The following is a 56,585-nucleotide window of genomic DNA, read 5'->3' as shown; positions in this document are numbered from 1 at the left end:
CGCGGTCGACGAGGCCCGGGCCCGGCTCACCGAGCTCCGCTACGAGGTGCTGGTCTTCCAAGCGACCGGCGCCGGCGGGCGCGCGATGGAGGGCCTGGCCGATGCCGGGTTGCTCGCCGGTGTGCTCGACCTGACCACCACCGAGCTCGCCGACGACCTGGTGGGCGGGGTGCTCACGGTCGGTCCGCACCGGCTGGAGGCGGCCGGACGGCGCGGCATCCCGCAGGTGGTGAGCGTCGGTGCGCTGGACATGGTCAACTTCGGCGGCCGGGAGACGGTGCCGGCGGAGTTCGACGATCGGCAGTTCCTGGTGCACAACCCCACCGTCACGCTGATGCGCACCACGGCGGCGGAGAGCGCGGAGCTGGGACGTCGGGTGGCGGCCAAGGTCGGCGCTGCCACCGGCCCGGCCGAGGTGCTGCTGCCGGTGGGTGGGGTGTCGGGGATCGACGTCCCCGGTGGGCCGTTCGCCGACCCCGACGCGGACGAGGCCCTCTTCACCGCCGTACGGGAGGGGCTGGCCGGCACCGACGTGCCCGTGACCGACTGGGACGGCGCGATCAACGACCCCGGCTTCGGCAGGCTGGCCGCCGAGCGACTGCACGCCCTGATCACCGCCGAGGGAACTGATGGACGCCGCGACAGCACGAGCCCGTCTGCTGGGACCGCCGCTGCGGGCCGGCCGATCATCGGCGCGGGCGCCGGCACCGGCCTGTCGGCCAATGCCGCCGAGGCCGGCGGGGTCGACCTGCCGATCATCTACAACCCCGGCCGCTACCGGATGGCTGGGCGCGGTTCGCTGGCCGGGCTGATGCCCTACGGCGACGCGAACGCGATCGTCGTCGACATGGCCCGCGAGGTGCTGCCGGTCGTGCGCGACACCCCGGTGCTCGCCGGGGTGTGCGGCACCGACCCGTTCCGGCTGATGGGTCCGTTCCTCGACGAGCTGGTGCGGATCGGGTTCGCCGGGGTGCAGAACTTCCCGACGGTGGGGCTGATCGACGGGACGTTCCGGGCGAACCTCGAGGAGACCGGCATGGGTTTCGGCCTGGAGGTCGAGATGATCCACGCCGCGCACGAGCGCGGGCTGGTAGCGGCCCCCTACGTGTTCGACGCCGAGCAGGCGGTGGCCATGACCGAGTCCGGGGCGGACATGCTCGTGCCGCACATGGGCCTGACGACCAGCGGGACCATCGGCGCGCAGACGGCGATGACCCTGGACAACGCGGTCGCGCTGGTGCAGGAGCTGCGCGGCGCGGCGGTGGCGGTTCGCCCCGACGTGCTGGTGCTGTGCCACGGCGGACCGATCGCCGAGCCCGCCGACGCGAAGTAAGTGCTGGAGCACACGACCGGGGTTGCCGGGTTCTTCGGTGCGTGGTCCATGGAACGGCTGCCGACGGAGCGGGCGATCGCCGGGCAGGTGGCGGAGTTCAAGGCAATACGCGTGGGTTGACCGCGTGGCGGTCCTTGGTATCGCGAGGTCAAGCCTCTGATCGCGGACCCGCGGACGATGGAGCGGCTGGGCAGCTAGCTGCCGGCGGTCGGCGTGTCCGACAAGGGTCCGCGACACCTCGGACGCGATGGTGGCTACGTAGACGTACACCCATGCCAATGACGATGGCAACACCCTCCCGTCGCTACGGATGCCTCTCTGCGCCGCAGCCGATTGGGCTCGAAATCTCGTCTGCCACTGGGGATCGTCATTCTCTCGGACCCCGCCCCCACAGATTCGTATACGTCTTGCCTTCCAGGTCGGCGAAAGTCACGGTGCATTGCATGCGCCGCATGCGATCTCTGTCGTCGAACTGCATCCGCAATCTCCGAACCCAGACGCGATGCTGTCCTCCAGCGATGACGGGGGTGTCCAAGGTCAGGGTCGAGGTAGTGGGGTCGACGCTGCTGTCGTAGTGCTCACGTCGAACTTCTATGGGGAGCTCCACGCTCACCACCACATCACGAACAGGAAGCTTCCCGGGGTTGTAGACCGTGAACTCGTAGCTCGCAGCCGATGAACCATCTGCGTCGGCCGTGGTGGGTACATCCTTGGCGCGCCACATCACGGCGACGCCGCGTTGCTCGACCTCTCGTTCGCGATCCCGTTGAGCGCGCAGCAGCCGCAGCTGCCATCCGGCGAAGAACAACCCCACGAGCGCGATGGCAGTTGCTGCCCACGTGATGACGTCCTCTGTGTTCATGTGCGCCTCTCCGTCTCTCGGTAGTTGTTCACCAGCGCCGACCGCCAGGGCTGCCGGGCTCCATTCAGCTAGCTTCGGGCAGCCTCGGCTTGGCACGCGACTGGTCCTGTCCTGGCGGGCTGGCCCACTTCAGGCAGCGCGGAACTGGTCGTAGCGTTCCGCCAAGCGATCGCTGTCGGGCCGATCGGCGCGAGCGGCGGGCACGGTCATGAGGGACTGGGCGTGATGATCCTGGAGGCCATGCCGAAGCATCGGGCCGTCGATCTCGTCCAACAGCCGATGGTGGATCTCCACGACGAGCTCTGGACGGATGCCGAGGATGTGCCGGTCGTAGGCGGCGTGATGGATCTTGCAGAGCGCAATCCCGTTGCCGATGACGGCCTCTCCACGGAGCTGCGAGTCCGGGATGATGTGCGCTGCATCGAAGAGTTCTCGGTGGCCGAGAGAGCAGACGGCGCACCGCGTGCCGTAGGCGGCCATGACCTGGCTGGCGAAGACGGGCTGGTGGAGCCTGTGGCGAGTCATGCCGATCAGGTAGCGGCGAAGGTTCTCCTCGATGCGACTGCCCGGTCGGATGACGCGCTGCTCCTCAGTGAGCGCCATGACGAACTGGTCGGCTGCCGGCTCCTCTCCGACGAGGTAGACCGGGAAGATTGCTTGGAACAGGCCGGGCCGCACTCCGTAGAACCAGATCAGCGGAGCTGACTGCAGCATTGCTGCACGGAGGCCAGCGTTCTCAGCTGAACCGCCGGCGTCGCGGCGAAGCTTGTACCGGTGCAGTCCGTCGGCTGCTTCGACGTCGTCGTACGGTCGGGGCTGCCCGCTCTTCGGCACCGCCGTGAGGATGCTGAGCGCCGCTGACCACCCCGCCGGTCGGCGAATGCCGCGGCCTCGGTCCGCGAGAGGGAAGAGGGCACCATCGACGACGAAGTCGTTCGCAAGACGATCGCGGGAGATGGGGCTTACGCCATCGAGAGTCTCCCCTTGAACCCAGGCGATCGCCGCGGTTCTCATCGACTCCTGCCTCGGCAAAACGCCCAGCCCAGGGTTCACGAGCCGGGTTGAAGAGCGGAGCGAGGTACTGGCTCGAGGCTGTTCCTCACAAGCCTGCCGCGTCTGCGGTCGGGGCGACCAATCTCAGATCGCCGCCATTGGTGCGGTCCAGCTCCATCACTTGGCGACCACTGGTGCTCATGAGCTGGGGCGCGTCGGGCAGGCGGCTCATCCCGGATGCGAGGGCCGCTATGGCGCGGTCCAGGCCCATGGACTCGGTGCCGGACCAGGGCATCTTGTACGTCAATGGATGTGCAGCCAGCTCCCAGAGAAGCGACTGGACGCGTTGCTGGGCGGCGGCGTTCTCCGCCAAGTCTTTCCCGACCTCTGCTTCGAGGTAGTGCAGCGGCCGGCCGGGCTCCTGAGCTGTGGCCTCGGCGTGCGTCAGTACCTGTGCGCGGCTGTCCAGGGCGAGCGCTCTGTAGAGCGTCTCGAGTCTGCGTGGAAAAGATCGCCACTGGCTGACGGGACCTTCCCCCGCGAGGATGGTCTGCATCTTCTCGACGTTGACGCCTCCGCTGTTCGGCAGGTTCTTGGCTCCCTTCTCCCAGTTCTCCAGCCAGGTTAGGGCTCGAGCCCGGACCTGACGTAGACCGTCACGGGCGCTGCCGAATCCGATCGTCGACGGAATGGTGAGTTGGTCGAGCATGGCGCTTGCGGCCAGCCTGATCGCCGTCTCGGCGCTCGCGAGCTGGGCGGCCGTGGACTCCTCCTGCGCCGATACCAGGGCTTGGACTCCGTCGCTGATTGCCTTCAGCTTCTTGTCTTGCTGATGCTGCGCCAGCATCTCTGCTCCGACGGTGACTGCGAGCAGCCCAAGCACCGGGCCCAGTGCCGCGAGACCGACGGCGCCGGTACCTCCGGCCGCCACCAGTCGAGCATGACCTGAAATGCCTTTGTCGTTGCGGACGAGCCCGCGGAACCCACCGCCGAGCGCTGGGACGAGGTTCTCCAACGTGGCTCCCGTCGGCAACTCAACCCGGAAAAGTGTTGAGGCGTTGGAGGCCAGGCCCCCCTTGCCAACCAACTCGGTCAAGCCTTTCGAAACCGCACTGGTAGCCCTTAGTGCAGGCCCCCAGGCCGTTTGCGGCCCGGGATCGCCGGTCCACGTGATCAAAGCGGCCCGATTGGTCGCTAGAGCCTGCCACGGATTGCGCTCCGCAATGTCCCTGGCGGCGGGATCCATCGGCACGACGATGCCGTCGGGTCGATCAACGTTCTCCATCACAGTTGTCCTTCGGGTCGACGATGCAGATCGACGATTTTTGGAAGTCGACTCGGAGCGGTCATATCAATGTTCCGGTGAGGCGCAGCACCGCCACCACGCTGTTCGCGCACGCATCCAGCAGCGCGGGGTTCCTGGGGCGGGCAGAGAGATTCCCTCGCGGCTTGGACTGATCAAGGGCCACCTCATCGGTGTCGGCCAGGACCGCGTGAACCCGTTCTTCGAGGTATTTGATGTCATCGCTGCTGAACGGCTGCCCACCGCTCCGGACCAGCAGCGCCCGACGCCACTCCGGTTTGCTTTGCCGATGGCTGCTGAGACGCCCGAAGAAGTCCTCGCTCAGGCCGACGTAGGCCCAGGGCCGGACGATGAGGGTGGTGGTCAGCGTTCTCTCGTGGCCGGTTCGTGAGGAGGACTGCTGCAACTCGGTGCCGGTCAGCACGTAAATGCCTGGCACGCCTGCCCAATCCCGGCCCAGGTCGACGTGGCGTGGGGTCTGCTCCATCACGAGGGCCGGGTATGGGCAGGTGATCCGCGCCCGGCCGCGTTCGTCGACGTCGATGTCCAACTGGGCAACGCTGGTGGGGCGAGATGTGTTGTCGGGCTTCGAGGTCACCGCGGCGGTCGGGGCAAGTGCAGCTGACGGGGTGGGTGCGTGGCTCGGCTGCGACCTGGTTGCGGCTATGGCAGCGTCAGAGATGGGAGCCAGGGCGGTGAGGAGGCCCCGGAACTCGGCTTCGACTGCTGTTGGCCGGAAGACGGTCGACAACGAACCCATCGTGTTTGCCGCTGCCTCGCTGATGTCGTCCCTCAAGAAGCGACCCAGCCACTCCACCCGCCGCCGATGCGGGCCCGACTGAGGCGCATCCGGCGTGTACTCATAGGCACCGACCACCCGAGCGACGAGGTAGTCCCGATGGCCTTTGGTGAGGCGCGGGACGATGACCAGATCACCGACCTCGATGCGGTAACCGAACGACACCAGCTGGCGCGCGTACGCGGTCTCCGCCGGTGAACTGGCTCGCGCTTTCAGGTCGGCCTCGTCGGTCAGGCGCAGGTCGTCGGGAGCCACGTCCGTGAAGTGCACCGCTATGTATGAACCGTTCAGGAACTCCTCGACGTAGCGGGCTCGCTCCCCTGCCCGAACGACCCACATCTCCTCGCTCATCCGTCCTGAGCCGTCGATGGAGTCGATGTCGACACGAAGTGGGAGATGGCGGGGGACAACGCCGTCCATGCCTGATGGAGAGCCTCATAGCTGGCTTGCACCCAGCTCGCCATGGACGGATCGCCCTCGGGCTGGGGGACCTGCGTCCACAGGGGATAGGCGTCCTCCCGCTGGCCGGTCCATCCTTGGTTCCTGGCAACCGTGGCCAGGGCGAGCGCGGCGTCCTTGGACATCTCCTTCCGGTCGTCGCCGGGTTCCAGGTAGACCCCTACGAACGGCAGCTCGTTCCTGGCCGGGTCGAGCACCGTCCCCGCGTTCCAGCCGAGGACGACGGCAACAGGCCAGCCGTTCGCCGGCCATTCCGGCCTCCGCAGTCCGACGTTGTGCCAGCTCCCCCTTTGCTCCACGACCTCGCTCGCGCCGAGGACCTCGTCCGGGTCGAAGACGGACAATGCCGAACTGAGACCGTCGTTGAACGCCGCCCGCGCCGTGGACCGGAGTGCGGCCCACTCCTCGATGGCAGCGCGGTGCCGGAAGTAGAAGTCGGCCTTCGGGTCTGCGGCTGTCAACGAGTTCTCCCGACGTCGTGGGTGAGCGTGTTCAGGTAGTCGTGCACACCGGGCGCTGCGTCGGAACGAGCGGCGGCCCGCGCCACTGCTTCGGCGACGTCCCCCCAGCTGAGGGTGCGCCACTCGTCCAGCGAGCTGCCGGCGGTCGTCGGGTGGACGCCGCGCGGAGTTAGGTACACGAGAACGGGGCTCTCGTCCGCCCACTCGCTGGCGAGCCTGGCGCACTGTTGTGGTTGCTCCAGCGCCCACACCTTGGCCTCGATGAGCACCGTCACTTGGGGGCAGCGGAGCACGAGGTCGGCCCTGGTGATGTTGCGTTGCTCTTCCAACTGAATGCTGACGGGCCCAGGTGCCGGCATCGGAACTCCGAGGGCAGCGAGAAAGTCTTCGAGAAATGCGGACCCGAGACCGTGGTGGCCGTCGGGGTCGAGCAGCCAGCCCAGGCCCGCTGTGAGCGCCAGCTCGCGGTGGTGGAGACCGAGTGCTTCTAGTAGCGTCCTGGGCCCGGAACGCCATTGCGACGTGGCCCGGAGCTGGCCGACTTCTGAGGTCATGACGGTCATCAGTCGATTCCAGTCGCCGAGATCGGGTGAGGGGACGTGCATGGACCCCCACTCGGCGGACAGATCGTCGATCTTGGCCTGCCAGTTGGCCACCTCACGCGGACCGGTCACGCCACCGTCTCCTCGAACTTCCGTCGGGCGGCGCGGTAGGTCTCAGGCATGACGACCTGCCAGGCGGCTTGCGCGAGGTTGGGGTCTTCGAGCAACCGCTTGAGCAGCTGCATCGACGCCTCCTGCCGGTCGTAGAGGGCGCCGGCGATCTGTTCGTGCTTGAGGGTGAGGCCGAATTGCTCCTCGGTGTTGTCGGCAGCCCGCTGCTGCACGGCCGGGTCGTCGGAGAGCGCGGCCGGCAGACCCACGTATATCTCCAGTGCGTCGTTCTCGGAGATGTCGATGTCGAAGAGAGTGTTGAACTGGGTGATCAGTTCGGACAGCCGGATGGTCAGCGCCTGCTCGATCGAGCTCCCGCGCCCGCCACCGGTGAACCCTTCGATCTCGCCGTCGTCCTCCCCGGGGACGTTGCTCCCCGAGGTGATCAGCCCGCCCTTGTGACCGAGGAACTCCAGATCGGTGGTGCCCAGGTCGATGGCTCCGGCGTCGACGGCAGCTGACTTGATCTTCGAGAGCAGCAGCTTGGCGTACAGGTAGGTGGACTCCAGGTCGGTGTCCGTGAACGGCACCACTTGGCCAAGGAAGGCATAGGCCCGCACGAAGGCCTTGAGTGCGTCCCGTAGATCGTCGAGCGCGTGCTCAGGGAGGTTGTGCGCCCGTACAACCGCCGGGTCGACGTTGGCCGACACCAGGGCGTGCGTGCCCGATCCACCGGCCAGGAGTGCGGTGACGGCCGCCTGCTGCTCGGCTGGGTGGATGACCGCGTGGGACTCGATCCGGGTCAGCAGGTTGTAGAGCAGGTTGGGGTCGGTCTCCTCGGTCCAGGTGGTCTCGAAGAACGGCGCGAACTCATCCTTGATCTGCTCCGCGGTGTTCACGAAGTCCAGGACGAAGGTGTCCTCCTTGCCCGGCGTCGTCCGGTTGAGCCGGGACAGCGTCTGCACGGCCCTGACCCCGGCCAGTGACTTGTCCACGTACATCGTGTGCAGCAGCGGCTCGTCGAAGCCGGTCTGGTACTTCTCAGCGACGATCAGCAGCTGCCCCTCGTCGTGGAAGCGCTGCTTGGTCTGCGATTCCGGGAAGCCGTTCAGGCTCGACTCGGTCACGGGTGTTTCCGCGGAAACACCGGGGTCGGTGAGGGACCCGGAGAACGCCACGAACGCATGGACGTCGGTGATGGCGTGCTTGTCCAGGTAGGCACGGATCGCCCGCACGTACCGGACGGCATGCAACCGGCTGCGGGTCACCACCATCGCCTTGCCGCGCCCGCCAATCTTTCCGGCGGTCACCGCCTGGAAGTGCTTGACGACGATCTCGGCGCGCTGCTCCAGGTTGGAGGGATGCAGGTCGACGAACCGGGCGAGCGCGACCGACGCTCTGCCCTTCTCCACCTCGGGGTCGTCGTTGGTCAGGCCGTTGGCCAGCCGGTAGTAGCGCTTGTAGGTGAGGTAGTGCGCCAGCACGTCGAGGATGAAGCCCTCGTCGATGGCCTGTCGCATCGAGTACAGGTGGAACGCCTCGTACTGCGTGGGGTCGTCGGCGCGCCGCTGGCCGAAAAGCTGCAGCGTCTTGGTCTTCGGGGTGGCGGTGAAGGCGAAGAACGACAGGTTGCCCTGCTTGCCGCGCGCCTTCGCCGACACCAGCACCGCGTTCACCTCGGCCGCCAGCAGGTCCTGGTCGTCGACGTCCTCGTCCTCGGCGGCTGAGCCGAGCACCTTCTTGACGCTCTGTGCAGCATCCCCGGACTGCGAGGAGTGGGCCTCATCGACGATGACGGCGATGCGCTTGTCCTCGAGCTGGGTTGCCGCGATCACCGGGAACTTCTGCAACGTGGTGATGACGATCTTTGTCTGGGTGTCGGTGAGCGCATCGCGCAGCTGCTCGGAGTTGCCGTCGATCCGCTGCAGCAACCCGGGGACGTGCTCGAAGCCGGAGATGGTTGCCTGCAGCTGCTGGTCGAGAACCTTCCGGTCGGTGATTACTACGACCTTGTCGAAGACCAGGGTGTCGACGCCGATGCTGGCGTCCCCGGCCAGCTCGGTTGGATGGCCGGGGGTGTGCAGGTCAGCGAGGCGGTGGGCCAGCCAGGCTATGGAGTTCGACTTGCCCGACCCGGCGGAGTGCTGCAGCAGGTAGGAGTGACCGGCCCCGTGGGTGGCGGCGTGCCGGGTGAGGCGCTGGACGACGTCCCACTGGTGGTAGCGAGGGAACAGGACGTTGCGCTTGGACGAGGCGGCGTTCTCCTGCACGAAGCGGTGCAGCAGGTCGAGCCAGGTGTCCCGCGCCCAGACCTGCTCCCACAGGTAGGCGGTGCGGTGCCCATGCGGGTTGACCGGATTGCCGGTGCCGCCGTTGCGGCCGGGACCGTTCGAGCCCTGGTTGAAAGGGAGGAAGACGGTCTGGTCGCCGTCGAGCTTCGTTGCCAGGAAGACGAGGTCCGGGTCGACGGCAAAATGCGCCAGCGCGCGCTTGGCGAAGATCCGGTCTTTCGGATTGCGCTGGGCAGGGTCCCGATACTGGGTCTTGGCGTGCTCGACGGTCTGCCCGGTGAAGTGGTTCTTCAGCTCGGCGGTGGCGACCGGGATGCCGTTGACCGCGAGCATCAAGTCCAGCGACTGGTGCGGACTGGACTCACTGTGGTGCAGCTGCCGGTAGACGAGCGTGCGGTTGGATGCATACGCCTTGGCGAGATCAGGGGTGAGGCCGGTGGTCGGCCGGAAGAACGCCAGCCGCAGGTGGACTCCGTTCATGCGGACGCCGCGACGAAGAACGTGGACGACGCCCATAGCGTCGCACTCGCTGGCGATTCGCTGCAGCACCTTGGTCTCGGTGGCGGCGCCGAGCTGGGTGGTGAGCTTGGCGAGCTCCTTCGGCTGCGTCTCCTGCAAGAAGCCAAAGACTTGGACGGGATCGAGTCCTTGGACGACGTCGTAGTCGGTCGGGGAACCGTGTCGCCACCCGTGCGCGAGCAGATGCACCTCGATGGTGGCCTCGAACGCCTCCTCATTAGTGCCGGCCATCAGGCCACGCTCCGAGCCGCAGTGACGTCAAACTGACCCGTGACGGCAGCCGTGATCAACGCCTGCTTCCGCTCCTCCAGGAGTCGGGCGGAGCGGCCTATCGCAGAAAGTCCAGCTGCTTGTTGCCGCGACAAAGATTCCGCCGCGAATGCGACGTTGCGCATCATGTCAACATCGGTCGCGTTGCCAACTGCAAACTTCACCAGATCTCCCATGTTGAGAGTTGGCTGCGCGGTGCCACCGCCGGTGGCCAGTGCCGCACTGTCCCTGAAGGATCGGGTCGAAAGGTAACCCCGTAAGAACCAGGACGGAACCCCCCGGGCCGGTTGTAGTCGAGCAACCGCGCGAGCCACATTCACGCCTTTCGCGTGGTCAGGGACGATGGCTGAGACTCCTAGGCTTCCCACCACAGAGGTCAAGACATCGCCCGGCTCGACCTGCGTGCGGCGGTATTCCAGGCTTTGGGCTGATGAAATGAAGACCTCGGGCAGGAAGCCATTGTCCAGGTCTGTCAGTGAGCCCACCCGGCAGAACGGGACACCTGCTTCCTCAAATACGGGCACTAGGACTCCGTAGCAGGGCGAGCTTTTCAACAGGCGGCCCAGTGGAACGGCTGACGCCCGGTTCAGCGCAGGTGAGTACGCAGACTCCAATGCCTCCAGCACACGTTCGCGCAATAACGAGCCCTGATTGCTGCGGACGGCTAGTGCTCTGTCTAGGCGGGCGACCTGGTCGTCGAGGAAGTCTGCGATCCGCCGCTGCTCGTCGATTGCGAGGTCTACGAACGGGAGAGCTCGGACCCTTTCAGCGCTCAGGTGCCAGATGGCCAGACCCTGAGCTGCGGCTGCATAAACTCCGCTTCCGTAGGCATGCCGAGACCACCAGTAAAGAAAGCTGGGGTCGACATGAGCACGTGCCCGGAGTCGTATCAGCGTGTTTTGACACATCGTCGGTTCGTCTGACCCCGGCCACGCGGCACTAGCGCCGACTGTGCCGCGGCTTCCGGAGCCCTCGGTGACCAGGACGTCTCTGGGCTCAAGCGCGTACCGGCGTTGCTCGGCTGGCGTGAAGTTCATCGTCTTCACGTCATCGAGCAGCAGGCTGCCGTCGGCCACATTCGCAGCGCGGAGGTAGGGGGTCATGTGCTCCCCGTCGGCATTCTCGGGGCTGCGCATACGCCCAAGGAGTACGTCCGCAGCTGACCGGAGGGGGACTGTTCTCAACGCTTCAGTCCGGCGAGGAGTTGCTGGATCTCGGCTTCGACGGCATCCAGCTCAACGTCAATCTCGGCCAGGGGGCGCGGGGGAACATACCTGTAGAAGAACCTGGTGAAGGGGATCTCGTAGCCGATCTTGGTCTTGGCGTGGTCGACCCAGGCGTCGGCTACGTGCGGTAGGACCTCGCGCTCGATGTAAGCGTCCACGTCCTCGGTTAGCGGGACGTTCTCGTTGTCCCGCAAGTCCGGGTCCGGCGTCGGCGCACCCGATTTGTCCCGCACTAGCGGCGCGGCCGGGATTGTCTCCACTGCAGCCAGCAACATTGCCTTCTTCAGCGCCGGAGCCAGGCCAATGTGACCCCTTGCGGTGCACGCGTTGAGCAGGCGCTTGGTGAAGAGCTTCTCGTCGTCTTCGACCAGGCCTTCCAGGTCGCGCAACGCGCCGATGACTGCCTCAAAGCACTTGCGGGCGTCGTCGTCCCCAGCGGCAAGCGCAACTACTGGCTTGGCGAGCGCGACCTGCTCGGCTGTTTCAGCGGAAACGCGGAAGCGGCGGTGGAGTGGCCGCTCGACCGTGATTCGTCGAAACCCGAAGGTGTCGTTGTCGAACACCTTGACCCGCTCGTCGTTTGTGCCGTGGGCGCTGTCGGCATAGAGCCGGGCAACCTTGGCGATGTGGTCGTCGTCAAGGAACTTGCGCTTGTCTCCGAGGCTCTTTCGCATCTTTGACCATTCGCCACGGGCGTCTACCAGCGCGACTTTGCCCTTGCGTTCGAGGCGCTTGCGGTTGGTCACGATCCAGACGTAGGTGCTGATTCCGGTGTTGTAGAAAAGCTGGTCGGGCAGTGCGACGATGCCTTCGAGCCAGTCGTTCTCGATGATCCAGCGGCGGATGTTGCTCTCGCCCGACTCGGCCGCGCCGGCGAACAGCGGGCTGCCGGAGAACACGATGGCGACGCGGGAGCCGCCGTCGTCCGGGGCCTTCATGCGGGCGATCATCTGCTGCAGGAACAACAGGCTGCCGTCGGAGACGCGGGGGAGTCCGGCGGAGAACCGACCTCCGGGTTGGGCCGCCTCGGCGCGAATCGCCGTAGCGGATTTGTTCCAGTCGACACCGAACGGCGGGTTGGCCAACAGGTAGTCGAATCGCTTGTCTGCGTGGCCATCGGCGGTCAGCGTGTTGCCCAGGACGATGCGCTCGGGGTCCTGGCCCTGGATGAGCAGGTCGGACCGTGCGATGGCCCAGGTCTCGGGGTTCAGTTCCTGCCCGAACATCTCCAGCTTGGCGGCGGGGTTGCGGCGGGTCAGCCACTGATCGGCGATGTTCAGCATGCCGCCGGTGCCGCACGCTGGGTCGTAGATGGACCGAACCGGGGCCTTGCCGGTGAGCACGTCGCCGTCCTCGGCGAGCAGCAGGTCGACGATGAGCCGGATGACCTCCCGCGGGGTGAAATGCTCGCCCGCCGTCTCGTTGGAGAGCTCCGAGAAGCGTCGGAGCAGCTCCTCGAAGATGTAGCCCATGGCATGGTTCGGCACGACCGAGGGGCGCAGGTCGAGGTCGGCGAACTTGCCGAGCACCTGGTAGAGCAGCCCGGCTTCGTCGAGCCGGCTGATCTGCTCGTCGAACCGGTACTTCTCCAGCACTGTGGCCGCCCCGGGGGAGAAGGCCCCGATGTAGGCGCGCAGTGCGTCGGCCAGGTTGTTCGGGGAGTCCAGCAGGGTGTTGAAGCTGAGCTTGCTGGTGTTGTAGAACGGCAAACCGCCAGCCGCCTGCTTGAGCAGAAGGTCGGGAGTGTCGGTGACGCCCTTGAGCTTCTCGGCCCGGTCGAGCACCGCTTGCTTGGTGTCGGCGAGGACGGCATCCATCCGGCGCAGCACCAGCAGCGGGAGGATCACGCCCCGGTACTCGGCGGGCTTGTAGTCACCGCGCAGCAGGTCGGCGACCTGCCAGACGAAGGAGACCTTGCCCTCGAACCCGGACACTTGGTCGGCCTGCACTAGTGCCCCCCGAACGCTGGATGCCGGACGTGCCCGGCCACGGGTCATTCCTACCCGAGGGGCGCGAACCTGTCTCGGACTGTGACCGAGCAACTACCCAGCCAGATGATCGGGTGTAGTTGAGGGCTACCCGTCTGCCACGATGAGGCATGGCCGGAAATCAGATCATCCGCCATCGCTGAGAATCATCGCTGCACGAGCGGCTATCGCGGCCATCCCCGGGTTCGCCGGGTCCTTGAGTGTCGACTTCGAGGGTGTGCGCGAGCAGCGGGAGCACCAAGCCCGCGAGATGGCGGAAGTCGCCGTGGCCGAGGTGGGCGTCGCCCGCCTCGCCGCCCGCCTCCTCGACAACCCTGAACTTGGACCAAGCACCCAGTTCGACTCGCTAGCCTCGCCGTGCGCTCGCCACGCGAGCGGACGCCCGACGACAGGAGCCGCACCGGTGCGACGGCACGGCCTGACGCGCTGGGTGCTCGTCCTCAGCGCCCTGCTGCTCGTGCTGATCGTCGCCGCGTCGACCGCCGTCTTCGCCACCGAGGACCAGGTGCAGGCGACCCAGGCGCGGCAGGATGAGCTGAGCCGTGCCGACCGGATCGAGGCGCGGCTGCTCACCGGTTACGTCGACGAGGAGACCGGGCTGCGGGGCTACCTGCTCACCGGGGCGCCGGACTTCCTCACGCCGTACCGGGAGGCGGCGGACGCCGTCCCCGCGCTGACGGACGACCTGCGGGTGTCCTGGGCGGAGGTCGGCGGACCGGCTGAGCTCGTCGACCGGCTGGACGAGGCGCACGCGGCCTGGGTGGCGTACGCCCAGTCGCAGATCGACGCCGTGGCCGCGGGGCGAGGCGAGGACGCCTCGTCGGTCGTGGGCACCAAGCGCGGCAAGCAGCTCTTCGACACGATCCGGGTCCGCGAGCAGGCGGTCGCCGACTGGCTGACCACCGCCCGGGACGCGACCGCGGACCGGCTCGGCGAGCTGCAGGACCGCCTCACGATGCTGCTCTCCGCCACGCTCACCACGCTGCTGCTCGTCACCGTCGTCGGGTGCGTGGTGCTGTGGCGGGCACTCGCCCGGCCGCTGTCCCGGCTCGCGGAGGCCACCCGGGCCGTCGCCGCGGGCGACCTGGGCGCCACCCTGCCGGTCACCGGTGCCCAGGAGATGCGCAGCCTGGCCGCCGACGTCACCGCCATGCGCGACCGGCTCGCCGCCGACCTGCACAGCAGCCGCCGCGCCCTGGGGGCCCTGGAGCAGACCGGGCCTGCGGTCTCCGCGCTGCGCGAGGCACTGGAGCCCGCCGAGGACGACGTCCCCGGGATGACGGTCGCCGGGCGCCTGGACCCGGCCGAGGGCGTCCTCGCCGGCGACTGGTTCGACACCGTCGCGCTGTCCCCGACCCGGCTGGCCCTCGTGGTCGGCGACGTCGCGGGGCACGGGCCGGCCAGCGCCGTCTTCGCCCTCCGGCTCAAGCACACCCTGCTGGCCGCGCTGCGCGCCGGCCTGAGCCCCGGCGACGCGCTCACCGCTGTCTGCACCGACCTCGCCGAGGTGCCCGTCGGCCGCTTCGCCACCGTGTTCGTCGCCGTCCTCGACGCCGCCGAGCACACGCTCGCCCACGCCAACGCGGGCCACCCCTCCGGTCTGCTCCTCCGGTCCACCGACGGCGCGCCGACCCACCTCGAGCTGGGGACGACGGGGCCGCTGCTGTCCTCGGCCATGCTCGGCCGCCGCTGGCGCACCGAGACGGTGGGCACCGACCCCGGCGACGTGCTGCTGGTCTTCACCGACGGGGTCACCGAGTCCCGCGGCCCCGCGGGGGAGGAGTTCGGCACCGAGGGCGTCCTGGCGACGGCCGCCGACCACCCCGGCGCCGAGCCGGGGCGACTGGTGGCCGCCCTCGCCGCGGCCAGCATGCGGTTCGGCGGCAGCGCGCCGCGGCGGGACGACCACACCGTCGTCTGCGTCCGCGTCGACGAGCCGGACCGTTAGTGGGCGCCGCCTGCCAGCTCGGCTGCCAACCCGGTGAGGTCGCCGACGTCCCAGCGGTGGTCGCCGAACCCGGGCACCCGGCCGTGCAGCACGGCCACCCACCGCGCCGGGATGCCGTCCATCCTGAACACGGCGCCGGCCATACCGCCGGCGACCGCGGCCACCGTGTCGGTGTCGCCGCCCAGGTCGATCACGCGCCGCAGCATCTCGGAGAACGACGACGCCCCGCGCAGCGCCCAGACCGCCTGGCCCAGCGTCGGCCACACCGCGCCGTTCGTCTCGGTGGCGTCCGCCGGCGTCCAGTCCGCGGTCAGCACGGTCGCCCACCGGTCCCGGTGCTCGGGCGCCACCTCGTCGAGCGCACCGTCGACGGCCCCGAGCGGGTCACCGCCGTCGAGTGCGACCCGCACCAGCTCGTGGAAGACCGCGCAGCCCTCGCCGGCGGACGGGTCGCCGTGCGTCAGGTCCGAGATCCGGGGGGCTGCGTCCATCGTCGCGGCTCTGCCCTGGGGCGCGAAGAAGACCGCGGCCGGCGTCGTCCGCATCAGCGAGCCGTTGCCCGCGGCGTGCTCGGACCGGGCGAAGTGCTCGGCGGCGGCGACGTCCCACGGGCGCCCCGAGCCCAGGACCGCGCGGGTCTGGTTGCCGATGTCCGGTGGGTCGCCCGCAGCCCACCGGGCGAACCGGCCGAACAGGTCGGCCTCGTCCAGCCCGCCGGACTCGACCAGCGACTGCCCGACCAGCAGCGCCATCTGGGTGTCGTCGGTGAACTCACCCGGCGCCCACCCCAGCGCGCCGCCACCGCACATCTCGTCCAGCGGCCCGTCGGCGTCCACCGGGAAACGGGCCGAGTAGCGCCCGGGTGGGCCGAACTCGAACGGTGCGCCGAGTGCGTCACCGACGGCCGAGCCGAGGACGGCGCCGGCGGCTCGATCAGGACGGTCCAGGGCCATGCCGCCTCCCGGGAAGGGGGCGGCGCCGATGCACCGCCGATCGGCCCCATCCAACCGGGCCGGCGGCGCTACCGCGTCCCGGCCAGCACCTCCCGCAACCGCACCGCGAACGCCTCCGCCACCCCGCCGACCTCGGGGCCGCCGTACCCGCCGTGGTGTCCGGGGAAGACCGCCGGCTCCGTGCCGAGCGCGCGGGCCAGGGCCCGGCCGCAGCGGTGCGCCAGCTCGCCGCCGGACGTCGTCCCCACGCCGACGACGAGGCGGTCGGTGCCGCGCAGGGTGCCCAGGTCGGGCCGGTACAGGCAGATCGGCTCCAGCGCGTTGAGCACCAGCCGCTCGGTGACCCGGACGTCGCTGCCGGGGGAGCCGGGCAGCGGGCGCTCCCGCCGCGGGGAGGTGAAGCCGGTGAAGGCGGCGAAGGCGTCGAGGCCGGCGTCCAGGCCGTGCGAGCGGTGCGCCTCGACCACGCCGTGCACCTGCCGGGCGGCCTGCGGGCCGTCGTCGAGCCACCACACCAGCGGCGGCTCGTAGGCCACCGTGGTGCCGACCAGCTCCGGGTGGGTGAGCGCGAGGGACAGCGCGGTCACCGCGCCGCCGCTGGCGCCGAACACGTCGGCCGGGCCGTCGGTGACCGTGCGCAGGACGCGGGCCAGGTCGTCGGCGAGCAGCTCGGGGTCGGCGCCCTCGTCGGGGTCCTCCAGCGAGCTGCGGCCGGTGCCGCGCGGGTCGTGCAGCACCACCGTGTGGTCGTCGGCCAGCCGCTGCGCCAGCGCGCGGAAGCCGTCGGCGCCGATCGACTGGCCCACCAGCGCGACCACCGGACCCGAGCCCAGCACCTCGTAGGTCACTCGGGCGCCGGGCACGCGCAGGTCGTGGACGGTCGAGCCGCGGGTCTTCTCGTCGTCCATCCCCCCGTCCTACCGGCCCAGGGGGTCGGAGTCCAGGGCCGACGGCGTGTGGCGTCCGTTCGGGTTCCGGGCCCCGCGCATGCGCCAGGATCAGGCGGTGCGCTTCTCCCGCCGCTCCCGCCCGCAGCCCCAGCTCGCGCCGTTGCCGCCCGCGGGGCCGCTGGAGCTGATCGGGCTCGCGGTCCCGCCCGGCCGTCCCGTCGTCGCCGACTTCGGCCGCGGGCCCACCCCGACCGCGTTGTGGGCCACCGACGAGGACGTCCCGCACATCCGGGGGCTCTGGCCGCGGTTCGCCGCCGCGCACGCCACCACCGGGCTCTGGCCGCTGGTGCTCACCGGCAACCCCGGGCAGCCCGAGCGGCCCTGGGCGATCGGCGAGCTGGACCCGGTGCCCGTCTCGGCCGTGGACGCCGTCGACCCCGCAGCCCTGCTGGCCCGGGCCTGGCAGGAGCAGTTCACCGCCGGCGACCCGCAGCTGGCGCCCTTCCAGACCGGCTTCCCCGGCCTGCAGCCGGCGCCGCCGGAGGGGCCGCGGGTGCTGTCCACGCCCACCGTCCTCGGCGAGGGCGCCCGGCTCGGGCTGGTCAGCTGCTCCCGCCCGGCCGACGCGGTCGCCCTCACCGGCTGGGTGGGCGCGATCAACGCCCGCAGCGCCGCCGAGGTCTCCGCAGTGCTGCGCAGCTGGGAGGACCGCTACGGCGCCGTCGTCGCCGGGCTGTCCTCCGACGTCCTCACCGGCTCGTGCCCACCCCGCCGACCGGCGCGGCCGCCGAGCGGGCCGCCGCCGAGATCGTGGCGCTGTGCCCCGACGTGCTGTGGCAGTCCGGGTTGGACAGCGTCCGCGCGGTCGCCGAGCAGCTCGCCGTCCGGCCGCAGTGGGACCTCTGGTTCGACTGACGAGCTGCCCGGGACTCAGTTCGGGACGACCGTCACCGGGCAGCGAGCGGCTCCGGCCCGCGCCAGTCGACGGTCGGCCGTCACCAGCGGACAGCCGAGCGACTCGGCGAGGGCCACGTAGCTCGCGTCGTACGCCGTGACGCTGTCCCGGAGCTCCCACACGCGGCCCAGCAGTGGGTGGACCGAGTGGCGGACCAGGCCCAGCCGTGACCACGTCCGGACGGCCGCCTCAGCCTGGGGACCCTCCAGCTGCCCGGACAGCAGGAGCCTCCGCAGGGTGTGGACGACCTCGACATCTGCCAGGTGGGGGACGTGCACCTGCTCGGATGCGACAGCGGCCCGCGCCGGTCCGGACCGGAGCAGCGCAGCCAGACCAGCAGATGCGTCGAGGACGATCACCGGTCGGCTCGGCCGGCGTCCACCTGGTCCAGCACGGCCTCCATCCCCACACCGGTGTCGGGCAGGGCGTCGAGGAGCTCGGCGTTGTCGGCTCGTCGGGACACCTGCTCCAACTCCCGCAGTGCCACTGCGCTGACCGAGGACCGCTCGACCGCGGCAATGCGCTCGAGGCGGGCGAGGACCTCGACGGGGACGTTGCGCAGGTACAGCGTCGGCATGTGGCCATCGTCCACTGCAGTGTCGCACTCTGCAAGCATCACCGGCTCCACGACTGCCGAGGCAGGACCGAGAACAATCGGCGGCCGTCGCTGACCGACAGGCTGCAGTCCAGCCCGTCGCGCCCCCGCACCACGGAGTCGACGGCTGCCGCCCACGCGGCGTCCTCGGGGGAGAGGCCCGCTGGACCACGCCGCTCGAGGCACATCGCCAGGTGCAGACCGGCGGCCGGGACTCCCTCGGATTCGGCGACGACGTCGTGGATCCGCACCAGGCCGTCTATGGCCTGCCGATCCGGTTCGGCCGGCATGTCCTCCACCGGGATCAGCATCGGGACCGAGGTCCCGTCGGCACGCAGCCAGCTCAGGAAGAGCGTGCGTCTCGTCGGCACGCCGTCCGTACCGAGCAGCGTGCGCCAGCGCTCGGTCAACTCGGGGTCGGTGGTGACAGGGGTGGTGGGCAGCGGCGGAGTCGACACACCGGGGAGCCTGCCGGGAGGCCGGCTCTTCGCGATGATCTTGTCCACAGGTTCAGAGAACCAGGTCGGACAGGAGCTCCTCCAGCACGGCTTCCTCGTGGACGGCACTGCCCTGCGACTGCATCGCCTCTGCCAGCCCGGGGTCCCACGGGGTGGGGGTCCGGCGTCCGGTGAGCGGCACGCCGAGAGCGGGTGCAACGTCCAGGTAGTCGGCAGCCCCGAACCGCCAGGGCGCGGCGCCCAGCGCGAACACCCGGCCGGCGATCGCCACCCCCGGCCAGTCGAAGTCCCCGTGGTACCGGACGACGGCCCCCGCGGAGGCCAGCCCCTGCACCAGCAGCGCCGCTGCAGCGGACGGGTTGCCCTGCAGACAGACCAACGCGCCGGGCAGGCGACGGTCGGCGGCGGCCTGGAGCACCTGGGGGTTCTCGCACGCGTGCACCACATGGCCCGGCAGCGCCCACGGGCCCGGTGCGGTGCGCAGCTCCCGCACGGTCACGTGGGTCGGCAGCCCCAGGTCGGCCCGCTCCCGCATCGTCACTGCCCATCGGTCCTTCGAGGGAGGACGCCAGTTGAGCACCAGCACCGTCCCCGAGACGTCGTCGACGGCCACCCCGACCGATGCCCACAGCCGGGACCGGGCGTCGGCCTGGCCGGGCGGTGGCTGTCCACTCCGCGCGGCCAGTCCGCGCAGGGCCACCGCACCTGCTCGCCGGCCCGGGTCCAGCCCGTGGGCGTCGCCGGTGACCGCGGCCGCGAGCTCGCCCAACGTCCGCGGCCGGGGATCGGCGAGGACGGTGGCGACCGCCGACACCGCGGCCTGCAGCGACGCCGGCGACGACCCGAGCAAGCCGGTGGTCCGGAGCCCCGCCGTCCAGTCAACGACCCAGGGCTCCGCGGGCAGTCCCGCGGCCACGAGTGACTCGGCCCAGACCCCGCCTGCTGCGATCCTGGCCGTCTCGGCCGCACGCCGCTCGGCGGGCCGGTCCCGCAGTGGGCCGTGCAGGACGACGGTGGCCTCGACCAGGGACACCGCGGCGGGAGAGGCACGCAGCGCGGCATCCAGATCGGCGAGACCGATCCTCCACCGCCCCACCTGCGGACGTCGTCCGAGCAGCCCACCGAGCAGGTCCGCAGCGACCCCGTCCACCTGCACCGTGACCGCACCGGAGGGCTGCAGCCCGGTCGTCTCGAGTTGACGCCGCACGGCACGCCACACACCGGCCAGCGCCGCGTCCCCAAGCTCGTCGAGCAGGCTCACCCGAACACGTGCCTGCTCGTACCGTCCCAGTGCACCCGGGTGGTGATCGCCGACGTTCCCTCGGCTCGGCGTACCTCGTAGACGTCGAGCGCAGGCACCCCGGGCCCGAAGCCCCAGAGCGCGTGGCCGGTCATCACGAAGTCCAGGTCCAGCCTGACCAGCTGGGCCATCAGCTCCCCGATCGTCGGCTCGTCCACCTTGGCGAACGCGTCGTCGAGCAGGATCAGCCGCAGTGCCTCCGGGTCGGGGAGCCCGGTGAAGAACGCGTCGGCGGCCGCGAACAGCGCCAGGTAGCTGACGACCCGCGTCTCGCCCTGGGACAGGCGGGCCCGGCGGCTGATCTTGCGGCGTTCGTCCTTGCCGGGCCCCAGGATGTAGACCTCGACGGTGTGCCAGGAGCGGTGGTCCAGGGCCGCCCGGAGCGCGGTCGCGTACCCCTGCGCAGGGTCCCCGCGCAGCTCCTCCTCGACCCGGCCACGCAGCAGCGTGGTCAGCTCGGCGTTGGCGTCCACGGACCGGGCCGAGGCGCGGGTCAGCACCAGCTCCTCGATCCGTGCGGCCGAGCCGGCGGCGTCCTCGGCCAACGGCCAACGGATCTCCACCCCGATCCCGTGGCTGGTCCGGATGCCGGCCAGCCGGTCGTTCATCCGGTCGACCTGCTCGAGTGACCACAGCAGCTGCTGTCGGAGCTCGTCGGCGACGGTGCCCAGCACGAAGGTGGTGAAGACCCGCTGCTCCTTCTCGGTGAGCGCGGCCCGGCCGAGGTCTCGGCGGCGGACCAGTTCGGCGACGGCGCCCGGCAGCGAGCGCCGGCCGGCGGCCTCGCCGATCTCCACGAGGTTCACCCCGTCCGCCACCGAGGGGAGCAGGTCGTAGTCCCCGGGGTCACGCCGGCGGTTCAACTCCAGCAGCGCCTTCTGGTAGCCGTCGGGGTCGCGGTCGGGCACCGGGTCGGGGAGCCCTGCGGTCAGGACGTCGACCAGAGGGCCGGCGGTCGGCAGCTCGGACAGCCCGGCGGCTTCAGCGAGCCCGGGCAACTCGGCCCGGTGGCGCAACCGGTCCTCGGCCGTCGCAGCAGCCGTCCGGGTCGCCGTGGCGGAGACGGCGGCGTTCTCGGCGTCCCGGCGCGCGCTGCTCGCCGCCTGGGCGGTGTCCAGTCGTTCCGCGTCGGCAGCGGTGTGTGCTGCCCGAGCTCGTCCGACCTCCCGCTCGGCCGCCGCGAGCTCGGCGCGGGCCGCGTCGGCGTCCAGTCCCGCGACCAGCTCGGCTGCCGCCAGCTCGGTGGCGGCCTCGTGCCAGCGGGACCGGTCCTGCTCGGCGCCGGTCTCGGCCGCCACCCGGTGCGCCCGCGCCGTCTGCACAACCGACTGGTCTGCCCTCACCCGGCGCACGGCACGGGCGAGGTCACCCAGGGCAGCACTCACGTTCTCGGCCGCGGTGACCGTGTCCCCCGCGCGGTCGCGGGCCGCCGCCAGACGGTCGTCGTCGGCCGGCAGGCCCAGTCGGCCGCATGCCTCGGTGTGGCGGAGGTGGTCCACGTCCCACGCCGAGCGCGATCCCGTCGCCACCTGGGACAGGCGCACGGTCTCGGCGGCCTCACGCGCGAGGTCGGCGTCCGCGCTGCGCCGCCGGGTGCCGGCCTCGCGCAGCGCCGTCGTCCGGGGGGCTGTGCGGACGTACCGGCGCAGCGCCTCGGTGCGGTCCGCGGCCTCGCTCAGTCCGGCGGCGACGGTCGCTGTCTCCGCCGCGACCTCGCGGAGCTCGGTCTCCAGCAGGGCCAACTGCTCGGCCCGGTGCCGGGCCCGGGCGGTCGTCCCGATGTGCCGGGCGTGCGGGACGTCGTGGCGCCCGGTGAGCGAGCCGAGCCGGAAGCTGCCGTCGACGTCCACCCAACACGATCCCGAGCGGTCCGCCCACCCGATCCGGTCCAGCACGTCGGTCACCTGGCCGGCGGGCAGGCCACCATCGGGATCGGGGACCAGCACCGTCGACAGCGGATGCTGGGCGCGTGGGCTGGAGGCGTCCACCAGGAGCTCACCGACCGAGGGACCGGTCGCGCCCGCGGCGCCCACCGCGGCAGTGAGCAGGCCGGCCCCGATCAGTGCGGCCTCGATGCCGGCGTGCTGTTCCGGGTCGACGTCGGGCGCGAAGTCCACCGCCCGCCACAGCGGGGTGCCCGCCGCCGCGGTGACCCAGCCCAGCGCCGTGGGGTCCGGGTCCTGCTCGGCCACCAACCGGTCCCGTCGGGAGCCGAGGTCCGCGGCCCGGTCGAGCAGGATCGTCTTTCGTCGCCGCAGGTCGGCTCGCTGGGTGGACAGTCGTTCGGCGGCATCGGCCGCAGCGTCCTGTGCGGCGCCGTCCAACTCGTCCAGGACCGTGGCCCCCAGAGCCGCGGTGTCTGGAACGACGGTGTCGACGTCGTCAGGTGCCGCTGCACCCAGCCACCCGCCGACCGTCCCCGACCACTCCACGTCGCCCAGGTGCTCCGTGGTGTCCGGCGAGCGGGCCCAGCGCAGCCACTGCCCGCGCAGGTCCCCACCGGCCGCGCTCTCCGTGCCGACGGCGGCCTCCCGCCGAACGCGGGCCGCCTGCTCGCGTTCGGCGGCCTGGTCGCGTCTGTTCTCCGCGGTCAGCACTGCTCGTTCCGCGTCGCGGAGCCGACGGTGCTCGACGAGCCGCCCTTCCAGCTGGTGGCGGCGGTCCCGTGCCGCCTGACGGACGGCCCCGGCGGTGGTCCGCCAGGCCTCCAGGTCGGCATCGCCGAGGTCCAGGTCGACCATCGCGGGTCGAGCGAGTGGCTCCGCGTCCCGGTCCGGCCGCAGCCGGACGGCATCCACGGCACCGGCCAGCTCGACCCGGCGCAGCGGCACCTCGGAGGGCAGCGGGTCCGGGACGCCGGCCACGCCTGCCTTCTCGGCGAGTGCCGTGAGCTGACCGCTGGCCCGGGCGCCCGCGGCCTCCGCGTCGTCGACGGCGCCCGCGACCCGCGTCGCGGCCTGCTCCTCCCCGGCCCGGGCGTCCCACGCCCGGTCGGCCGCGCCGTCCGCAGACGTGCGGAGTGCGGTGACCGTGCGGGCACGCTCCAGCAGGTCCTGCCGCTCGGCGGACTGCCGCAGCCCGGCCAGGGTGGCCTGCACCTCGGCCAGCTGTTCGGTGCACTGGGCGTAGCGGGCAGCTCCCTGGGCAGCGGCCTCCTCGGCGGTGGTCAGTGCCACCCGGGCAGTGGCTTCGGCCCGGTCGGCCCGGCCCCGATCGCGGACGGCGGACCGGGCCTGCGCCGTCGCTGCGCCGAGCTCACCCTGCGCATACCGCCGATAGGAGGCCAGGAAGGTCTCCAGGTCCGCGACGCTGCGTTCCAGCCGCTCCTGCAGGGCGCGCGTCTCGGAGATCTCGTCGAGCTTGGCGCCGGCGGCATCCAGCGTGGCCTGGGAGAGCGGCGGCAGGGCATCGGAGAGCAGGGCCGGCAGCCGGCCCTCGTCGATCCGGTTGCCGACGTCGGGTGAGCGCAGCGTGTGCAGCAGCTGGGTCAGTCCCTCGAACCGCTCCTCGGCCCGGGCGTCGACCAGACCGAAGACCAGGCTGCGGACCTTCTCCCGGTGCGTGTCGGCGGAATCGGTGACCTGCTCCGGGCCGAGCTGACGGGTGAGGTCCTCCCGGCGCAGGGCCTGCCGCTGGCCGTCCAGCAGGTGCAGGTCGTGCCCGACCCGGTGGTCGGTGGTGAACCAGTGCACCTTCACGGTGCCGGTCGCGGCGGACCACTTGAGGTGGGCGCCCAGGGTGAGGAACCGGACGGGGACGCCCGTCCCGTCACCGTGGGCGAGCTCCACCCAGAGGTACCCGACCCGGTTGCCGACCTCCCGGCCACCGACGCGCATCAACCGGTCCAGGCTGACCGACCCGGAGCCGCTGGAGTCCATCCGCCGCCGGTCGGCGTCCAGCAGGAAGGGGAGCAACAGCTCCAGGGCGCGCGACTTGCCGGAGCCGTTGGTGCCGCGCAGCACCATGCGCCCCCCGGAGAGCACGAACTCGGCGTCCCAGTAGTGCCAGACGTTCTGGATGCCGGCGCGGTGCAGCCGCCAGCGGTTCGAGTCGCTCACTGCGGGTCCTCCAGGTCGAACAGGCCGGCATCGGGCTCGGGCTCGGGGTCGGGTGCGCGCCGGGTGGCCCGGTGGTGGGTCACCTCGGTGCGGTACCGGGCGGCGACGGCGTGCACGAGGACGCCGTCCGCCGAGGGTGTGGTCAGCGACAGCGAGGTGAGCAGGTCGAGCACCTCCCCGCGCAGTCGCAGCGGGTCCTCGCGCAACCGCTGCTGCCACCCCCGGCCGTAGCGGGTCAGCAGGACACCCAGGCAGTCGTCGACGGCGGACCAGGACACCAGCACCGACGACGGGTGAGCGCCGGTGGCGTCCCGCGCGTCGGGGTCGGGGAGGTGGTCGATCGCCAGGTGCTCGACCAGCAGCAGCGCGGCCTGTCGGACCGTGCCCGTGCCCGGGAAGGTCACGTCGGACAGCGAGGCGTCCGGGTCGTGGGCGAGCACGCCCTCGGCGCGGGTCTCCAGCACCAGACCGAATGCCTCGTCCAGCTGCCGGGCCAGCACGGGACGCTCGCGGGAGAGGACGTCGGCGGTCTCCGCGTCCAGGTCCGAACGCAGCACGACCGGGTTCTCGGACAGCAGCCGGCGCAGCCGCCGGCGCGGCTGGTGGTCCTCGGCAGGCGCCAGCAGGGCGTCGACGTCGGCCCCGGCCGGCAGCGGCCGGTTGAGCAGGTACGGGAGCAGCGGGCGGTGCACGGTGAGCAGCGCCTCCTCGCGGTGTTCTGCCCAGCCTGCCGTGCTGCCGTCGGTCTCGGACAGCACGCCCCAGCGGACCAGCAGGTCCAGCGCCGCGACCAGAGACCGGCGCTCGGTGAGGCTGTCGGGGAGCTCCAGACCCAACCCCGCAGCGTCGGCCCGCACCTGCTCGATGAGGGTGGACACCAGGACCTGCTCGCCGGCCGAGGGAGCGAGCAGGGCTGCGGTCACCAGGCACAGGTGCACGTACGTGCGGGCGGCGAAGGGTGCGCCGTCGGCGCGACGGGCCGGGCGGACCGGCATGCCGGCCTCCGGCGGGGTCTTCAGCAGCCGCGCGAAGGTCGATTCGACGACGAGGGTGTACCCCAGCTGAGAGCCGAACAGGGTGCGCAGCGCCGGGGCGTGCCGGCGGACCAGGCGCATGACCTCCGGTTGCTGGGCAGTGGTCAGCACCGGGGTCAGCAGCAGCGCACGGGCCGCCGTCCGGCGCTCGGCCGCATCGTGCGCAGAGGTGGTCACGGCGCTCACGGGGTCGCCTCCCCGACGAGGGGCCGCGCGCTCAGGGTCAGCCCGTGCACCGTCGTCCGGCCGTCCGTGGACTCGACGACGGTCTCCCCGCCGGGCTCCACCAGCAGGACCAGTCCCAGGTCGGAGTCGGTACGTGTGGCCGGGCCGACCAGGAGCTGGTCGACGGCGATCACCGCGGCCAACTGGTCCAGCACCAGGTCCCGGGCCGCCGGGGACAGCCGCGCGCCGTGCAGGCGTCCCGCGGCTGCGAGCTCGGTGGCGGCCGCCCGCAGCGCCGCGGCTTCCGCCGCTGCCTCGGCGAGCAACCGGACCCGGTCCAGTCCGGGGTCGGGGACCCGTGCCGACCGGCCCCGGGCGGTCCGGTCACCCTGCTCCCGCACGGACACCGGGACGTCGACCGGGGGCGCGTCCCACCAGGACGTCGACGGCGGCGTGCGACCGTCGTCGTCTTCCAGCCCCAGCGCCAGGTGTCGCGCAGGAGCTGCGCCGAACGTCGCGGCCCACAGCCGGTGGGCAGTGTCGTCGTCGACCCCGTCGGTGGCGAAGACCGCGGCCAGCCGGAGGAGGTCGTCGCGGCGGGAGAGCCCGGTCCCGGCCGAGGAGACCATGCGTTTGGCGTTGGTCAGCAGCTGGCCCAGGGCCTGCTCGGCAGCCGCGCGCAGGCGTTCGGGACCCGACCGTGCGCCGGTGAACCACTCCGCGAACTCGGTCCAGTCGCGCTCGGTGCGCCCGGGTAGCCGCTCGACCGCGGCGGCCCCTCCGGAGAGCCCGGGCAGCGCCGCCAGCTGGCCCAGGACCGCCGGTAGGTGCGGAGCGAGCCCGGTCAGCCGTTCGCCGACGAGCGGGGCGTGTCGTCCGACGTCGGACCCCAGCAACCCCACGTAGTCCAACAGCACGCCCTTGAACGTGGCGTACTCGTCCCCGGCCAGGTCGTACCGGCTGAGCACGGTGGCGAGGTAGGCGTAGAAGTCGGCCAGGCTGTCCAGGAAGACCCGCTGGTTGCTGAACAGGGTCGTGACCTCGGCGGCCAGCCGTTCGGGGTCCGTGGGATCGGCCACCGCCAGCTCGCGGATGAGCAGCAGCCGGTCGGCGGTCCCGGCGAGCAGTTCGCGGGCCACCTCGCGGGCACCCTCGGAGGTGGCCAGCAGTTCCTCCACCTGGCGGTGCACCCGGCCGCCCAGCTTGGAGATCTGGTACCGGGTGCGGGCACGCTGCCAGTCCGCGATCGTCCGCACCCGGGCGTCCCGGACCGACCGGATCAGGTTCCCCCAGCCCACCAGGGAGTCACACCGGTCCTCGACGGTGTCGACGTCCAGGTGGATGCCGGACTGCTCTCGCAGCCGCTCGGCGATCTCGGACGCGGACAGGTCGATGAGCAGTCCTGAGCTGAAGAGCCGCATCACGGCCAGGTAGTCGGCCGTGTGCTCGGTGTCGCTCACGTACCGGAAGAGCCTGAGCCGGTCGGTGGCTGCTGCGGGATCGTTCATGCCCCGGTGCCCACGATCGACAGGCCCTCGCGCCGCCAGGCCGTGAGCAGTTCCCGATCACCGGTGGCGGCGGCGAGCTCCGCGTCGGCGACCGACACCGGCCCCGCGCAGTGCACCGCACCACGGCCCCGCAGCCCGTGCCGCAGGGACGCCGTCGCCGACTCCCCGAGGCGTCGGCACAGCGGTGAGGACGCCTCGCACACCAGCAGGGGGACCAGAGCGGACGTGTCCAGGTACGGGTTCACCGCCGGTCGGACGGCGCGATCTCGGAGAGCGCGACACCGCCGTCGACAGGGTCCGCGGCCGGCGTCTTCGTCCGGACCGGTGGCTGCACGATGCCCTCGGCGACCAGACGTTCCAGCGCCGTCGGCCGGTCGACCGGGGTGCCGTGGTCGGTCACGGTGATGGTCTGGCCGGCCCGGACCTCCGCGTTGCGCCTGCTGGGCCCGTCCCGGGGCTCGCGGATCCCCATGCTCGTCACTCGCAGCCCCCTGTGCCCACCATGGAGATGTCGAACGTAGCCACCGATGGATGCCGTGTCTCCCACTCGGAGAGGTGAGCCCGGCTCAACCCGGACCACCCCGGCGCCGACACCGACGCCATGGACCCACGCGCGTACCCCGCCCCGCACCGGGTGGTGCTCTGGGGCATCGTCGCGCCGCTGCTCGTGGGCGCCACCGTGCCCGAGCTCGGCGGCGTCGCGCTGCTGTGGCTCGTCATCGGCATGGCCACCTTCGTGGTGTCCGGCCTCAGCCGGGCGGTGCGCGCCGCCGACCCGGGTGACGACGACGTCGTCCCGGCTGTGGTCCCCGACCGCGGTCCCCGCCGTCGGACGCACACGCTGGAGGACCCGAACGTCGCTGCGGCCCGCGCCGGCAGCTGGGGCTGAGGCGCCGGCGCGCCGTCGGTCCGTGAGTGCGCGCCGAGGCGCCGCTGGGGCTGCGGTACGCGGCCCGGGCGCGCACCGGTGACCGCTGCGCGCGGCCACGCGGGTCTCGACGCGGATGGGCTCGGCTGCAGGTCGGCGGGCCGGGTGTCTGGCGCTGCGGGCCCCGAGGTCCCAGGGTGTGCGCATGGGCAAGCTCATCGCCGTCGTCGTCCTGGTCGTCGTGCTGGCCATCGTCTTCCGCGCCTGGCAGCAACGGCAGAAGGCCACCCCACCGGCGCGCCGGGGCTCCGGAGCCGCTGACGCCGGCACCGGCGGTGCGGTCGGCTACACGGGGTACAGCGACCCCGTCCCGGACCGGGGCCACGGCGGGCACGGCGGACACCACGGGCACGACGGCGGGTACGACGGCGGTGCCGGCAGCGACGGCGGTGCCGGCAGTGACGGCGGCGGAGGAGGCGGCTCCGACGGCGGTGGCGGAGGCGGTGGCGGCGGCTCCGACTGATCAGCCGCCCGGCGCGACCAGCTTCGCCAACCGGGCCCGCAGCGCCGCCGAGCGGTGCGCGTTGCCGTGCAGCTCCACGTACCGCTGGCCGAACCCGGCCAGCAGGGCGTCGTCGAGCCGGCGGACCGCACCCGGCGGGTACTTGTAGCCCATCCGGGCCGCGATCGAGGAGTCGTCCTCCGCGGCGCGCAGCACGTCGCCCAGCTCCACCAGCGAGGTGACGCCCAGCTCCAGCAGCAGCCCGGATATCCAGTCGTAGTGGTCCGGGCGCGACCAGTCGGCGTCGGCGTACTGCCCGGCCAGGAAGGCGGCCAGCTCGCGCGGGGCGATCCGCGGGTCGTCGGGGTCGACGTCGTCGTCCTCGGCGGCGGGCACCGGGGCACGCAGCCGCTCGCGGATCGCGGTGAACTCCTGGTCGGCCAGCTCCAGCAGCCCGGCGGCCAGGGTGAACCGGCGGTCGAACTCCGAGGCGTGCTCGGCGGGCACCGTGCCCTTGTAGCGGATGTCGTGCTCGAACTCGGCCCACGCGTGCTGCAGCACCGTGCGCACCTGGACCTGCACGCGGCGGTCGCGCAGCGCCGGCCACTCCTCGGCGCGCGCCGGGTCCACCGCGATCTGGAGGTGCCGGCTGGCGTAGCCGAACCGGCCCTCCCGCGCCGTCTGCGAGCCCAGGTCGCGGTCGTCGAGGACCACCACCTGGTCGCCCAGCAGCTCCGCGACCACCACGACGTCGGACTGCACGTAGGTGATCACCCGGACCCCGATGGCGTCGCCGATCTCGGCCAGCGGGTCGGAGTACAGCCGCACCCCGTCGACCTCGCGCACCGCCTTCTCCGCGAACGAGGCCACCGTCTTGGCCCGGCCAGTCACCGACAGGTAGTTGATGCCGGCCTCGTCGAGCAGGCTGCTCACCAGGGCCAGTGCCGCCTCGGCCGCCGTCACGGTCTCGGGCCAGGAGTCCGCGTAGGCCTGGATCGCCTGCTGCACCGGGTCCAGCACGGGTGCCGGGGCCTTCGCCAGCGGCGTGAGGTCCGAGGGGAGCGTGGGGGTCACGATCGCCCCCGTCGTCGCGTCCCCGTAGGTGGTGACGTCGTCCGGACGGCGGACCGCGATCCACCCCACGTAGGCGCAGACGACCGCGTCGACCTGGTCTTCCACCACCCGCAGCTGGGACTTCTTGGTCGCGGCCACCACCTGCGCGCGCAGGTCGGCGAACAGCGGCCCCAGGGTCAGCTCGGCGACCGCGGACAGGTGGTCCATCAGCACCAGCAGCTCGGCCTGCAGCTGCGGGAACTCCCGACCCGGCTTGTTCTTGTACTTCAGGGTCTTGCCCAGCCGGAACAGCGCGACGGTCGCCGCGTGCGGGTAGACCTCGATGCCGCGCCGCTCCCGGCCCGAGCGGGGGTCCAGGTCCAGCCGCAGCCGCTTGCCCAGCCGGCCGCCGCGGGTGTCGCCGTCGGTGAACTCCGGCTTGCCCTGGTTCGTCGGGTGCGCCCCGGCCTGGAACTTCGCGAAGTCCAGGTTCAGCGCCTTCTCCGCGCCCCGGTTGCCGGTCGCGTTGGTCACCAGCAGCGGGGCGTCGATCGCCACGATGCAGGGGCCGGCGGTGAACGGGGCGAGGGCGGCCTCGATCTGCTCGTCGGTGCGGACGGCGGAGACGTGCACCAGCGCCCCGGCGTCGTCGAGCACCGCCAGGCCGGTCGGTGACTTGAGTCCCCAGGCGAGGTCGATCCCGATGTGCTGCACGGGGGACAGCCTGCCCTGCCGGTCCGACAGACCCGTGCGAGCGGCCCGCGCTGCGTGTTCCGGGCCCCACCGACGGCGGGCCAGGCACACTGAGTCCTCTGCACCACGAGGACGGGGACACGTGAGCGAGCCGGACGAGACCGCACCGATCCACCGGGTGTCGCCGTCGGGACGTGTGCCGCAGTGGGTGCTCGACGAGGCCGCCGGCCGCGAACCGGTCGGCGTCACCGGGCGGGACTGGTTCGTGGAGGAGCCGCCGCCCCCGCCGCGCAAGCGCCGCCGGGGCCGGGTCGTCCTCGGTCTGGTCACGCTGGCCGCCGTCGTCGCCGGGGTCGTGTACCTGCCCGAGCTGGCCGACCGCAGTCCCGAGATCCCGCAGGCCGCCGCCGAGGTGCCGGCCGTCGTCGCGGCGCCCAGCGGGTTCCCGACCCCCGGCGTCGGCGCCTCCGGCCAGCCGCTGGGCACCCCGCCGCCGGCCCCCGAGGACCCCGGCGCGTTCGGGTTCATCGAGCTGCAGGCCGACGGCACCAGCCCGGTCGCCTACGACCCGTGCCGCCCGGTCGACGTCGTCCTCAGCCTGGACGGCGCGCCGGAGGGCGCGGAGGCCATGGTCACCGACGCCCTGGCCCGGCTGTCGGAGGTCACCGGCCTGCAGTTCGACTACGAGGGCACCACCGCCGAGGTGCCCGTCGAGGGCCGCGGCGTCTTCCAGCCCGACGTCTACGGCGACCGGTGGGCACCGGTGCTCATCGGCTGGCGCACCCCGGATCAGCAGCCCGCCCTCGCCGGTCAGGTCGCGGGTCTCGGCGGCAGCGCGTGGGCCTCGCCGTCGGTCGACGGGACGAAGGTCTACGTCAGCGGCAACGTCACCCTGGACGGGCCCGAGTTCGCCGACCTGGTGACCTCCGAGCGCGGCTCGGAGGTCGCCCGGTCGATCCTGCTGCACGAGCTGGGCCACGTCGTCGGGCTGCAGCACGTCTGGGACACCGACCAGCTGATGTACGCCACCACCGACGGGTCGGTCCTCGACTTCGCCGACGGCGACCTGGCCGGGCTGGCCCGGCTCGGCGCGGGGGAGTGCGTCCCCGACCTCTGAGCCTGGGTCACTGCAGGCAGAACTCGTTGCCCTCCGGGTCGCGCAGCACCACCCAGTAGCCCCCGGGCTCCGCGCCCGGGCCGACGAGCTCCGCGCCCAGCTCGACCAGCTCCGCGGCCCGCGCGTCGACCCGGCGCTGCCGTTCCTCCAGCGGGACGCCGCGGCCACCGCCGACGGTGACGTCCAGGTGCACCCGGTTCTTCGCCGCCTTGCCCTCGGGGACCTTCTGGAACAGCAGGCGTGCGCCGACGCCGTCCGGGTCCACGACCGACCAGGCCGAGTCCCACTGGGACTCCGGCACGCCCACCGAGGTCAGGAACGCCGGCCACGACTCGTGCCCGTCGGGCGGGGGCTGGTCGACGTACCCCAGCACCGCACCCCAGAAGCGCCCCAGCCGCAACGGGTCCTCGGCGTCGAAGGTCACCTGGAAGGCGTTGGCCATCTCTCGTCCTCTCTGGTCACGGACCGGTCAGCACGACGCGGTTGCCGTCGGGGTCGCTCAGCTGCAGCAGTCGGGACGACGTCGCCCGGGTCGGTCCGCCGTGCTCGACGCCCGCCGCGGTGAGCGTCGCGGCGAGGGCGTCCAGGTCGTCGACGGCCAGCGTCACGCCGGAGCGGCCGGCCCGGTCGGGCTCGGTGAACACCTGCACGCCACCGGAGTCCAGGTGCCACTCGAGCAGGCCCGCCATCGGGCGGGCGTCGGGGGCGCGGCCGAGGAGCGCGGCGTACCAGTCCTCGGCGCGGGCCAGGTCGGTGACGACGAGGCTGGCCAGGGCGTGCGTGACGGTCATCGGGGCCTCCTGCGGGGTGGGCGTTGCGGGTAGGACTGCCGTGTGCGGCCGGACTCATCGGCGGACCCGCGACCCGGCCCAGCCGATCCCGGCCAGCACCACCAGCTGCAGCAGGTAACCCAGTGCCGCGAGCGGCAGCACCTGGGACACCACGATGCCCACGATCCCCGCGACCGGTGCCCAGCGCGGTGTGGTCCGGGACAGCAACACCCCGACCAGCCCGACGAGGCCGCCGACGCCGATGGCGACCTGTGAACCGACGATCGCCGGGGCCAGCAGGTCCAGCCGGCCGTTGAGCGTGCTCACCCACGCCCGTCCCTCGGCCTCGCCGAACAGGGTGGGGTCGACGGCGTGCGCGAAGGGCAGCGCCTCTGCCGTGATCGCCAGGGAGAAGACAGTCCCGCCGAGGCCGACCAGCAGTGCGCCGGCCAGCGTCAGAGCGGACCCGTGGCCACGGCCGAGCAGCACCAGGAAGACCGCCGTCGACACGAACGACACCAGGTAGCCCGGCCCGCCCAGGTACAGGTTCAGCGGCCAGTAGGCGCCGTCCATCGCGATCAGGTCGTCGTAGCGCAGTGAGCCGTCGAAGGGCGGTTCGGTCAGCGTGAACACCAGTCGCGCCACCAGGGAGAGCACGAGCAGGCCGAAGAGGACCAGCAGCGCGGCCGGGGGACGACGGTGGACGGTGGTCGGGGGAGTCAGGACGCTCGCGGACACGGGGGCCTCCAGGGGCACGTCGGGACGGGGTGTCCACCGTCGCCAGCGCCGCCTCCCGACGCATCGGCCTCAGCACCTATTCCGCGAACACCCTGCTCAGCGTCCCGTGGACAACCAGATGCGCGCGGCCTGCACCCGCCGGTTGCCGGCGCCGTCCGGGCGCAGGTCGAGCTTGGTGAACACCGAACGCAGGTGCGCGTCGACGGTCCGCTCGGAGATCACCAGGGCCGCGGCGATGCCCGCGTTGCTCGCACCCTCGGCGAGCAGCCCGAGCACCTCGCTCTCCCGCGGGGTCAGCCCGGGCACCTGGACCGGCCCCGCATCCGGCTCGTCCGCGGGCTGGGCCGCCGGTTCCGGCAGCCGGGTGAGGGCACCGGCGAGCCGGTCCGCGACGGCCCACGCGACGCCTGCGCACACCAGCGTCACGACGGCGACGACGAGCGCGGTCGCCGTCGGACCCAGGGCGACCGCCGGTGCCGCGAGCAGCGTGCCGACCCCGAGCACCACCAGCACGGCCGACCCCAGCCCGGTCGCCCGGACCACCAGCAGCAGGGTGCGGGCCGGCACGTCGGGACGGCGGGCGAGCACCGCGCACCCGCAGGCGAACGCGCAGCCGCCGGCCAGCGCGACGAGGAAGGCGATCGACCCGAGCTCCGGGTCGATCGCGCCCGGGTCCCGGGCCACGGCGAGCAGCAGGCAGAACACCACGGTCAGCGGCGCCGCCGACGCCCCGGCCGCCGCCACCCCGAACGCAGCCCGGGACGGCCCCGTCGACGACCTGGCGGCCCGGCCCAGCCGCACCGGGAGCAGCAGCAGGGCCGCCAGGCCGGCCACCGTCAGCGCATCCCCGACCGGGGCCAGCGCGCTGCGCCACGCCTCGGGCGCCACCGTCGGCAGCCCGGCGAACGGGTCGCCGGCCGAGGTCAGCAGCACGGCGGCCAGCACCGCCGCGGCCAGCACAGCGGTCAGCAGCCGGGCGTCCCATGCAGCACCGGCGCGACGGCGCACCGCAGCGGCCACGGTCAGCTGCGCGGCGCCCAGCGGCGGGATCCATGCGGCGTTCCAGACGGCGACGGCGAACGCACCGCCACCGGAGCGCGCTGCGAGCACCGCCCACACCGAGGCAGCCAGGTAGAGCACCAGCCAGCCGGCCAACCCCGCGGCCGCCCGAGAGCCGACCGAGGCAGCGGCCACCGCGGCAGCGCCCAGCGCGAGCACCCCGACCGGGGCGGTAGCGAACCCACCGTCGCCGGCCGCGTGCAGCGCCGTCGCCGACGCCACCCCGACGACGGCGGCCCCGGCCACCACCGGCCGGACCCCGAGGCGGCGGACCGCGCCCACGGCCGTCGTCACGGCTGGACCCCGGCAGCGAGCACGCCACGAGCGTGCTCGCCCCGCCGGCCGGCGGCAAGGGCCTGGTGGTGGACGCGGTCCGGTGCGTGTCGCGGCCGCACCCGGTCCGTCCGGCGACGCAGGATCGGACGTCCCCGTCCGCCCACCCCGGGAGTCCCATGCCGTCCCGCGGCCTGCTCGCCACCGCCGCCGCCCTCGTCGCGCTGACCACCGGCGGCTGTGCCGTCCTGGACCAGCCCGCCGCCGCGCAGGACACGACGGCGGCGCCCGACGCCTCGGCCGCCGTCCCGTCCGCCGCCGTCCCGCCGGTCGCTGTCAACGCCGCGCCCGGCAGCGCGCTCGCCGCGCTGGCGACCATCCCGGTGAAGGGCCGCGCGCCGCAGACCGGCTACGACCGCGACCGGTTCGGGGCCGGCTGGGTCGACACCGACCGCAACGGCTGCGACACCCGCAACGACGTGCTGGCCCGCGACCTGGTGGAGGAGACGTTCAAGCCCGGTACCCGGGACTGCGTCGTGCTCACCGGGACCCTGGCCGACCCCTACTCCGGCACCACGATCACCTTCACCCGCGGGGAGGGCACCAGCGAGCTGGTGCAGATCGACCACGTCGTCGCGCTGTCCAACGGCTGGCAGACCGGCGCGCAGGGCTGGGACGACGACACCCGCGCCGCGTTCGCCAACGACCCGCTCAACCTGCTCGCCGTCGACGGCCCGCTCAACCAGCAGAAGGGCGACGGCGACGCCGCCACCTGGCTGCCCCCGGACCGCGGCTACCGCTGCGACTACGTGGCCCGCCAGGTCGCGGTCAAGGCCGGGTACGGGCTCTGGACCACACAGCCCGAGCACGACGCGATGGCCCGGGTCCTGGGTGAGTGCCCCGACCAGCCGCTTCCCGGCTCGTCGACGGTCCCTCTCGACACCGGTGCCTCGGCTCCGGCTCCGGCTCCGCCTCCGAGTCCGGCTCCGGCGGGGGAGTACGCCGACTGCGCCGCCGTCCGGGCGGCCGGTGCGGCACCCCTGCGGGTCGGTGAGCCGGGCTACCGCACCGACATGGACGGCGACGGCGACGGCCTCGCCTGCGAGTGACCGGGAGGTGTCCGGCAGGTGGAGATGAGACGCCCGTTACTCTCGTCGGCCCACGGGAGACCACCGACTGAGGAGCAGGGATGGCGAAGACCGCGACCAAGAAGTCCGGCAAGAAGGCCGAGTCGAAGCTGAAGTCCAAGGCCAAGGAGGCCAAGGTGAAGCTGAAGGCGAAGAAGGCCAAGGCCAAGGCGAAGTCGAAGGCCAAGAAGAAGTAGTCGCCTCCGGCCCCGCCCGCAGCTGCGGGCGGGGCCGCGCTCGTCTCAGCCGGCCAGTGAGCGGAGCACGGCCTGTGCGGTCGCCGGCGGCAGGTCCATCGGGGCGTCGTCGCTGAGGCTGGGGACGACGTCCGCCGGCTCGGGGACGTGGCAGGCCAGGAACCAGGTCGCCGCGGCCGAGGCCTCGGTGGTCGAGAGGTCGTGCGGGGTCTCCCAGCGGTCCACCGACGGCGGGAAGTGCACCGCCACCTCCGGCGGGACGGTGATGCCGTTGACGCTCACGCCCCAGCCCGAGAACGACTTCCGCGTCGCCCGCATGTGCATGACCCCCACGTGCGGGGCGTTGCGCGCCGGCGGGGTGAGGAACAGCCACGCCTCGGCCTGGTGCGTCTCGCAGACCGTCATCGCGTCGCGCAGTCGGGCCTGGAACGGTGCCCAGGCCGCCGGCACCGGGGGCAGGTCGAGTGCGGCGCGGGGTGTGCGGCTGAAGAGGCCCATGCCCCCACGCTAGGGAGCGGGTTCCACCGGCGGCCGGTCCGGGGGCAGGCCCTGGGCGGCGCGCACCCGGGCCCGCGTGGTCAGCAGCAGCTCGGCCTCGCCGTCGACCACGTCGAAGTCCGTGGACAGCTCCAGGCGGGCCAGCCCGATCGCCGTCCAGCGCGCCGCCTGGGCCAGGTCGCCGGCGGTCTCGAAGACCCCGGCCATCGCCGAGCAGGTCGCGATCGGCGGCTTCGCCCGGCGCAGCTCGTCGGCCACCTCGCGGGCCTCCGCGGTCCGCTCGGAGGCCAGCAGCACCGCCGCCATGGAGCAGCGCGCGTCCGGCACGGTCGGGCCGGCCTCCAGCGCGCGCCGGAAGACGGCGAGTGCGGCGTCGGTGTCCCCGGCCAGGTCCAGGTGCCACCCGGCGTCGACGAGCAGCTCCGCGGGGGTGACCTCGTCGTCCGGGTGCGGGTCGGCGGCCCAGCCCAGCACGGTCTCGGCGAGCGCCCGGTGGCCCTCGGGGGAGTGGTGACCGCCGGCGGCCTCGACGTCGTCCTGGCTCAGTGGTCCACGCACACGCCGACAGTAGGCGGGGTGACCCTCGTCCCCTCCCGGCCAGGGGTCACCCGTTCTGTCACACGCGCGTGGCACGCTCCTCGCCGTGTCAGCCCGCGCACCGCACCCCAAACCCCGCCCGCTGGCCCCGCCGGGACCGCAGGACGCGGTCGAGCCGCGCAGCGCCGAGCACGCCCGGCTCGCCGAGTCCACCGACATGAACGCGCCGTGGCGCATGTGGGGCCCCTACCTGGCCGGCCGCCAGTGGGGCACCGTCCGCGAGGACTACTCCGAGGACGGCGACGCCTGGGCCGGCTTCCCCTTCGACCACGCCGTCGCCCGCGCCTACCGCTGGGGCGAGGACGGGCTGGGCGGGTTCTGCGACCGCTACGGGTTCCTCAACTTCTCCGTCGCGATGTGGAACGGCAAGGACCCGATCCTCAAGGAGCGGCTGTTCGGCCTGACCAACGACGAGGGCAACCACGGCGAGGACGCCAAGGAGCACTGGTGGGCCGTCGACGGCACCCCCACACACTCCTGGGTGCAGTGGCTCTACCGCTACCCGCAGGCCGAGTACCCCTACGCCAAGCTGCGCGAGGAGAACGAGAAGCGGTCCCGGATGGAGCGCGAGTACGAGCTGTCCGACACCGGCGTGCTCGACGAGGACCGCTTCTTCGACGTCCAGGTCACCTACGCCAAGGCAGCCCCGGACGACGTCTGCATCACCGTCACCGCCACCAACCACGGCCCGGACCCGGCGCCGCTGCACCTGCTGCCGCAGGTCTGGTTCCGCAACACCTGGTCCTGGGGCGGGGACAAGCGCCAGGGCCACCTGACCCAGCTGCTCGCGCCCACCCTGACGGCGTCCGGGCTGGAGGCCGTGGAGGCCGAGCACGGCTTCCTGGGCAGGTACGTCCTGGCAGCCGAGGGTTCCCCGAAGGTGCTGTGCTGCGACAACGAGACCGACTCGGTGCGGCTGTTCGGCGACCGGCGCAACGCCAGCAAGTACCCCAAGGACGGCATCAACCGCCGCGTCGTGCACGGCGACAAGTCCGCGATCAACCCCAGCGACTCGGGCACCAAGGCCGCGTTCTGGTACCAGTGGGACGCCGTCGCCCCCGGCGAGACGGTCACCGTCAAGCTGCGGCTGACCACCGAGGAGCCCGTCGACGGAATGTTCGACGGCGGCTTCGACGAGGTGATGACCTCCCGGCGCACCGAGGCCGACGACTTCTACCGCTCGGTCATCCACCCGGGGCTGTCCGCCGACGACACCCACGTCGCGCGCCGCGCCTACGCCGGGCTGCTGTGGACCAAGCAGCTGTACCGCTTCGACGTCTCCCAGTGGCTCGACGGCGACCCCGACGTCCCCGCGCCCGCCGGCCGGGCCGCCAAGGGGCGCCGCAACACGACCTGGCGGCACCTGGCCCTCGCCGACGTCATCTCGATGCCCGACGAGTGGGAGTACCCGTGGTTCGCCGCCTGGGACACCGCCTTCCACACCATCCCGCTGGCGCACGTCGACCCCGACTTCGCCAAGGAACAGCTCGTGCTGATGTGCCGTGAGTGGGCCATGCACCCCAACGGCCAGCTGCCGGCCTACGAGTGGGCCTTCGGCGACGTCAACCCGCCGGTGCACGCCTGGGCCGCCTGGCACGTCTACCGGATCGACGGCTACCGGGACCGCGAGTTCCTGGTCCGGGTGTTCACCAAGCTGCTGCTGAACTTCTCCTGGTGGGTCAACCGCAAGGACGCCGACGGCTCCAACGTCTTCGAGGGCGGCTTCCTCGGGATGGACAACATCGCGCTGTTCGACCGGTCCGCGCCACTGCCGCCGGGGTACCGGCTGGAGCAGTCCGACGCGACCAGCTGGATGGCGTTCTACTGCCAGCAGATGTTCAAGATCGCGCTGGAGCTGTCCCGCTACGACAAGGCGTGGGACGGCACCGCCACCAAGTTCCTCGAGCACTTCCTGTCCATCGCCGAGGCGATGAACGCGTTCGGCTCGCACGAGGTGTCGCTGTGGGACGAGGAGGACGGCTTCTTCTACGACGTCCTGGTCGCCCCCGACGGCACACCGCAGCCGATGCGGGTGCGTTCGATGGTCGGGCTGCTGCCGATCCTCGGGGTGACCGAGGTGCCGCACTGGATCACCCAGGAGGTCCCCGACGTCACCGAGCGGCTGCGCTGGCTGCAGCGCCGCCGTCCCGAGCTGGTGGCGCCGCTGCGCAGCCGGTCGGCGCCCGAGGGCCGCAAGATGATCCTGTCGCTGGTCGACCGGGACCGCCTCGAGCGGATCCTCACCCGGATGTTCGACACCGAGGAGTTCCTCTCGCCCTTCGGCATCCGGTCGCTGTCCAAGTCCACCGGTGAGGTCATCGCCCGGGTCGGTGGCCGGGACGCGCGCATCGAGTACGAGCCGGGGGAGTCCCGCACCGCGCTGTTCGGCGGCAACTCCAACTGGCGCGGCCCGGTCTGGTTCCCGGTGAACGTGCTGCTGGCGGACAAGCTGCGCACCCTGGGCCGGCACTACGGCGACTCGTTCACCATCGAGCTGCCCACCGGGTCGGGGAACCGCTGCACCCTCGTCGACGCCGCCGACCTCATCGACAACGGGCTCACCGCGCTCTTCCGCCCCGTCGACGGCAAGCGCCCCGCCGACGGTGACCGCATCGAGTCCTCGGACTCCCCGCTGTGGTCCCAGCACCCCACGTTCAGCGAGTTCTTCGACGGCGACACCGGCGAGGGCCTGGGCGCCACGCACCAGACCGGCTGGACCGCGCTGGTGGCACACCTGCTCAACCCGCGGCTGCCCCCGGACCCGCGCTGGTCCTGAGGCATCCTCCCGCCGTCCAGGCCGACTGCCGCGCTGCAGCGTGACAACGCGCCTGGACGGCGGGACCCTGCCCTCGTCGTCGCCCGGCGGGAAGCAGCCGGGCACCCCGGGGGTTGCCGGGGACGTGCCCACGTCTGACGCGCCCCTGGCCAAGCTCGGCTTCCTCACCATCGGCACCTTCGACGGTGCCGACCCGGCGCCGGGGATGGAGGCGCTGCTGACCCAGATCCAGCTGGGCGAGGAGCTCGGGTTCGACAGCGCGTGGCTGCGGCACCGGCACCTGCAGTACGGCGTCTCGAGCCCGGTGGCGATCATGGCCGCGGCGTCGCAGCGGACGTCGCGGATCGAGCTGGGCACCGCCGTCACCCCGCTGGCGTGGGAGAACCCGCTGCGGCTGGCCGAGGACCTCGCCACCGTCGACCTGCTGTCCGGTGGCCGGATCAACCCCGGCATCAGCGTGAGCCAGCCGATGCGCTGGGACGACGTCAAGGACGCGCTCTACCCCGACACCGCCGACGTCGAGGACTTCACCTACGGCCGGGTCAGCCGCTTCCTGGACATGGTGGGCGGTGAGTCGGTGACGACGGAGACCACCCAGGGCATCGAGGTGTTCTCCGGCCAGATCCAGCCGCACTCGCCCGGGCTGCGGGACCGGGTCTGGTACGGCGCGGGCAGCTTCCGGTCGGCGGCGTGGGCGGCCGAGCAGCGGCTGAACCTGCTGACCTCCAGCGTCCTCACCGGCGCGACCGACGCCGACTTCGCCGGGGTCCAGGGCGCGCAGATCGCCGCCTACCGGGAGGCCTTCCCCGAGGGCCGGGTGTCCCAGGGGCTCGTCGTCATCCCGACCGACTCGGCCACCCCGGCGCAGCGGGAGAAGTACGCGGCCTACGCCGCCGCCCGGCTGCCCCGCACCCGGGAGCCGCAGGGCCCGGGCAAGCTGCTCTTCGCCCCCGACATCGTGGGCACCAGCGAGCAGATCGCCGAGCAGCTGCACGCCCACGCCGGCTTCCAGCAGGTCACCGAGGTGGCCTTCGCGCTGCCGTTCAGCTTCGAGCACGAGGACTACGTGCAGATCCTCACCGACATGGCCGGCCGGCTGGGCCCGGCGCTGGGCTGGTCGCCCACAGCCTGACTACAGCAGCGACCGCAGCACCGCGGCGAAGGCCACCGGGTCACCGCCCTGGTCGGGGTGGAAGCCGCCGTGCCCACCGGGGAACACCTCCAGCGGCACCCCCAGCTCGGCGGCCACCGCCCGGGAGGTCCGGCCGGTCAGGGCCTCCCCGGACCACGCGCCGACCCCGACCCGCACCCGCTCGGTGGGCAGCGCCGCCGCGTCGACGCGGTGGGTGGGCACCGTCTCGATGCCCAGCACCATCCGGGTCATCGACCGCTGGTCGGCCTCCGACGGCGGGGCGGGCGGGGCGGCGTCGGGGGACGGCGCGGGCGGGGTGAAGCCGGCGACCACCATGAACGCACCCATCGCCGGGATGAGCCCCTGCTCCCGGTAGGTCGCCGCGACCCCGGCCAGCTGCTCGCGGACGGCGGCCGCGTCGGGCAGGTACCCGGTCAGCGGGGGCTCGTGCGCGACCACCGTCCGCACCCGCCCGGGGTGCCGGGAGGCCAGCACCAGCGCGGTGATCCCGCCGCCGCTGGAGCCGAAGACGTCGACCGGCTCGGACGTCACGGCCGCGATCACCCGGGACAGGTCGTCGGCCAGCACCTCGGGGTCCGGTGCCTGGGTGGGGTCGGCCATGGTGCTCTCCCCGGTGCCGCGCGGGTCGTGCAGCACGACCGTCCGGTCGGGGAACTGTGCGGCGAGGGCGTCGAACCCGCCGGAGGGCATCGGGTGGCCGATCATCACCAGCACGGGCCCGGTGCCCCGCACCTCGTAGCTCAACGTCGCGCCGGGTGCGTCCAGGGTCTGCGTCATGCCCGGGAGACTGCCCGACCGGCCCGGACTCATCGGGCAGCATGGGCGCGTGCCGCCACGTCTGAGCTCCGGGGTCCTGCTGTACCGCCGCGCACCGGAGCTGCAGGTGCTGCTCGGGCACATGGGCGGCCCGTTCTGGGCCAGGAAGGACGAGCACGCCTGGTCGATCCCCAAGGGCGAGCACACCGCCGACGAGGACGCCGAGACCGCCGCCCGCCGCGAGTTCGCCGAGGAGACCGGCTCACCCGCACCGGCCGACCTGCTGCCGCTGGGTGTGGTGAAGGGGTCCAAGACGCTGACCGTCTTCGCCGCCGAGGGCGACCTGGACGCCGACGCCGTCCTCAGCAACACCTTCTCCCTGGAGTGGCCGCCGCGTTCGGGCCGGGTGCAGGAGTTCCCCGAGATCGACCGGGCCGCCTGGCTGGACCTGGACACCGCCCGCACCAAGCTCGTGAAGGGCCAGCTGGCCTTCCTGGACCGGCTGGTGGACGCCGTCGGGGGCTGACGCCGAGGTCGACCGCGTGCCATGGTGTGTGTGAACCCCGACAACAGACACCCACGACAACGAGGTCCCCGTGTCCCGTCGCCCGTCCGTCCTGCTCGCCGCCGTCGCCGCCGTGGTGCTGTCCACCGCCGGCCCCGCCGCGGCCGAGGGGCCCGCCAGCCCGGCCACCGTCGTGCCCGCGCCGCTCGCCGCCGCCGACCCGTTCTACGACCCGCCGGCCGCCACCGGGGCCCCCGGCACCGTGCTGCGCACCCGCCCGGCCGCCGTCCCGCTGGCCGGGGTGCTGCCGTTCCGGGCGACGACGGTGCTCTACACCTCGACGACCGTCGACGGCACGCCGCAGGTCGTCTCCGGCACCGTGTTCACCCCGACACTGGCCCCGTCGTCGACCGCGGGCACCCTGCTCACCCTGGCCCCGGGCACCCAGGGACTGGGTCCGCAGTGCGCGCCCAGCCGGCAGTTCGTCGCCGGCACCGAGTACGAGGCGGCGCCCGTCGCGGCCGCCCTCGCCCGGGGGTTCAGCGTCGCCGTCACCGACTACGACGGGTACCTGACCGGCGGCTCGCCGACGTACACGACCGGTCCGGCCATGGCGCACGCCGTCCTCGACCTGGCCCGCGCCGCGTCCGCCGTCCCCGGCGCCCGGACGACGGACAGCTCCCCGGTGCTGCTGCAGGGCTACTCCCAGGGCGGTGGTGGTGCCGCGTGGGCGGCGTCCCTGGCGGCCGAGTACGCTCCGGACCTCGCGCTGCGCGGGGTCGCCGTCGGCGGGGTGCCGGCCGACCTGCAGTCGGTCTCCGAGGGCCTGGACGGCGGCCCGAACGCCTACTTCGGGCTGCTGGGCATCGTCGGGCTCGACGCCGCGTACCCCGACGCCGTCCGGCTGGACGAGCGGCTCGACCCCCGGGGCCGGCAGGTGGTGGCCGGGCTGCGCAGCGAGTGCGTCGGCGGTCCGACCATGCTCGCCACCGCCGGCACCTCGCTGTCGGACTACACGACCGACGGCAGCGGGGTGGCCGAGCTGCTGCAGGAGCCGGCCATCGCCGCGGTGCTGGCCGAGAACCGGCTCGCCGACCGGCCGGCCCCGACCGTGCCGACCTACCAGTCGCACGCCGCCTTCGACCAGGTCGTCGCGCTCGGGCAGGCCCAGCAGCTGCACGACACCTGGTGCGCCGCCGGGGTGACCACCCGGCTGGACCTGCTGCCCGCCGAGCACGTCACCGGCGGGGTGCAGAGCGTCGTCCCGTTCGGGCTGTGGCTGTCCGCGGTGGCCGCCGGGCGCCCGGTGACCGCTGCCTGCTGAGGCTCATAGGTAGCCGCCCTGCTCCGGGGGCCCGGTGGAGCCGGAGCGGCGGTCCTCGCGCAGCGCGTACAGCTCGGCCAGGGTGGTCGGTCGGGTCGGGGTGGGCCCCGCACCGCCCAGCCAGGCGTCCGCCTCGGCGGGGGACAGCGGTGCGAAGTCGACCTGGCTCAGGCACCGGCCGGGCCGGGTGATCGCCGGGTGCAGGCTGCCCAGGTCCTCGTTGGTCGTCAGCAGCACCACGACCTTCAGGCCGTGGCCGAGGATGCCGTCGCACAGGTTGAGCAGCCGCCCCAGCGACGCCCCGGACCGCTGCTTCGCGTCGGCCCGCAGGTACTCGTCGCAGTCCTCGGCGACGACCAGTCGCCAGGGGGCCTGCCGGTCGTCGTCGTCGACGTCGTCCACCCCGGCCACCTGCAGCAGGTAGGCCGTCTCGGCGAAGAGCTTCTCCGGGTCGGTCACGTAGTGCGGCTCGCACCACGACGACCACTGCTGCGCCAGCGCGCGGACGGCGGTCGTCTTGCCGGTCCCGGGTGCCCCGTGCCAGAGCACGAGCCGGCCGGCCCGGTCGTCCACGTCCGGGGCGGTCATCAGCGGGGCCAACGCGGTGGCCGTCGGGGCCGCGTAGTTGCCGGCCACCGCGGGCCAGGAGGGCGCCAGCACCTGCCGGGTCGACATGTCGGCGTAGTCACCGCGGTAGGACCACAGCCGCATCCGCACCCACCCGTCGGGCTGGCGGGCCGCCTCCCGGGCGGACCCCAGCACCTGGCGCAGGCAGGCCTCGGTGGTGGCCACGTCCTCCCCGACGACGTCGACGTCGAGCACCTCCCGGTAGGACGAGAGGCGGACCAGCAGCCCGGGCAGCTCCACCACCAGGGCGTGCGACCCCGCGGACCGCTGGTCCAGCACGGTCAGTGCGCCCGAGGGCGCCAGCGCGGCCAGGTCCGGGACCGCGCCGGTGGTCGAGCCGCTGCGCTGGACGGTCAGCAGCCCGTCCGTCAGCGCCCGGGCCACCAGCGCCTCGCCCACGTCCGCCGGCCGGCTGACGACGACGTCCAGGGCACCGGGTCGTGTCCTCCGGCCCGTCTGGATGCCCGTCTGGATGCCCGCCTCGATGCCCGCCTCGATGCCCGTCGTCGTCCCGATCGCTTCCCCGTCCACCCGGTCAGTCTCGGGCAGGGGGCAACCGGGTTCTGCCGGGTCCAGACTGACCGGCATGGGCGACGGGCTGACGGTGCTGGTGTTCGGGGCGAGCGGGATGGTCGGGCAGGGCGTGCTGCGCGAGTGCCTGCGTGACGACCGGGTGGCCGCGGTCCGGGTCGTCGTCCGGACCGCGCTGGACGTCGCGCACCCGAAGCTGACGCAGGTCGTCGTCGGGGACCTGGCGACGCCGGGGGAGCACCTGGCCGGGGTCGACGCCACGTTCGACTCGGTCGGCGTCTCCTCCACCGGGATGCGCGAGGCCGAGTACCGGCGGCTGACCCACGACCTCACCGTGGGCGTCGCCCGGGCGGTCGCCGACGCCTCGCCGGGGTCGGCGTTCGTCTACGTCTCCGGCGCGGGCACCGACCGGCACGGCCGGCTGATGTGGGCCCGGGTCAAGGGCGAGACCGAGGACGCCGTCGCCGCGCTGCCGCTGCGTGCCTGGTCGTTCCGGCCCGGCCTCATCCAGCCGCTGCACGGCATCCGCACCAAGACCCGGCTCTACGGCGCGCTGTACGCGGTCCTGCGGCCGCTGTTCCCGGTGCTCACCCGGGTGGTCCCCGGCCAGGTCACCAGCACCGAGGCGGTCGGGCGGGCGTTCCTCGCCGCGGTCACCGGTGGCGGGGCCCCGGGCGTGGTGACGACGGAGGGCATCAACGACCTCGCCGGTGAGTCCGCGGGCCCGCGCCGGTCCTGACCCCGTGGACCTCACCGCACTGACCCGCCTGCTGGACCGGCACGTGGCGCAGGGCCGCTACCCGGGCGCGGTGGCCGCCGTCCGGCACGCTAGCCGGACCCACGTGCACGCCGTCGGCACGCACGAGGTCGGCGGCGGGCGCCCGATGGCCCCGCGGACGCCGTTCCGGATCGCCTCGCTGACCAAGCCGTTCGGCGGGGTGCTGGCCCTCGGCCTGGTCGCCGACGGCACCGTGGCGCTCCACGACGACGTCACCCGGTGGCTGCCCGAGCTCGCCGACCTGCACGTGCTGGTGGTCCCGGACGCCGACCTGGGCACCCGGGTGCCGGCCCGCGCCCCGGTGACGGTGGCCGACCTGCTGCAGATGACGGCCGGGTCGGGGCTGCGGATGGACGCCTCGCCGCTGGCGCACGCGATGTGGGAGCGGGGCGTCAGCCCGGGTCCGCTGCCACCGGCGCTCGAGCCGGGGGAGTGGCTGGCCCGGCTGGGTGCACTGCCGCTGACCGACCAGCCAGGCGAGGGCTGGCGCTACCACACGAGCAGCGACGTGCTGGGCGTGCTGCTGGCCCGGGCGACCGGCCGCGACCTGGGCGCACTGCTCGCCGAGCGCGTCACCGGACCGCTCGGGCTCACCGACACCGCCTTCTGGACGACGGATCCGCTGCCCACCGCGTACGCCCCCGGCGAGCACGGCCTCGACGTCCTCGACCGCCCGGACGGCGTCTTCACCCGACCGCCGGTGTTCCCCTCCCTGGGTGGCGGGCTGGTGTCCACCGCCGGTGACGTGCTGGGGCTGCTCACCGCGATCGCCGACGACCGGCTGCCCGGTGTCGCCGCCGCCGACGTGCTGGCCGACCGGCTCACCCCCGGTCAGCGGGCCGCAGCCCAGGCCTTCCTGGGTCCCGGCCGCACGTGGGCGGCCGGGAACCTGGAGCTGACCCTGGAGGTCACCGACCCGTGGACGACGCCGGGCCGGTTCGGCTGGACCGGTGGCACCGGCACCACCGGCTACGTGGACCCCTCGCTGGACCTGGCCGCGGTGCTGCTGACCCAGCGGCTGATGACCGGCCCGCACGACGGCCCGGAGGAGTTCTGGCTGGCGGTCCGCGAAGCGGTCAGCTGACCCCGGGCAGTCCCGCGCGGCGGCGGCGCAGGTCGGCCTGCTCGGCGGCGTTCGCCGTCCGCTCCAGCGCGGCGTCGTAGGCGGCGCAGGCCTCGTCGTCCCGGCCCAGCCGGCGCAGCAGGTCCGCCCGGACGGCGTGCAGCACCGGCGAGCGGTCCAGGTCCAGCCGGTCGACCAGGGCCAGCCCGACCGACGGGCCGTCCAGCTCGGCGATCGCAACCGCCCGGTTGAGCTCGACCACCGCCGACGGCGCCACCACCCGCAGCTGGTCGTACAGCGCCACCACCTGCGACCAGTCGGTGGCCGCCCAGGTGGGTGCGTCCGCGTGCACCGCCGCGATCGCCGCCTGCAGCTGGTACGGGCCCGGCCGGCCCCACCGCAGGCAGTCCCGCACCAGCGCCTGGCCCTCCTCGACCAGCGGCCGGGACCACGAACGGCGGTCCTGCCGGTCCAGCGGCACCGGCGCGCCGTCAGCCACCCGGGCGGGCCGGCGGGACGCGGTGAGCAGCAGCAGGGCGAGCAGGCCGGTGGCCTCGGGGTCGGCGGGGCGCAGCTCGAGCAGCAACCGGGCCAGCCGGACCGCCTCCTCCAGCAGGTCGTCCCGGCTGACCTCGGCACCCGCGGCGGGGGAGTGCGCCTCCGTGCCCACCGCGTGGACGACGGCCAGCACCGAGGCCCAGCGGCCCGGCAGGTCGGCCTCCGCCGGCACCCGCCAGGGGATGCGGGCCGTCCGGATCTTGTGCTTGGCGCGGGTGATGCGGGCCGCCACCGTCGCCTCGGGCACCAGCGCGGCCCGGGCGATCTCGGCGGTGGTCAGCCCGGCGACCAGCCGCAGGGTCAGCGCGACCCGCGCGGCCGGGGCCAGCGCCGGGTGGCAGCAGGTGAAGAGCAGCCGCAGCTGGTCGTCGCGCACCACGCCCTCCTCCACCGGTTCCGGCTCGTGCTGCAGGCGGGCGACCTCCGCCAGCTTCGCTGCGCCGACCGCCTCCCGGCGCAGCCGGTCGACCGCGCGGTTGCGCGCCGTCGTCACCACCCAGCCGCCCGGGTTCGGCGGCACCCCGCGCTGCGGCCAGGTGGCGACGGCGACCGTGAACGCCTCGGCGACCGCGTCCTCGGCCCGGTCCAGGTCGCCCAGCACCCGGGTCAGCCCGGCGACCGCCCGGCCGTGCTCGGCGCGGAACACCCGCTCCACCTCGGCCAGCGGGTCGGGCGTCACCACGCGAAGGGCCGGACCTCGATCGGCAGCCCGATGGCGGCCACCGTGCGGCCGGCCCAGTCCAGGGCGGCGTCCAGGTCGGCGACGTCGATGACGGTGAGGCCGCCCAGGTACTCCTTGCCCTCGGCGAACGGGCCGTCCACGGTCAGCAGCCCGCCGTCGTCGGCGGGGCGGAGCACGGTCGCCGTCGAGGGCGCCTCCAGCCCGCCGGAGAACACCCACACCCCGGCCTCCCGCATGTCCGACTGGAGTGCGGCGACCCGGGCCATGATCGGTTCGAGCTGCTCGGGGGTGGGCACCGGGTGCTCCCCGGTGCCGGAACCGGGGGTGACGACGCTGAGCAGGTACTGGGCCATGACTGTCTCCTGGGTGGGTCGGGGTGGGTGGGCCGGCGCGGTGCCGGTCCCACCCTCTCCACGAACGGCCCCGCCGTCGATCGACAGGTCCGCCCCGCGATCTCCCGGCGTCGTGCGCAACCGGGTGGTTGGCTACCCGCGTGGCGGATGCGTTGTCCCGGGTGCTGTCGGCGCTGGCCGACCCGATCCGGCGGGACCTGGTCGGGCGGCTGCGGCACGGGGACGCGACTGTCACGGAGCTGGCCGGGCACTACGACGTCACGCCGCAGGCGGTCTCCAAGCACCTGCGGGTGCTCGAGGACGCCGGGCTGGTCAGCCGCCGGGCCGAGGCGCAGCGGCGGCCGGTGCACCTGGAGGCTGACGTCCTGGAGCTGGTCGCCGTCTGGCTGGAGCATCACCGCGGCCGCGGGACGACCGCGGCCTGACCCGGGGGAGGACTGCGGACCCGGTCGCCTCCGGCACCCACCGGGCCGCCACGTCGGTGGTGGGGCTCACTGCCCACGAGCTCGCGCAGGCCCACCTGACCCGGACGACGGACATCGCCGCGACCATCGCCGCGGAGTCGCCCGGCTGGGCCGTTCGGCCAGGGTCTGCGTGCTCCCGGTGGGGCCGCAGACGATCCCGTGCGTGCGCTGAGAGTGGTTGACGTGTGCACCTCGTCCGCACCGGGCATACAGCTCTCTCCGACCCGACACGACCGAGGAGGCCTCCCGTGGGGATGCTCAGTGGACTGCTCAAGGGAGCCGCGGCGCAGAAGGTCATCGCCGCGGCCCGCAAGCCCGAGAACCAGGCCAAGGCCAAGCAGATGATCGCCGACGCCCGGGCCAAGAAGGGCCGCAAGGCCTGACCCACCCCGCTCCGCACGCACGGCCGCCGTCCCCCCGGGGACGGCGGCCGTCGTCGTCCTGCGGGAGGGTGGGGGCATGAGCATCACGCCACGAGAACTCGAGGACGAGGTCACCCTGGTCACCGCGGCCAACCGGATCGACTTCCTGTCGCGCCGGGACGCCGGTGTCGTCGAGGCCACCACCCCGGCCGACGCCGACGACTTCCTGGCCGACCTGCGCAACACCGGCACCACGCTGGACCGGCACGAGGCGCTGGAGCTGCTGGCCCTGGGCGAGGTCGTCTTCCGCAAGGCCCACGACAGCCGGCACCTGGGCATGCACGCCGCGCTGCGCGAGGGGGCCGGCTGGGCCGACGTCGCCACTGCCCTGGACGGCGACGCCGGGCAGGCCTGGGACGCCCACCAGCAGTGGATCGCCGACCAGGTCGCGCTGCACCGCAGCACGGGCACCGACGGTCTGGACGACGGCGCCGCCGAGACCGCCCGCCGGCTCGCCGGCCCCCGGCCGTGACCCTCCCGGACACCCTGGACAGCTGGGCCGAGGGCGAGCAGCTGCTGGCCACCGCGCTGGGCCGGCTGACCGACCCGGAGTTCGCCGACCCCTCGCTGCTGCCGGGCTGGTCGCGGCACCAGCTGCTGGCCCACGTCGCCCGCAACGCCGACGCCCTGGTCAACCTGCTGACCTGGGCGCGCACCGGTGACCGGACGCCGATGTACGCCTCGCCCGAGGACCGGGCCGCGGGCATCGAGTCGGCGACGGCGCTGTCCCCGGCCGCGCTGCGGGCGGAGGTGCTGGGTTCGGTGGTCCGGTTCGTGACCGCCGTCCAGGAGCTGCCCGCCGACGCCTGGGAGCACGAGGTGGCCACCTTCTCCGGGCGCACCGTGCCGGCCTCCGAGGTGGTCTGGATGCGCTGCCGCGAGGTGTACGTGCACGCCGTCGACCTGGCTGCCGGGGTGGGCTTCGAGGACCTGCCCGACGACGTCCTCGCGGCGCTGCTGGACGACGTCCTGGCCATGTGGGCGCACCGCGGCGAGCAGCCCGACCTCACGCTGCGGGCCGGCGAGGCGAGCTGGGGGAGCGGCTCGACCGTCGTCACCGGGTCGCTGCCGGCTTTGGTGGCCTGGGTGACCGGGCGCTCGGACGGCGCCGGGCTCACCGGTGGGCTGCCGAGGGTCCCCGCCTGGCTCTGAGCGCGGACCTGCTCCTCGGCGGCGCCGTCCGACGCTCACCGCAGGGTCAGCCGATGGAACTCACCGAGGTGGGGGTAGGGACCTCGCCGTCGGCGGGTCCGTCGCTGGCGGCGGTGAGGAACAGCAGCACCACGAGGGACAGGATCAGGGAGACGGCGGTCAGGGCGGCTGCTGCGATGTGCACCCCGCGGTGTCCCACGGCGCGGCGGGCGGCGATCACGGTGATGGCCAGGGCGACCAGCTGGAACACCGGCCCGACCAGGGGCACGGCCAGCGCCATCACCGACAGCACGGCCAGCAGCACGCAGGCCACGGCCCACAGCAGGCTCCCCGGCGCTGGGGCCGGCGGCCCGGGTGGCCAGGTGGCCGGCATCCCGTCGGCCCAGGAGGCGACCACGTCCTCGGCCGGACCCAGGTGGGTGAGCACCTGGTCCACGTCGGAGTCGGTGGCGGGGTGGTCGAGCTGGGCGAGGGAGTCCTCGATGTGCTCGCGCACCGAGGACACGATGTCCTCCCGGTCGGCCGGGTCGGCCCCGGACAGGAGAACGCGCAGGTGGTCGAGGTAGGACTCGACCGCTCGTGGTGCCGTTCTGGTCACAGGGGCTCTCCCATCAGAATCGAGTTCACGCTGCTCGTGAACTCCTGCCAGGTGTCGGTGAAGGTCTCCAGCTGGGACCGGCCCAGGTCGGTGAGGTCGTAGTACCTGCGTGCTGCCCCACCGCTGGCCTCGCGCAGCTCGGTGGTCACCAAGCCGCCCTTGCGCAGGCGGGACAGCAGTGGGTACAGCGTCCCTTCGCTCTCGATGAGTACTGCACCGGCGCCCAGGCCGCGGGCGATGTCCAGGCCGTAGGAGGGGCCGTTGCGCAGGTAGGCCAGCACGCAGTACTCCAGCGCCCCGCGCCGGAGGTTGGCGAGCAGCAGTGCCCGGTCGTTGCTTCCCACGCCTGCACAGTACCTTGCGACGCAAGAGTCTTGTGAGACCAGAATCCTTGTGTCACCTTCATGCCGCTCGGCCGAGCTTCCGGATACACCCCACTCCTAATCCGAAGAGGTAGTCCATGAAGCGACGCATGTGGTCCACAGTCGGCCTGTCCACGCTGGTCGCCGCCACGATCATCAGCAGCGCCCCCGCTGCGATGGCCGAGGAGGTGACCCCGGTCGACGACCTCGTCGCCCAGGCCGTCGAGGTGTCCTCGCTCCCGGTGGACGAGGCCGGCTTGGCCGCGGTCTTCGCCACGATGAGCGAGGCCCAGGCCCAGCAGCTCATCGACACCCAGCTCGTCGCCGACTCGGCGACCAGTGTCGTGATCACTCCTGCCGACGCCACAGCCCGGGCTACCGCCCGGACTTCCGGGGTGCCCACGCTCAACGCCACATCCGCAGCCAGAGCCAGTGGCTGCTGGACGTCCAAGATCAACCGCTCGGCCAAGGCCGCCGCCGGTAACACCCTCTACACCTACTTCACGACCGGCGGCTGGTGCTCCAACGGCAGCAGCGTCACCAGCGCCCGCCTCGTCGAGCGCGGCGGGGAGACCAGCACCCCCGGATGGCGGTACGCCGGGGTCCGCACCGGTGGGTCTGGTGTCTTCGGTGGCCAGGGTCGCGTCTACACCCAGTTCCAGTTCATCCTGGGTGCGGCCGGCATCGACGTGCAGAGCCCGACCCCGTGTGCACGGATGCGGGGCAACGCCAACGGCTCGGCCACCGGCGACGGCGTCTGCTCGGTCAGCTGATCCCAGCCGACATCAACGTCACCCCGCGGTGACAGGTCTGCCCCCGTCGAACATCGACGGGGGCAGACCCTTGTCCGTGTGAGCCCGGAGCGGGCAGAGCTGCTGCCGTGCCGCCCACCACCGGCTCGCCGACGCCATCCAGGCCCCAGCGGCCAGGCCGACAACGAGGGCTGAGAAGGCCCCGCCCGTCGGCACCGGCAAGCAAGCGTCACCATGTTGCGTACGTAACCGGTTGCGTGCGTAACACGGTGACGCTGCGATACGGGCATGAGCGCACCGGGGCAGTCGACGTACACCACCGGCCCGGCCGGCCCGGTGCTGTGCCGGTTCCACGAGCTGGGGGAGTGCGACAACCCGGTCGCCCCGCCGCCCCCGAGCGGGGGCCGGCCCAGCACGTTCTGCACCCGCGGGGAGCACAACCGCACCGCGTTCTACGCCGCCGCGCGCAGCCGGGACCGGGAGCTGGCCCGGGCCGCGGTGGCCGGGCTGCCGGCGGCCGCGGCCACCGAGCGCCCGGTGTCGATCGCGAATGCCACCCTGGGCGCCTCGGTGGACCGCCTGCAGCAGCTGCTCACCGCCGTCACCGACCAGCTCGACGTCGCCCGCGCCGCACTGGCCGAGGCCACCGACGCCGAGAGCGTGGAGGCCGAGCGCGCCTCGGTGCAGGCCGACGCCCGGCGCGACGTCGCCGAGGCCGAGGTGCGCGCCTCCACCGCCGAGCGCCAGCGACACGCCGCCGACGTCACCGCCGCTGAAGCCCTGGCCGACGCCGAACGCGCCGAGGAGATCGCCCGCACCGCCCGGGCCGAACGGGACGAGGCCCTGGCCCTGGTCGAGACCGCCCGCGCCCAGACCGAGCGCGCCCAGGCCGACCTGGCCGACGCGCTAGCCCGCACCGCGGCCGCCGAGGTGGCCCGCGGCTCGGCCGAGACCGCCCGCGCCGAAGCAGTCGCCGCCCGCGACGTCGCCGACACCGCCCGCGCGGTCGCCGACGCTGCCGCAGCCGCGGCCCGGGAGCAGGCAGACCGCGCCGAAGCAGTACGGGCCGAGGAGCACGCCGCCCGGCTGGCCGCCGACACCGCCCGCGACCAGGCCCTCGCCGCCGAGCGGGAAGCCCGCCAGCTGGTCGACCAGGTGCAGACCGCCAGCCGGCTCGCGATCGCCGAGGCCGAGCAGACCGCCGCCGCCCGGCGGGCCGCCACCCAGGCCGAGGGCCGCGCCGAGCTCGCCGAGGCCCGCGCCACCGCCCAGGCCGACCTGGTCACCGCCGCCAACCGGCGGGCCGAGCGCGCAGAGTCCACCGTCGACCGCGCCGAGGAGAGCGCTCAGCGGGCCCGCGACGAGCGCGCCGACCTCGCCGTCGAGCTGGCCACCGTCCGCCGCGCCTTGGAAGGAGCCACCACCCGCGCCACCCGCGCCACCCGCGCCGAGAACCCCCAGGGTGACCGGGCATGAAGCGGCTACCGCGGCCCCGACCGCTCGTTCAGCTCCTCGGGGCCGTCGTAGCGGGCGTCATCGCCCTGGTGGTCGGCTGGGTCGTGCTGGTCCAGGCACCTCCCTCGGCTGGCCCGTTCAGCCTCACGGTCCGAGTGGTGATCTTCGCCGTCGTGGCTGTCGGGGTCTTCCGACTCCTCGCCGCCCGGTACTCGCCCCTGAGTACGGAGCAGCTCGAACAGCTCAATGCAGCAACGCTGTGCCACTACACCACCGCCGTAGCAGCGGCCCAGATCATGAACGTCGACCAGATCCCCGCCGCCGGAATCGCCGGAGATGCCGATCTCGCCAGCCGCCAGATAGGCCGGCTGACCATCATCACCACCCTCACCGCAGGCCGCGGTGCCGTCTACGCCTGGACCGGGCCTCTGACCCACCCCTGCCTGTGCGTCGGCAACGCCGACACCGTCATCACGTTCCGTGGAGCTGACCTCCCGAACCCCACCGACGTTCGATGGCGCCCCGAGGGCGCAGTACGCATCCCCGGCGGCTACAGCGGGCCGGCCACGGCCACGCCCATCAAGCGAGTCCGCTCCGCCGGCCAACGCCCCCAACTGCGGCGGCCGAGGCGGCCCAACGGCGGGCCACCACTCGACGCGTCCATGTAGAGACCACGGATCGCGCCCCTCCCCTCCCGTGCCGGTGGGCGGCGCGTAGGGCGGCCGATCTCGCCGTCCAGGGCCGCCGACGATCTCGGGCCAGGCGCTCCTGGGGTCGCTTCCATCCCGGCCCAGATCCCCGACTCTTCCCTGGACCGCGAGCCTCCCCGGCCACCCCGGCAGCGCACCCGCGGGCAGGGGCACATCATCCTGCCCCGCTTCAGCCACCCACCTCAGACGCGACCGTCAGAGCCCCATGGCCCCACGGCCCCACGTTCGACGCCCGCCCACGCCGGCGCCAGCCCCACCGGGCCATCCCCGCCGTGGCCGACGTCAACGCCGTCGATCCGCTCGTACCAGAACTCGTCACGGTCCCGAGGCTCGACCCCGGGTCGCCGGCACCGTGCCCGGAAGTCAGGACCAGGGAACCCGGGTGCGGGTCTCCCGCAGGCACCACACCCGCGCCCGCCAGATCGCGTCATCGACGTCGCGCTCCCAGGCGCAGAGCAACCCGGGCTGGACGTCATCGCCGGCGGAGAACGGTGGAGTGGTCACCCACATCGCGTGCGGCGGGTCACCGGCACGGTTGTCCACCGCGACGACGGTAGAAGCGCCCCCGTTGGGGACGCTCACAGCCGTGGCCTCTGGGGTGCGGCACGCGGTAACGATCCCAGTGGACGTCACACTGCGTGCCGAGGTTACTGCTTTCAGTCAGCCCTAGGCTGTCCGGTCGGGCCGACCACGAGGTGGCCCGGGAGTCGGGGGGCCAGCGTGGATGCAAGCGTCGTCGTCGGAATCGTGGTCGGTGTCGTCGGGCTGGGGATGTCGGGGCTGACCTACCGCCTGGGTCAGCGCTCCCAGGGCATCCTGGAGGCCCAGCACCACGAGCAGCGACGGCCGCGGATCACCGCCCGCGGCTACCGGCTCAACGGGCCCGCCGGGCCGCCGCACGTCGTCCTGGTCCACGAGCATGGCCCTCTGCTCGCCGAGCTCACCCTCTCCGTGCTGCCGCCCCTGGCCGGCACCCGGGCCGCCGGGCAGCTCATGGAGACCGGGCGCGGCACCCCGCTGGACACCATCGTGCTCCCCGGGCCGATGCGGGTGGGGGACCAGCGGCAGGTGCGGGTCACCCTGGCCCAGAGCGACCGCGGACCGGACCTGCGCCTGCGGATCACCGCCCGCGCCGACCGGCCCCGCCCGTGGTGGCACCCGGGCCGCCCGGCCCGCGAGGAGTGGGACACCGACGTCGTCACCGTCACCTACGACCTGCCCGGCGCGGTGCACTCCCCGGTCGGGGTGAGACTGCCCCCGCGGCGGCTCGGCTGACCTCAGCCCTCGATCAGGTACAGCGCCCTACGACCGCTCCGGAGCTCCGCCATAGCTGGTGCCGCTGGCGACCTTGCCCAGGCCACACCCGACTGCCACCCTCGGTGCAACTCGGGGGTGCAGGTATGCGTTTCGGTTTCAGCGTCGGAATCTCAGCCATCGCAACGGCCACGGCCATCGTGATCAACGTGGCCACCGACTTCAAGCACGACTGGCGTGCGTGGGCAGCAGTGGTTCTGCTGACCCTGGTCGGTGGTGCCGTGAGCTACTGGGCTCGCCCCCGACCTGAGACTCCCCCCGTCCCGGATACCGTGCCTGCTGACATTGCGCGGGCCGTGACGGTGTGGAATATCAGTCACGTCGGACGGAACGTCCACGTCGGCAACCGTATCGGTTTGCAGGGAGGGCCCATGGTCGCGCTTGTCGCGATCATCCTCGTCGCCGTCCTGGTGCTCTACTTCTTCGCCGGGCGCGACATCGGGCAGGTCCCCGCCGCCGCTGCTGCTGACGCACCGCCGGGCCCACGCATCGATGCTCAGGTCGCCGATGGGAACTGCGGGAATTACGGCTGGCTGGCGCCTGGGACGTTGGACGACCTCGTCGCCGCGCCCCCGAAGGGGCAGGACGAAGGCTGGCTCGACTGGGGACCCACCACCCGCGGTGCTGCTTACAGCCAGATGTTGCTCACACTCACCATCGATGCCGCCTCGGATGCCCAACTCGTCATCGACGACATCTCGGTCCGCGTCGTCGACCGAAGTGCCCCTCTCGAGGGCGTAGCGGTCGCCGGCGCCTGCGGTTCGCCCAGTGCGTACCGGTTCAGCACCGTGGACCTGGCGGCGGAGAACCCGATATTGACTCCCGCCGGCCAGGACGACTTCGATCCCCCACCTGGGGCGCCGGCCTGGGCGCTCACGCCCCTGACCTTCCCCTACGAGGTCTCTTCAACGGATGCGGAGGAGTTTGCCGTGCACGCGGACCTCGACGACGGGACGGTCACGTTCGAACTCGACGTGCGGTGGAGCAGCCAGGGTGAATCGGGAACCGAGACGGTCCTTGGCCCCGGAGGTGAACCGTTCCGGGTGACCTCAGGTGGTGCCTCGAACACGTGCGACTACAGCGGTGGGCCAGTGGACGTCAGCCTCTGCTCCTGACGCTGTCAGCGCGGCGTAGTGGGCAAGGCCTCGTCTCTGAACTCCTCGGCGTTCTGGCGGGGCGGCCAGCCAGCGAGGAGTGGGACACCGACGTCGTCACCGTCACCTACGACCTGCCCGCGACGGTGCACTCCCCGGTCGGGGTGAGACTGCCCCCGCGGCGGCTCGGCTGACGTCGACCTGCTGGGAGGCGCGGTCGACCGGCGGTCGGTGCTCAAAGCCGGGGCTGACCAGAGCAGAGATGCGGACGGCGTAGACCCGGAACACACTCAAGCCCGTGACCCAGTCCCGGTCCGACCGTCCGGGCAACCGGCACACACCCGAATCGAATCGGGAACGGCTCGATCACGATTGCTTCGTTCGGCCCTGCACGGGGGCTGGGGTCGGCCCGTGATCGGGCCTGGCGACGACGTCGAGGCAGCGATCATGCGGGCGCTCGGCACCCGGCGGACAGTGCGGTGACGGCGTCGGGTCTCCCCGACCGGCTCGCGGCGGCGTGCGCCCAGGTGCTCCCGGTCGATGGGGCCTGTCTCAGCGTCACCTTCGCCGTGGACCGTCGACTGCCGATCGGGGCCGCTGACGGGGTCAGTGCGCTGGCCGAGCGGCTGGAGTTCGCCATGGG

At 72.8% G+C, this 56,585-nt stretch carries 56 protein-coding genes and 1 pseudogene (1 of these 57 running past the window's edge); 23 read left to right on the top strand and 34 right to left on the bottom strand.

What is annotated here, in order from left to right; translation table 11 throughout:
- Positions 1-1,453 (top strand): annotated as a pseudogene (locus ASG41_RS24200) (Tm-1-like ATP-binding domain-containing protein); it begins 358 nt to the left of the window's first position.
- A gap of 247 nt (positions 1,454-1,700) precedes the next feature.
- Here ASG41_RS24200 and ASG41_RS07385 read toward each other — a convergent pair.
- From ASG41_RS07385 to ASG41_RS07350, 9 genes are all read right to left on the bottom strand, one after another.
- Positions 1,701-2,195 carry a hypothetical protein gene (locus tag ASG41_RS07385; protein ID WP_157519157.1) on the bottom strand — a complete coding sequence of 165 codons (495 nt, stop codon included), beginning with the start codon at positions 2,193-2,195 and terminating at the stop codon, positions 1,701-1,703.
- A 129-nt stretch (positions 2,196-2,324) separates the two neighbouring features.
- Positions 2,325-3,029 carry an HNH endonuclease gene (locus ASG41_RS07380; RefSeq protein ID WP_200938775.1) on the bottom strand — a complete coding sequence of 235 codons (705 nt, stop codon included), beginning with the start codon at positions 3,027-3,029 and terminating at the stop codon, positions 2,325-2,327.
- Between the two features lie 265 nt (positions 3,030-3,294).
- Complete coding sequence (locus ASG41_RS07375) at positions 3,295-4,473, bottom strand: hypothetical protein (protein WP_157519155.1); 1,179 nt, start codon at positions 4,471-4,473, stop codon at positions 3,295-3,297.
- A gap of 61 nt (positions 4,474-4,534) precedes the next feature.
- Positions 4,535-5,641: a hypothetical protein gene (locus tag ASG41_RS07370; RefSeq protein WP_056292030.1), complete on the bottom strand. Its 1,107-nt coding sequence runs from the start codon at positions 5,639-5,641 to the stop codon at positions 4,535-4,537.
- A complete protein-coding gene (locus ASG41_RS07365; RefSeq protein WP_056292027.1) occupies positions 5,638-6,210 on the bottom strand; it encodes a hypothetical protein in 573 nt (190 codons plus the stop codon). Before ASG41_RS07365 ends, ASG41_RS07370 begins: the two co-directional genes overlap by 4 nt.
- On the bottom strand, positions 6,207-6,884 hold the full coding sequence (locus ASG41_RS07360; protein WP_056292022.1) for a PD-(D/E)XK nuclease family protein: 678 nt from the start codon (positions 6,882-6,884) through the stop codon (positions 6,207-6,209). Before ASG41_RS07360 ends, ASG41_RS07365 begins: the two co-directional genes overlap by 4 nt.
- Positions 6,881-9,904 (bottom strand): type I restriction endonuclease subunit R, encoded by a 3,024-nt coding sequence (locus tag ASG41_RS07355; protein ID WP_056292019.1) that lies wholly within the window; start codon positions 9,902-9,904, stop codon positions 6,881-6,883. Before ASG41_RS07355 ends, ASG41_RS07360 begins: the two co-directional genes overlap by 4 nt.
- Entirely contained in the window at positions 9,904-11,046 is a 1,143-nt protein-coding gene (locus ASG41_RS23495) for a restriction endonuclease subunit S (RefSeq protein WP_157519153.1), read from the bottom strand. The genes ASG41_RS07355 and ASG41_RS23495 overlap by 1 nt, the downstream gene beginning before the upstream one ends.
- A gap of 77 nt (positions 11,047-11,123) precedes the next feature.
- The gene (locus ASG41_RS07350; RefSeq protein ID WP_056292074.1) at positions 11,124-13,103 is read right to left on the bottom strand and encodes a class I SAM-dependent DNA methyltransferase; all 1,980 of its coding nucleotides are present in this window, start codon (positions 13,101-13,103) and stop codon (positions 11,124-11,126) included.
- A 457-nt stretch (positions 13,104-13,560) separates the two neighbouring features.
- Here ASG41_RS07350 and ASG41_RS07345 point away from each other — a divergent pair, with 457 nt between their 5' ends.
- Entirely contained in the window at positions 13,561-15,105 is a 1,545-nt protein-coding gene (locus ASG41_RS07345; RefSeq protein WP_056292015.1) for a PP2C family protein-serine/threonine phosphatase, read from the top strand.
- On the opposite strand, the gene ASG41_RS07340 is transcribed toward ASG41_RS07345, so the two are convergent.
- Both ASG41_RS07340 and ASG41_RS07335 read right to left on the bottom strand, forming a co-directional pair.
- The gene (locus ASG41_RS07340) at positions 15,102-16,058 is read right to left on the bottom strand and encodes an ADP-ribosylglycohydrolase family protein (RefSeq protein WP_200938774.1); all 957 of its coding nucleotides are present in this window, start codon (positions 16,056-16,058) and stop codon (positions 15,102-15,104) included. The genes ASG41_RS07345 and ASG41_RS07340 overlap by 4 nt on opposite strands.
- A gap of 68 nt (positions 16,059-16,126) precedes the next feature.
- Positions 16,127-16,966 carry an alpha/beta fold hydrolase gene (locus ASG41_RS07335; RefSeq protein WP_056292012.1) on the bottom strand — a complete coding sequence of 280 codons (840 nt, stop codon included), beginning with the start codon at positions 16,964-16,966 and terminating at the stop codon, positions 16,127-16,129.
- 97 nt (positions 16,967-17,063) lie between these two features.
- On the opposite strand from ASG41_RS07335, the gene ASG41_RS24610 reads away from it, so the two are divergent.
- Positions 17,064-17,984, top strand: a complete 921-nt coding sequence (locus tag ASG41_RS24610; RefSeq protein ID WP_056292007.1) for a DUF4253 domain-containing protein — start codon at positions 17,064-17,066, stop codon at positions 17,982-17,984.
- On the opposite strand, the gene ASG41_RS25405 is transcribed toward ASG41_RS24610, so the two are convergent.
- From ASG41_RS25405 to ASG41_RS07290, 9 genes are read right to left on the bottom strand one after another with little or no spacing between them, the layout of a single operon-like run.
- A complete protein-coding gene (locus ASG41_RS25405; RefSeq protein ID WP_082556682.1) occupies positions 17,879-18,262 on the bottom strand; it encodes a type II toxin-antitoxin system VapC family toxin in 384 nt (127 codons plus the stop codon). The genes ASG41_RS24610 and ASG41_RS25405 overlap by 106 nt on opposite strands.
- Positions 18,259-18,480, bottom strand: a complete 222-nt coding sequence (locus ASG41_RS07325) for a hypothetical protein (RefSeq protein ID WP_056292005.1) — start codon at positions 18,478-18,480, stop codon at positions 18,259-18,261. The genes ASG41_RS25405 and ASG41_RS07325 overlap by 4 nt, the downstream gene beginning before the upstream one ends.
- 38 nt (positions 18,481-18,518) lie before the next feature.
- Positions 18,519-19,004 (bottom strand): hypothetical protein, encoded by a 486-nt coding sequence (locus ASG41_RS07320; protein ID WP_056292002.1) that lies wholly within the window; start codon positions 19,002-19,004, stop codon positions 18,519-18,521.
- Between the two features lie 4 nt (positions 19,005-19,008).
- A complete protein-coding gene (locus ASG41_RS07315) occupies positions 19,009-20,217 on the bottom strand; it encodes a TIGR02679 family protein (RefSeq protein WP_056292001.1) in 1,209 nt (402 codons plus the stop codon).
- Positions 20,214-24,314 carry an SbcC/MukB-like Walker B domain-containing protein gene (locus tag ASG41_RS07310; protein WP_056291998.1) on the bottom strand — a complete coding sequence of 1,367 codons (4,101 nt, stop codon included), beginning with the start codon at positions 24,312-24,314 and terminating at the stop codon, positions 20,214-20,216. Before ASG41_RS07310 ends, ASG41_RS07315 begins: the two co-directional genes overlap by 4 nt.
- Positions 24,311-25,534, bottom strand: a complete 1,224-nt coding sequence (locus tag ASG41_RS07305) for a TIGR02678 family protein (protein WP_056291991.1) — start codon at positions 25,532-25,534, stop codon at positions 24,311-24,313. Before ASG41_RS07305 ends, ASG41_RS07310 begins: the two co-directional genes overlap by 4 nt.
- Positions 25,531-27,021 carry a DUF2397 domain-containing protein gene (locus ASG41_RS07300; protein WP_056291988.1) on the bottom strand — a complete coding sequence of 497 codons (1,491 nt, stop codon included), beginning with the start codon at positions 27,019-27,021 and terminating at the stop codon, positions 25,531-25,533. The genes ASG41_RS07305 and ASG41_RS07300 overlap by 4 nt, the downstream gene beginning before the upstream one ends.
- Entirely contained in the window at positions 27,018-27,266 is a 249-nt protein-coding gene (locus ASG41_RS07295) for a hypothetical protein (protein WP_056291985.1), read from the bottom strand. Before ASG41_RS07295 ends, ASG41_RS07300 begins: the two co-directional genes overlap by 4 nt.
- Positions 27,263-27,493 carry a hypothetical protein gene (locus ASG41_RS07290; protein ID WP_056291982.1) on the bottom strand — a complete coding sequence of 77 codons (231 nt, stop codon included), beginning with the start codon at positions 27,491-27,493 and terminating at the stop codon, positions 27,263-27,265. Before ASG41_RS07290 ends, ASG41_RS07295 begins: the two co-directional genes overlap by 4 nt.
- Before the next feature lie 129 nt (positions 27,494-27,622).
- On the opposite strand from ASG41_RS07290, the gene ASG41_RS07285 reads away from it, so the two are divergent.
- Positions 27,623-27,910, top strand: coding sequence for a hypothetical protein (locus ASG41_RS07285; RefSeq protein ID WP_056291979.1), 288 nt, complete (start codon positions 27,623-27,625; stop codon positions 27,908-27,910).
- Positions 27,911-28,094: 184 nt separating this feature from the next.
- Positions 28,095-28,412: a hypothetical protein gene (locus ASG41_RS07280; RefSeq protein WP_157519151.1), complete on the top strand. Its 318-nt coding sequence runs from the start codon at positions 28,095-28,097 to the stop codon at positions 28,410-28,412.
- Here ASG41_RS07280 and ASG41_RS07275 read toward each other — a convergent pair whose 3' ends face one another.
- Entirely contained in the window at positions 28,413-30,158 is a 1,746-nt protein-coding gene (locus tag ASG41_RS07275) for a DUF429 domain-containing protein (protein WP_056291970.1), read from the bottom strand.
- Between the two features lie 121 nt (positions 30,159-30,279).
- Here ASG41_RS07275 and ASG41_RS07270 point away from each other — a divergent pair, with 121 nt between their 5' ends.
- Complete coding sequence (locus tag ASG41_RS07270; protein ID WP_056291968.1) at positions 30,280-31,254, top strand: matrixin family metalloprotease; 975 nt, start codon at positions 30,280-30,282, stop codon at positions 31,252-31,254.
- A 7-nt stretch (positions 31,255-31,261) separates the two neighbouring features.
- Here the strand turns inward: ASG41_RS07270 and ASG41_RS07265 are convergent, their stop codons facing one another.
- From ASG41_RS07265 to ASG41_RS24605, 4 genes are all read right to left on the bottom strand, one after another.
- Positions 31,262-31,696, bottom strand: a complete 435-nt coding sequence (locus tag ASG41_RS07265; RefSeq protein WP_056291965.1) for a VOC family protein — start codon at positions 31,694-31,696, stop codon at positions 31,262-31,264.
- A 16-nt stretch (positions 31,697-31,712) separates the two neighbouring features.
- Positions 31,713-32,045, bottom strand: a complete 333-nt coding sequence (locus ASG41_RS07260) for a VOC family protein (RefSeq protein ID WP_056291962.1) — start codon at positions 32,043-32,045, stop codon at positions 31,713-31,715.
- Positions 32,046-32,099: 54 nt separating this feature from the next.
- Entirely contained in the window at positions 32,100-32,762 is a 663-nt protein-coding gene (locus ASG41_RS07255) for a hypothetical protein (RefSeq protein ID WP_157519147.1), read from the bottom strand.
- Positions 32,763-32,858: 96 nt separating this feature from the next.
- The gene (locus tag ASG41_RS24605) at positions 32,859-34,115 is read right to left on the bottom strand and encodes a helix-turn-helix transcriptional regulator (RefSeq protein WP_235564606.1); all 1,257 of its coding nucleotides are present in this window, start codon (positions 34,113-34,115) and stop codon (positions 32,859-32,861) included.
- A gap of 158 nt (positions 34,116-34,273) precedes the next feature.
- Between ASG41_RS24605 and ASG41_RS07245 the strand changes: the two genes are divergently transcribed.
- Both ASG41_RS07245 and ASG41_RS25060 read left to right on the top strand, forming a co-directional pair.
- Positions 34,274-35,203, top strand: coding sequence for a DUF1524 domain-containing protein (locus ASG41_RS07245; protein WP_082556686.1), 930 nt, complete (start codon positions 34,274-34,276; stop codon positions 35,201-35,203).
- A gap of 80 nt (positions 35,204-35,283) precedes the next feature.
- Entirely contained in the window at positions 35,284-35,418 is a 135-nt protein-coding gene (locus ASG41_RS25060; protein WP_255352968.1) for a hypothetical protein, read from the top strand.
- Positions 35,419-35,463: 45 nt separating this feature from the next.
- On the opposite strand, the gene ASG41_RS07240 is transcribed toward ASG41_RS25060, so the two are convergent.
- Both ASG41_RS07240 and ASG41_RS22860 read right to left on the bottom strand, forming a co-directional pair.
- Positions 35,464-35,916, bottom strand: coding sequence for a hypothetical protein (locus ASG41_RS07240; RefSeq protein ID WP_056291956.1), 453 nt, complete (start codon positions 35,914-35,916; stop codon positions 35,464-35,466).
- 9 nt (positions 35,917-35,925) lie between these two features.
- On the bottom strand, positions 35,926-36,474 hold the full coding sequence (locus ASG41_RS22860; RefSeq protein ID WP_056291953.1) for a tetratricopeptide repeat protein: 549 nt from the start codon (positions 36,472-36,474) through the stop codon (positions 35,926-35,928).
- An 85-nt stretch (positions 36,475-36,559) separates the two neighbouring features.
- On the opposite strand from ASG41_RS22860, the gene ASG41_RS07230 reads away from it, so the two are divergent.
- Together ASG41_RS07230 and ASG41_RS07225 are read left to right on the top strand one after the other, a co-directional pair.
- Complete coding sequence (locus ASG41_RS07230) at positions 36,560-39,289, top strand: glucosidase (RefSeq protein WP_200938773.1); 2,730 nt, start codon at positions 36,560-36,562, stop codon at positions 39,287-39,289.
- A gap of 124 nt (positions 39,290-39,413) precedes the next feature.
- A complete protein-coding gene (locus ASG41_RS07225) occupies positions 39,414-40,421 on the top strand; it encodes an LLM class flavin-dependent oxidoreductase (protein WP_056291947.1) in 1,008 nt (335 codons plus the stop codon).
- Here the strand turns inward: ASG41_RS07225 and ASG41_RS07220 are convergent, their stop codons facing one another.
- The gene (locus tag ASG41_RS07220) at positions 40,422-41,219 is read right to left on the bottom strand and encodes an alpha/beta fold hydrolase (protein ID WP_082556680.1); all 798 of its coding nucleotides are present in this window, start codon (positions 41,217-41,219) and stop codon (positions 40,422-40,424) included.
- A gap of 49 nt (positions 41,220-41,268) precedes the next feature.
- Here ASG41_RS07220 and ASG41_RS07215 point away from each other — a divergent pair, with 49 nt between their 5' ends.
- Positions 41,269-41,724, top strand: a complete 456-nt coding sequence (locus ASG41_RS07215; RefSeq protein WP_162245539.1) for an NUDIX domain-containing protein — start codon at positions 41,269-41,271, stop codon at positions 41,722-41,724.
- A 70-nt stretch (positions 41,725-41,794) separates the two neighbouring features.
- Positions 41,795-43,027: a lipase family protein gene (locus tag ASG41_RS07210; protein WP_056291938.1), complete on the top strand. Its 1,233-nt coding sequence runs from the start codon at positions 41,795-41,797 to the stop codon at positions 43,025-43,027.
- Between the two features lie 3 nt (positions 43,028-43,030).
- Here the strand turns inward: ASG41_RS07210 and ASG41_RS07205 are convergent, their stop codons facing one another.
- Positions 43,031-44,185 (bottom strand): DUF5925 domain-containing protein, encoded by a 1,155-nt coding sequence (locus ASG41_RS07205; protein WP_235564605.1) that lies wholly within the window; start codon positions 44,183-44,185, stop codon positions 43,031-43,033.
- A gap of 55 nt (positions 44,186-44,240) precedes the next feature.
- Between ASG41_RS07205 and ASG41_RS07200 the strand changes: the two genes are divergently transcribed.
- Both ASG41_RS07200 and ASG41_RS07195 read left to right on the top strand, forming a co-directional pair.
- Positions 44,241-44,924 (top strand): NAD(P)H-binding protein, encoded by a 684-nt coding sequence (locus tag ASG41_RS07200; protein WP_056291935.1) that lies wholly within the window; start codon positions 44,241-44,243, stop codon positions 44,922-44,924.
- A 4-nt stretch (positions 44,925-44,928) separates the two neighbouring features.
- Positions 44,929-46,047, top strand: a complete 1,119-nt coding sequence (locus tag ASG41_RS07195; protein WP_056292058.1) for a serine hydrolase — start codon at positions 44,929-44,931, stop codon at positions 46,045-46,047.
- Here the strand turns inward: ASG41_RS07195 and ASG41_RS07190 are convergent.
- A complete protein-coding gene (locus ASG41_RS07190; protein ID WP_235564604.1) occupies positions 46,040-47,266 on the bottom strand; it encodes an RNA polymerase sigma factor in 1,227 nt (408 codons plus the stop codon). The two genes, ASG41_RS07195 and ASG41_RS07190, sit on opposite strands and share 8 nt — an antisense overlap.
- A complete protein-coding gene (locus tag ASG41_RS07185) occupies positions 47,260-47,619 on the bottom strand; it encodes a YciI family protein (protein WP_056291933.1) in 360 nt (119 codons plus the stop codon). The genes ASG41_RS07190 and ASG41_RS07185 overlap by 7 nt, the downstream gene beginning before the upstream one ends.
- A gap of 140 nt (positions 47,620-47,759) precedes the next feature.
- On the opposite strand from ASG41_RS07185, the gene ASG41_RS07180 reads away from it, so the two are divergent.
- The 4 genes from ASG41_RS07180 (at position 47,760) to ASG41_RS07170 (ending at position 49,657) form a co-directional block, all read left to right on the top strand.
- Entirely contained in the window at positions 47,760-48,044 is a 285-nt protein-coding gene (locus ASG41_RS07180) for a helix-turn-helix transcriptional regulator (RefSeq protein WP_082556678.1), read from the top strand.
- 287 nt (positions 48,045-48,331) lie between these two features.
- Complete coding sequence (locus ASG41_RS25055) at positions 48,332-48,466, top strand: hypothetical protein (RefSeq protein ID WP_255352970.1); 135 nt, start codon at positions 48,332-48,334, stop codon at positions 48,464-48,466.
- Between the two features lie 76 nt (positions 48,467-48,542).
- Positions 48,543-48,977, top strand: a complete 435-nt coding sequence (locus ASG41_RS07175) for a hypothetical protein (protein WP_056291929.1) — start codon at positions 48,543-48,545, stop codon at positions 48,975-48,977.
- On the top strand, positions 48,974-49,657 hold the full coding sequence (locus ASG41_RS07170; RefSeq protein ID WP_056291926.1) for a maleylpyruvate isomerase family mycothiol-dependent enzyme: 684 nt from the start codon (positions 48,974-48,976) through the stop codon (positions 49,655-49,657). The genes ASG41_RS07175 and ASG41_RS07170 overlap by 4 nt, the downstream gene beginning before the upstream one ends.
- A gap of 46 nt (positions 49,658-49,703) precedes the next feature.
- Here the strand turns inward: ASG41_RS07170 and ASG41_RS07165 are convergent, their stop codons facing one another.
- Positions 49,704-50,255: a hypothetical protein gene (locus tag ASG41_RS07165; RefSeq protein WP_056291923.1), complete on the bottom strand. Its 552-nt coding sequence runs from the start codon at positions 50,253-50,255 to the stop codon at positions 49,704-49,706.
- On the bottom strand, positions 50,252-50,599 hold the full coding sequence (locus tag ASG41_RS07160; protein WP_200938772.1) for a PadR family transcriptional regulator: 348 nt from the start codon (positions 50,597-50,599) through the stop codon (positions 50,252-50,254). Before ASG41_RS07160 ends, ASG41_RS07165 begins: the two co-directional genes overlap by 4 nt.
- Before the next feature lie 128 nt (positions 50,600-50,727).
- Between ASG41_RS07160 and ASG41_RS07155 the strand changes: the two genes are divergently transcribed.
- The 3 genes from ASG41_RS07155 (at position 50,728) to ASG41_RS07145 (ending at position 53,492) form a co-directional block, all read left to right on the top strand.
- On the top strand, positions 50,728-51,390 hold the full coding sequence (locus ASG41_RS07155) for a hypothetical protein (RefSeq protein ID WP_056291920.1): 663 nt from the start codon (positions 50,728-50,730) through the stop codon (positions 51,388-51,390).
- Between the two features lie 267 nt (positions 51,391-51,657).
- Positions 51,658-52,845 carry a hypothetical protein gene (locus ASG41_RS07150; RefSeq protein WP_056291916.1) on the top strand — a complete coding sequence of 396 codons (1,188 nt, stop codon included), beginning with the start codon at positions 51,658-51,660 and terminating at the stop codon, positions 52,843-52,845.
- A 137-nt stretch (positions 52,846-52,982) separates the two neighbouring features.
- On the top strand, positions 52,983-53,492 hold the full coding sequence (locus tag ASG41_RS07145; protein ID WP_157519139.1) for a hypothetical protein: 510 nt from the start codon (positions 52,983-52,985) through the stop codon (positions 53,490-53,492).
- Between the two features lie 405 nt (positions 53,493-53,897).
- Here the strand turns inward: ASG41_RS07145 and ASG41_RS23480 are convergent, their stop codons facing one another.
- Positions 53,898-54,077 (bottom strand): hypothetical protein, encoded by a 180-nt coding sequence (locus tag ASG41_RS23480; protein ID WP_157519137.1) that lies wholly within the window; start codon positions 54,075-54,077, stop codon positions 53,898-53,900.
- Between the two features lie 177 nt (positions 54,078-54,254).
- Here ASG41_RS23480 and ASG41_RS07140 point away from each other — a divergent pair, with 177 nt between their 5' ends.
- Both ASG41_RS07140 and ASG41_RS07135 read left to right on the top strand, forming a co-directional pair.
- Positions 54,255-54,809, top strand: a complete 555-nt coding sequence (locus ASG41_RS07140) for a hypothetical protein (RefSeq protein ID WP_157519135.1) — start codon at positions 54,255-54,257, stop codon at positions 54,807-54,809.
- A gap of 125 nt (positions 54,810-54,934) precedes the next feature.
- On the top strand, positions 54,935-55,963 hold the full coding sequence (locus ASG41_RS07135) for a hypothetical protein (RefSeq protein WP_056291902.1): 1,029 nt from the start codon (positions 54,935-54,937) through the stop codon (positions 55,961-55,963).
- Positions 55,964-56,585: the final 622 nt, after the last annotated feature.

This window comes from Modestobacter sp. Leaf380 (assembly GCF_001424485.1).
GTDB lineage: Bacteria > Actinomycetota > Actinomycetes > Mycobacteriales > Geodermatophilaceae > Klenkia.
Note: the sequence above shows the minus strand (reverse complement) of the source record. Positions and strands in the feature narration are given on the sequence as shown.

Excerpts from the sequence above, each read along its gene's own strand:
- ASG41_RS07385 (WP_157519157.1), bottom strand. The coding sequence starts at position 2,195 with ATGAACACAGAGGACGTCATCACGTGGGCAGCAACTGCCATCGCGCTC.
- ASG41_RS07375 (WP_157519155.1), bottom strand. The coding sequence starts at position 4,473 with ATGGAGAACGTTGATCGACCCGACGGCATCGTCGTGCCGATGGATCCC.
- ASG41_RS07370 (WP_056292030.1), bottom strand. The coding sequence starts at position 5,641 with ATGAGCGAGGAGATGTGGGTCGTTCGGGCAGGGGAGCGAGCCCGCTAC.
- ASG41_RS07355 (WP_056292019.1), bottom strand. The coding sequence starts at position 9,904 with ATGGCCGGCACTAATGAGGAGGCGTTCGAGGCCACCATCGAGGTGCAT.
- ASG41_RS23495 (WP_157519153.1), bottom strand. The coding sequence starts at position 11,046 with ATGACCCCCTACCTCCGCGCTGCGAATGTGGCCGACGGCAGCCTGCTG.
- ASG41_RS07340 (WP_200938774.1), bottom strand. The coding sequence starts at position 16,058 with ATGGCCCTGGACCGTCCTGATCGAGCCGCCGGCGCCGTCCTCGGCTCG.
- ASG41_RS07335 (WP_056292012.1), bottom strand. The coding sequence starts at position 16,966 with ATGGACGACGAGAAGACCCGCGGCTCGACCGTCCACGACCTGCGCGTG.
- ASG41_RS07325 (WP_056292005.1), bottom strand. The coding sequence starts at position 18,480 with ATGCCGACGCTGTACCTGCGCAACGTCCCCGTCGAGGTCCTCGCCCGC.
- ASG41_RS07300 (WP_056291988.1), bottom strand. The coding sequence starts at position 27,021 with ATGAACGATCCCGCAGCAGCCACCGACCGGCTCAGGCTCTTCCGGTAC.
- ASG41_RS07290 (WP_056291982.1), bottom strand. The coding sequence starts at position 27,493 with ATGGGGATCCGCGAGCCCCGGGACGGGCCCAGCAGGCGCAACGCGGAG.
- ASG41_RS07285 (WP_056291979.1), top strand. The coding sequence starts at position 27,623 with ATGGACCCACGCGCGTACCCCGCCCCGCACCGGGTGGTGCTCTGGGGC.
- ASG41_RS07280 (WP_157519151.1), top strand. The coding sequence starts at position 28,095 with ATGGGCAAGCTCATCGCCGTCGTCGTCCTGGTCGTCGTGCTGGCCATC.
- ASG41_RS07265 (WP_056291965.1), bottom strand. The coding sequence starts at position 31,696 with ATGGCCAACGCCTTCCAGGTGACCTTCGACGCCGAGGACCCGTTGCGG.
- ASG41_RS07260 (WP_056291962.1), bottom strand. The coding sequence starts at position 32,045 with ATGACCGTCACGCACGCCCTGGCCAGCCTCGTCGTCACCGACCTGGCC.
- ASG41_RS07245 (WP_082556686.1), top strand. The coding sequence starts at position 34,274 with ATGCCGTCCCGCGGCCTGCTCGCCACCGCCGCCGCCCTCGTCGCGCTG.
- ASG41_RS25060 (WP_255352968.1), top strand. The coding sequence starts at position 35,284 with ATGGCGAAGACCGCGACCAAGAAGTCCGGCAAGAAGGCCGAGTCGAAG.
- ASG41_RS07240 (WP_056291956.1), bottom strand. The coding sequence starts at position 35,916 with ATGGGCCTCTTCAGCCGCACACCCCGCGCCGCACTCGACCTGCCCCCG.
- ASG41_RS07220 (WP_082556680.1), bottom strand. The coding sequence starts at position 41,219 with ATGACGCAGACCCTGGACGCACCCGGCGCGACGTTGAGCTACGAGGTG.
- ASG41_RS07200 (WP_056291935.1), top strand. The coding sequence starts at position 44,241 with ATGGGCGACGGGCTGACGGTGCTGGTGTTCGGGGCGAGCGGGATGGTC.
- ASG41_RS07185 (WP_056291933.1), bottom strand. The coding sequence starts at position 47,619 with ATGGCCCAGTACCTGCTCAGCGTCGTCACCCCCGGTTCCGGCACCGGG.
- ASG41_RS07175 (WP_056291929.1), top strand. The coding sequence starts at position 48,543 with ATGAGCATCACGCCACGAGAACTCGAGGACGAGGTCACCCTGGTCACC.
- ASG41_RS07155 (WP_056291920.1), top strand. The coding sequence starts at position 50,728 with ATGTGGTCCACAGTCGGCCTGTCCACGCTGGTCGCCGCCACGATCATC.
- ASG41_RS07150 (WP_056291916.1), top strand. The coding sequence starts at position 51,658 with ATGAGCGCACCGGGGCAGTCGACGTACACCACCGGCCCGGCCGGCCCG.
- ASG41_RS07135 (WP_056291902.1), top strand. The coding sequence starts at position 54,935 with ATGCGTTTCGGTTTCAGCGTCGGAATCTCAGCCATCGCAACGGCCACG.